General features: G+C 59.1%; 48 protein-coding genes (1 of these 48 only partly in view). 29 read left to right on the top strand and 19 right to left on the bottom strand.

Annotation, left to right across the window (positions count from 1 at the left end; translation table 11 throughout):
• Positions 1-165: 165 nt before the first annotated feature.
• On the bottom strand, positions 166-1,071 hold the full coding sequence (locus DLM_RS17565) for a LysR family transcriptional regulator (RefSeq protein ID WP_089085196.1): 906 nt from the start codon (positions 1,069-1,071) through the stop codon (positions 166-168).
• Between the two features lie 131 nt (positions 1,072-1,202).
• On the opposite strand from DLM_RS17565, the gene DLM_RS17560 reads away from it, so the two are divergent.
• The 12 genes from DLM_RS17560 (at position 1,203) to tpx (ending at position 15,191) form a co-directional block, all read left to right on the top strand.
• Entirely contained in the window at positions 1,203-2,648 is a 1,446-nt protein-coding gene (locus DLM_RS17560) for a M20 family metallopeptidase (RefSeq protein ID WP_089085195.1), read from the top strand.
• Positions 2,635-2,775 (top strand): hypothetical protein, encoded by a 141-nt coding sequence (locus DLM_RS23530; RefSeq protein WP_197715442.1) that lies wholly within the window; start codon positions 2,635-2,637, stop codon positions 2,773-2,775. The genes DLM_RS17560 and DLM_RS23530 overlap by 14 nt, the downstream gene beginning before the upstream one ends.
• Positions 2,723-3,913 (top strand): MFS transporter, encoded by a 1,191-nt coding sequence (locus DLM_RS17555; protein WP_331852732.1) that lies wholly within the window; start codon positions 2,723-2,725, stop codon positions 3,911-3,913. The genes DLM_RS23530 and DLM_RS17555 overlap by 53 nt, the downstream gene beginning before the upstream one ends.
• A gap of 106 nt (positions 3,914-4,019) precedes the next feature.
• Positions 4,020-5,303 (top strand): hypothetical protein, encoded by a 1,284-nt coding sequence (locus DLM_RS17550; protein ID WP_089085194.1) that lies wholly within the window; start codon positions 4,020-4,022, stop codon positions 5,301-5,303.
• A 3-nt stretch (positions 5,304-5,306) separates the two neighbouring features.
• Complete coding sequence (locus DLM_RS17545; protein WP_089085193.1) at positions 5,307-6,086, top strand: hypothetical protein; 780 nt, start codon at positions 5,307-5,309, stop codon at positions 6,084-6,086.
• Positions 6,086-8,905 (top strand): ATP-binding protein, encoded by a 2,820-nt coding sequence (locus DLM_RS17540; protein ID WP_089085192.1) that lies wholly within the window; start codon positions 6,086-6,088, stop codon positions 8,903-8,905. The genes DLM_RS17545 and DLM_RS17540 overlap by 1 nt, the downstream gene beginning before the upstream one ends.
• Before the next feature lie 74 nt (positions 8,906-8,979).
• Positions 8,980-10,209 carry a DUF2399 domain-containing protein gene (locus tag DLM_RS17535; RefSeq protein ID WP_089085191.1) on the top strand — a complete coding sequence of 410 codons (1,230 nt, stop codon included), beginning with the start codon at positions 8,980-8,982 and terminating at the stop codon, positions 10,207-10,209.
• Positions 10,210-10,289: 80 nt separating this feature from the next.
• Positions 10,290-11,153, top strand: a complete 864-nt coding sequence (locus tag DLM_RS17530) for an MBL fold metallo-hydrolase (RefSeq protein WP_089085190.1) — start codon at positions 10,290-10,292, stop codon at positions 11,151-11,153.
• Between the two features lie 886 nt (positions 11,154-12,039).
• Positions 12,040-12,942 (top strand): DMT family transporter, encoded by a 903-nt coding sequence (locus tag DLM_RS17525; RefSeq protein ID WP_089085212.1) that lies wholly within the window; start codon positions 12,040-12,042, stop codon positions 12,940-12,942.
• 157 nt (positions 12,943-13,099) lie between these two features.
• Positions 13,100-14,158 carry a histidinol-phosphate transaminase gene (hisC, locus tag DLM_RS17520; protein WP_089085189.1) on the top strand — a complete coding sequence of 353 codons (1,059 nt, stop codon included), beginning with the start codon at positions 13,100-13,102 and terminating at the stop codon, positions 14,156-14,158.
• A gap of 36 nt (positions 14,159-14,194) precedes the next feature.
• Positions 14,195-14,584 (top strand): carboxymuconolactone decarboxylase family protein, encoded by a 390-nt coding sequence (locus DLM_RS17515; protein WP_045847912.1) that lies wholly within the window; start codon positions 14,195-14,197, stop codon positions 14,582-14,584.
• Positions 14,585-14,693: 109 nt separating this feature from the next.
• Complete coding sequence (tpx, locus tag DLM_RS17510; protein WP_089085188.1) at positions 14,694-15,191, top strand: thiol peroxidase; 498 nt, start codon at positions 14,694-14,696, stop codon at positions 15,189-15,191.
• 283 nt (positions 15,192-15,474) lie between these two features.
• Here tpx and DLM_RS17505 read toward each other — a convergent pair whose 3' ends face one another.
• From DLM_RS17505 to DLM_RS17465, 11 genes are all read right to left on the bottom strand, one after another.
• The gene (locus tag DLM_RS17505) at positions 15,475-17,064 is read right to left on the bottom strand and encodes a methyl-accepting chemotaxis protein (protein WP_089085187.1); all 1,590 of its coding nucleotides are present in this window, start codon (positions 17,062-17,064) and stop codon (positions 15,475-15,477) included.
• Positions 17,065-17,321: 257 nt separating this feature from the next.
• Complete coding sequence (locus DLM_RS17500) at positions 17,322-20,567, bottom strand: ImcF-related family protein (protein WP_089085186.1); 3,246 nt, start codon at positions 20,565-20,567, stop codon at positions 17,322-17,324.
• A gap of 159 nt (positions 20,568-20,726) precedes the next feature.
• Entirely contained in the window at positions 20,727-21,215 is a 489-nt protein-coding gene (locus DLM_RS17495; RefSeq protein ID WP_145985882.1) for a hypothetical protein, read from the bottom strand.
• 191 nt (positions 21,216-21,406) lie between these two features.
• Complete coding sequence (locus DLM_RS23160) at positions 21,407-21,895, bottom strand: hypothetical protein (RefSeq protein ID WP_145985881.1); 489 nt, start codon at positions 21,893-21,895, stop codon at positions 21,407-21,409.
• A 54-nt stretch (positions 21,896-21,949) separates the two neighbouring features.
• Entirely contained in the window at positions 21,950-22,435 is a 486-nt protein-coding gene (locus tag DLM_RS23155; protein ID WP_145985880.1) for a hypothetical protein, read from the bottom strand.
• A gap of 381 nt (positions 22,436-22,816) precedes the next feature.
• Positions 22,817-23,302 (bottom strand): hypothetical protein, encoded by a 486-nt coding sequence (locus tag DLM_RS23150; RefSeq protein WP_145985879.1) that lies wholly within the window; start codon positions 23,300-23,302, stop codon positions 22,817-22,819.
• Positions 23,303-23,353: 51 nt separating this feature from the next.
• Positions 23,354-25,720 (bottom strand): M23 family metallopeptidase, encoded by a 2,367-nt coding sequence (locus DLM_RS17485; protein WP_145985878.1) that lies wholly within the window; start codon positions 25,718-25,720, stop codon positions 23,354-23,356.
• Between the two features lie 6 nt (positions 25,721-25,726).
• Positions 25,727-28,018: a type VI secretion system Vgr family protein gene (locus DLM_RS17480; RefSeq protein ID WP_089085182.1), complete on the bottom strand. Its 2,292-nt coding sequence runs from the start codon at positions 28,016-28,018 to the stop codon at positions 25,727-25,729.
• Positions 28,019-28,039: 21 nt separating this feature from the next.
• Entirely contained in the window at positions 28,040-28,333 is a 294-nt protein-coding gene (locus tag DLM_RS17475; protein ID WP_089085181.1) for a PAAR domain-containing protein, read from the bottom strand.
• On the bottom strand, positions 28,330-29,658 hold the full coding sequence (locus DLM_RS17470; protein WP_089085180.1) for a hypothetical protein: 1,329 nt from the start codon (positions 29,656-29,658) through the stop codon (positions 28,330-28,332). The genes DLM_RS17475 and DLM_RS17470 overlap by 4 nt, the downstream gene beginning before the upstream one ends.
• Before the next feature lie 331 nt (positions 29,659-29,989).
• Positions 29,990-30,769 carry a DeoR/GlpR family DNA-binding transcription regulator gene (locus tag DLM_RS17465; protein WP_089085179.1) on the bottom strand — a complete coding sequence of 260 codons (780 nt, stop codon included), beginning with the start codon at positions 30,767-30,769 and terminating at the stop codon, positions 29,990-29,992.
• Between the two features lie 302 nt (positions 30,770-31,071).
• Between DLM_RS17465 and DLM_RS17460 the strand changes: the two genes are divergently transcribed.
• From DLM_RS17460 to DLM_RS17445, 4 genes are all read left to right on the top strand, one after another.
• Entirely contained in the window at positions 31,072-32,454 is a 1,383-nt protein-coding gene (locus tag DLM_RS17460; protein ID WP_089085178.1) for an NAD(P)/FAD-dependent oxidoreductase, read from the top strand.
• Positions 32,451-33,677 (top strand): FAD-dependent oxidoreductase, encoded by a 1,227-nt coding sequence (locus DLM_RS17455; protein ID WP_089085177.1) that lies wholly within the window; start codon positions 32,451-32,453, stop codon positions 33,675-33,677. Before DLM_RS17460 ends, DLM_RS17455 begins: the two co-directional genes overlap by 4 nt.
• A complete protein-coding gene (locus tag DLM_RS17450; RefSeq protein ID WP_089085176.1) occupies positions 33,677-35,089 on the top strand; it encodes an FGGY family carbohydrate kinase in 1,413 nt (470 codons plus the stop codon). Before DLM_RS17455 ends, DLM_RS17450 begins: the two co-directional genes overlap by 1 nt.
• A 184-nt stretch (positions 35,090-35,273) precedes the next feature.
• Complete coding sequence (locus DLM_RS17445) at positions 35,274-36,767, top strand: amino acid permease (protein ID WP_089085175.1); 1,494 nt, start codon at positions 35,274-35,276, stop codon at positions 36,765-36,767.
• Between the two features lie 15 nt (positions 36,768-36,782).
• Here the strand turns inward: DLM_RS17445 and DLM_RS17440 are convergent, their stop codons facing one another.
• Positions 36,783-37,283, bottom strand: coding sequence for a GNAT family N-acetyltransferase (locus DLM_RS17440; protein WP_089085174.1), 501 nt, complete (start codon positions 37,281-37,283; stop codon positions 36,783-36,785).
• Positions 37,284-37,304: 21 nt separating this feature from the next.
• On the bottom strand, positions 37,305-37,847 hold the full coding sequence (locus DLM_RS17435; RefSeq protein ID WP_089085173.1) for a gamma carbonic anhydrase family protein: 543 nt from the start codon (positions 37,845-37,847) through the stop codon (positions 37,305-37,307).
• Positions 37,848-37,982: 135 nt separating this feature from the next.
• Here DLM_RS17435 and DLM_RS17430 point away from each other — a divergent pair, with 135 nt between their 5' ends.
• The gene (locus DLM_RS17430) at positions 37,983-40,019 is read left to right on the top strand and encodes a M3 family metallopeptidase (RefSeq protein ID WP_089085172.1); all 2,037 of its coding nucleotides are present in this window, start codon (positions 37,983-37,985) and stop codon (positions 40,017-40,019) included.
• Positions 40,020-40,335: 316 nt separating this feature from the next.
• On the opposite strand, the gene DLM_RS23430 is transcribed toward DLM_RS17430, so the two are convergent.
• Complete coding sequence (locus DLM_RS23430) at positions 40,336-40,512, bottom strand: hypothetical protein (protein ID WP_159874819.1); 177 nt, start codon at positions 40,510-40,512, stop codon at positions 40,336-40,338.
• 382 nt (positions 40,513-40,894) lie between these two features.
• Between DLM_RS23430 and DLM_RS17425 the strand changes: the two genes are divergently transcribed.
• From DLM_RS17425 to DLM_RS17410, 4 genes are all read left to right on the top strand, one after another.
• A complete protein-coding gene (locus DLM_RS17425; protein WP_089085211.1) occupies positions 40,895-42,523 on the top strand; it encodes a phosphoethanolamine transferase in 1,629 nt (542 codons plus the stop codon).
• A gap of 61 nt (positions 42,524-42,584) precedes the next feature.
• A complete protein-coding gene (gene xth, locus DLM_RS17420) occupies positions 42,585-43,358 on the top strand; it encodes an exodeoxyribonuclease III (protein WP_089085171.1) in 774 nt (257 codons plus the stop codon).
• A gap of 151 nt (positions 43,359-43,509) precedes the next feature.
• The gene (gene rquA / locus DLM_RS17415) at positions 43,510-44,211 is read left to right on the top strand and encodes a rhodoquinone biosynthesis methyltransferase RquA (RefSeq protein ID WP_089085170.1); all 702 of its coding nucleotides are present in this window, start codon (positions 43,510-43,512) and stop codon (positions 44,209-44,211) included.
• Between the two features lie 136 nt (positions 44,212-44,347).
• Entirely contained in the window at positions 44,348-45,319 is a 972-nt protein-coding gene (locus tag DLM_RS17410; protein WP_089085169.1) for a hypothetical protein, read from the top strand.
• 157 nt (positions 45,320-45,476) lie between these two features.
• Here DLM_RS17410 and DLM_RS17405 read toward each other — a convergent pair whose 3' ends face one another.
• A complete protein-coding gene (locus DLM_RS17405) occupies positions 45,477-46,259 on the bottom strand; it encodes a ferredoxin--NADP reductase (protein WP_089085168.1) in 783 nt (260 codons plus the stop codon).
• A gap of 461 nt (positions 46,260-46,720) precedes the next feature.
• Here DLM_RS17405 and DLM_RS17400 point away from each other — a divergent pair, with 461 nt between their 5' ends.
• Positions 46,721-47,731 (top strand): isocitrate/isopropylmalate dehydrogenase family protein, encoded by a 1,011-nt coding sequence (locus tag DLM_RS17400; RefSeq protein ID WP_089085210.1) that lies wholly within the window; start codon positions 46,721-46,723, stop codon positions 47,729-47,731.
• Positions 47,732-48,391: 660 nt separating this feature from the next.
• On the opposite strand, the gene DLM_RS17395 is transcribed toward DLM_RS17400, so the two are convergent.
• Entirely contained in the window at positions 48,392-49,429 is a 1,038-nt protein-coding gene (locus DLM_RS17395; RefSeq protein WP_089085167.1) for a glycosyltransferase family 4 protein, read from the bottom strand.
• On the bottom strand, positions 49,417-50,358 hold the full coding sequence (locus DLM_RS17390) for a UDP-2,3-diacylglucosamine diphosphatase (protein ID WP_089085166.1): 942 nt from the start codon (positions 50,356-50,358) through the stop codon (positions 49,417-49,419). Before DLM_RS17390 ends, DLM_RS17395 begins: the two co-directional genes overlap by 13 nt.
• A 175-nt stretch (positions 50,359-50,533) precedes the next feature.
• Here DLM_RS17390 and DLM_RS17385 point away from each other — a divergent pair, with 175 nt between their 5' ends.
• The 4 genes from DLM_RS17385 (at position 50,534) to DLM_RS17370 (ending at position 53,489) form a co-directional block, all read left to right on the top strand.
• On the top strand, positions 50,534-50,803 hold the full coding sequence (locus tag DLM_RS17385; RefSeq protein WP_089085165.1) for a PepSY domain-containing protein: 270 nt from the start codon (positions 50,534-50,536) through the stop codon (positions 50,801-50,803).
• Positions 50,804-50,887: 84 nt separating this feature from the next.
• Positions 50,888-51,463: a cytochrome b/b6 domain-containing protein gene (locus DLM_RS17380; protein WP_089085164.1), complete on the top strand. Its 576-nt coding sequence runs from the start codon at positions 50,888-50,890 to the stop codon at positions 51,461-51,463.
• 2 nt (positions 51,464-51,465) lie between these two features.
• On the top strand, positions 51,466-52,128 hold the full coding sequence (locus DLM_RS17375; RefSeq protein ID WP_089085163.1) for a response regulator: 663 nt from the start codon (positions 51,466-51,468) through the stop codon (positions 52,126-52,128).
• Positions 52,125-53,489 carry an ATP-binding protein gene (locus tag DLM_RS17370; protein ID WP_089085162.1) on the top strand — a complete coding sequence of 455 codons (1,365 nt, stop codon included), beginning with the start codon at positions 52,125-52,127 and terminating at the stop codon, positions 53,487-53,489. Before DLM_RS17375 ends, DLM_RS17370 begins: the two co-directional genes overlap by 4 nt.
• A gap of 103 nt (positions 53,490-53,592) precedes the next feature.
• On the opposite strand, the gene DLM_RS17365 is transcribed toward DLM_RS17370, so the two are convergent.
• Positions 53,593-54,039 (bottom strand): hypothetical protein, encoded by a 447-nt coding sequence (locus DLM_RS17365; protein WP_089085161.1) that lies wholly within the window; start codon positions 54,037-54,039, stop codon positions 53,593-53,595.
• A 129-nt stretch (positions 54,040-54,168) separates the two neighbouring features.
• Here DLM_RS17365 and DLM_RS17360 point away from each other — a divergent pair, with 129 nt between their 5' ends.
• From DLM_RS17360 to DLM_RS17350, 3 genes are all read left to right on the top strand, one after another.
• Complete coding sequence (locus tag DLM_RS17360; RefSeq protein ID WP_089085160.1) at positions 54,169-55,434, top strand: ATP-binding protein; 1,266 nt, start codon at positions 54,169-54,171, stop codon at positions 55,432-55,434.
• The gene (locus tag DLM_RS17355) at positions 55,431-55,958 is read left to right on the top strand and encodes a response regulator transcription factor (RefSeq protein WP_089085159.1); all 528 of its coding nucleotides are present in this window, start codon (positions 55,431-55,433) and stop codon (positions 55,956-55,958) included. Before DLM_RS17360 ends, DLM_RS17355 begins: the two co-directional genes overlap by 4 nt.
• Positions 55,959-56,279: 321 nt before the next feature.
• Positions 56,280-57,671 carry the 5' portion of a 3-(methylthio)propionyl-CoA ligase gene (locus DLM_RS17350; protein ID WP_089085158.1) on the top strand. It continues 231 nt past the right edge of the window, so only the first 1,392 of its 1,623 coding nucleotides appear in the window; it begins with the start codon at positions 56,280-56,282; its stop codon lies beyond the right edge, outside the window.

The raw sequence follows: 57,671 nt of genomic DNA, 5'->3' as shown, positions 1-57,671 counted from the left end.
GATGGGCAGTCTGGCAAGCAGCATGACATCGGCAATTATTGGCTGATGACAGATGATTGCCTATCAGAAGTGGTGGTGATTAGCGCTGGATACTTCAGCGTTTTCAATAGCATGGCAGAGGAGCTGGCCGTACCGTGGCAGCATCGCCGGTGCCTGTCGCGTGGCTCAGGCCTCCAGCGCGGTGTGCAGTTGTTGCTGTAGCAATTGCAGAAACTGGCTGACCGCGGGTGGCAGGCGGCGGTCCTGCATGGTCATCAGTTGCAGCTGTCTTTGTTGCAGCAGCGGTTCGTCGATGTTTTTTGCCAGCAGCCTGCTGCATTCGGGCAGGCCGTGAATGGCCAGTCGGCTGCCCAGCGCAATGGTGTCGGTGTGGGCGGCAAAGCGGTGCAGGGTGCTGGAGTGTCCGCAGCTCAGCAGCGGGCTGAACACCTTGCCCTGTGTGCTAAAGCTCCATTCCAGCAATTGCCGCACCGTGTTGCCGCGCTCCAGGATGGCCAGCGGATAGCGGGTCAGATCCTCCAGGCTGAGTACCTCCTTTTCTGCCAAAGGGTGGCCGGGGCGCAGCAGCGCGCATACCGGTGCTGTATGTTGCAGTGTCAGGTCAATACCATGGGTGTTTTCTACGGCAAAGCCCAACCCGATGTCGGCTTCGCCGGTACTTATCCAGTGGCGTACCTGCTCTGGGCTGCCCACCTGCAAAACAAAGCGGGTATGCGGATAACTCAGGTGATAGAGCAGCATCACATCAGGCAGAAATGCATGGGCAAACCCATCGGTGCTGGCGAGTCGCACCATGCCGTCGCCGCTGGCATGGCGCGAAGATATTTCGCCTAGCACCAACTGGGCATCTAGCAGCGCGCGGCGGGCGTGATCGGCCAGTAGCTGTCCGGCCTCGGTCAGTACCATGCCACGAGGCTGACGCTCAAACAGTAGCGTGCCGGTTTCCTGCTCCAGTTTGGTGATTTGCCGACTGATGGCAGAGACCGCAACTTGCAGGTTTTCTGCCGCACCACCCAAGGAGCCGCAGCGAGCTACTTCAACAAAATATTTAAGTGCAATGCCATGCAGCATCCGGTTCCCCCTATTGCTATTTTGGCAAGTTCAATTGCCTGAATGGCAATAATGTCAATTGTCATCAATGATTTGGCGTTCTTAGACTGCACCAGCCATTCAACGTTAAACAAGGTGTGAGGTAAGAGTCGATGACGCAAATACATGCCCAGCGCAAGGAAGCAATTGCCAAGGCGCAGGCCTACTTTGATCAAGGCGGTTTATTGGGCGATCTGCAACGCCGGGTAGGCTTTCATACCGAAAGCCAGGATCCGGCACAGGCGGCCACCCATCTGGCTTACTTCCAGCAGGAGTTGATACCCACCCTACAGCGCATGGGCTTTCACTGCCGGATATTGGCCAACCCGGTGGCACCGCTGGCGCCATTCCTGCTGGCCGAGCGACATGAGGCCGACGGTTTGCCCACCGCGCTGAGCTATGGCCATGCCGATGTGGTACGTGGCGATGATATGAACTGGCGCAACGGCTTGAGTCCCTGGCTGGTGACAGTGGAGCAGGGGCGCTGGTATGGCCGGGGTACGGCGGATAACAAGGGCCAGCACACCATCAATCTGGCGGCATTGGAGGCGGTGCGGCAAAGCCGTGGTGGTCGATTAGGCTTTAACAGCAAATGGCTGTTTGAAAGTGGCGAGGAAATCGGCTCGCCCGGTTTACGGGAGATTTGCCAAGCCGAATCATCCGCCTTGCAGGCGGATGTATTCATTGCCTCCGATGGACCGCGTGTCAATGCTGATCGACCTACCTTGTTTCTGGGTTCGCGCGGCAGTGTGGTGTTTGAATTACAGCTGATCTTACGTGAGAGTAGCCAGCACTCCGGTAATTGGGGTGGGGCTTTGCGTAACCCCGCGGTGGTGTTGGCGCATGCTTTGGCCTGCCTGGTGGATGCGCACGGGGTGATTCAGGTGCCAGGCTTGCGTCCACCTCCGTTGGAAGATGGGGTAAAACGAGCATTGGCTAACCTGACACTGGCAGGTGAAGAGAACAGCCCGGCGGTGGATGCTAACTGGGGCGAACCTGGCCTGACGCCGCTGGAGCGCGTGATCGGCTGGAATGCGCTGGAAGTGCTGGCGCTGGAGTCTGGCGATGTACGTATACCGGAAAATGCCATTCCACCCAGCGCCAAGGCGGTGTGCCAACTGCGCTTTGTAGTGGGGACGGATTGGCGTAATACCCGGCAGCATATCGCGTCGCACTTGCAGCAGCATGGTTTGGAACATGTGCAGGTGCGTATTTTATCCAGTTCTGCCGCTACCCGACTGGCGCTGGATCACCCATGGGTTGAATGGGCCATGGCGTCCATCCGCAACACTACCGGCCAGCCTGCCGCCTTACTGCCCAATCTCGCTGGTACCGTACCCAATGATGCCTTTGCCGACATCCTGGGTTTGCCCACCTTGTGGCTGCCACACTCATATCCTGGTTGCTCCCAGCATGCCCCCAACGAGCATTTGCTGGCACCTGTGGCCCGCGAGGCGCTGGGGTTGATGGCCGGCATCTGGTGGGATCTGGGCGAGCAGGGTAGCCAACTGGTTGACCAGGCCTTGGCCTATTCAGGAGACAAACATGTCGACAGCTAAACCCATCAGCCTGACCCGCATTGTGGTGGCCACTTCCATTGGCAATGCGCTGGAATGGTTTGATATTGCCATCTATGGCTTTTTTCGCCGTGTATGTTGCATATCATTTTTTCCCGGCGGGAAATGAAACCGCCTCCATGCTGCTGACCTTCGGCTCCTTCGGTGCCTCCTACCTGATCCGCCCCCTGGGCGGTGTGGTACTGGGCAGCTATGCCGACCGCCATGGCCGCAAGGTCGCGCTGCTGCTGACAGTCAGCCTGATGATGGTGGGCACCGCCATCATCGCCCTGCTGCCCACTTATGCGCAGATCGGCGTGGCGGCACCCATCGGCATTTTTCTGGCGCGCCTGATTCAGGGCTTTTCCGCGGGCGGCGAGTTTGGCGCGTCCACCGCCATGCTGATCGAGCATGCGCCGCATCGGCGTGGGTTTCTCGCCAGTTGGCAGTTTGCCACCCAGGGCTTGTCCACCTTGCTGGCATCGCTGTTTGGTTATGGCCTGGTCAAGCTGCTGACGCATGAGGAACTGCTGGCCTGGGGCTGGCGCATTCCCTTCTTCTTCGGCTTGCTGATTGGCCCGGCCGGTTTGTTGATGCGGCGCTATCTGGACGATGCGCCCAGTTTTACGCAAGCCGAACACACCGCCACCCCGGTACGCGATATCTTGCTCAGCCAAAAAAGCATGGTGCTGGCGGCCATCGGGGTGATTACCGTGTCCACTGCGGTCAATTACATGCTGCAATACGTGCCCACCTTTGCCATCCGCCAGCTCAAGATGGATGCCGCCACCGGCTTTGCCGCCAGTATTCTGGCCGGGGTGATCCTCACCGTGGTGACGCCATTTTCCGGCTGGCTGTCCGACCGCATCGGGCGGCTGAAGCAGATGACCGTGGCCGGGGTGCTGTTTGCCCTCACCATTTACCCGGTGTTCCTGTATGTGTCCCTGAGCGGCAGTGCCTGGGCGCTGTATGTGCTGGTGGGCTGGCTGGCCTTGCTCAAGTCCATTTACTTTGGTGCCTTGCCTGCGCTGATGTCGGAAATCTTCCCGCCCGCCACCCGCGCCACCGGCATGGCCATTGGTTATAACGTGGGTGTGACGGTGTTTGGCGGTTTTGCCCCGGCCATCATCGTGTGGCTGATCAGCGCTACCGGCAGCAATCAGGCCCCCAGCTTTTACCTGATGTTCACCACCCTGATCAGCCTGAGCGCACTGGCCTATATCGCGCAAAGCCGGCGCACACCGAAAGTGCAGCCGTCGGCAGCCTGAGCATGGGGGGCGTGCCGTGGTCTGGTACGCACCCCCAGTCATGCAAGATGCGTTGACTTACCCCCGTCCGGCCTTGGACAATCCGCTTTTGCTTCTTGATGCCGGAATGTCATTGGAATCGCTCGCCGACTTTTTCCAGCCGGGCATTGCGCCGGATTCGCTGTCTGCGGTCAATCGTCTGCAACAGGCCTGGCCGTATCTGTCCGTGTTTGTCACGCTGTTTCGCGGTGGCGACGAGGAGGTGCTGATGCGCCTCCTGGTGCTGCGCGAACTGGGCAGCCGCGCCGACGCGCCGCGCTGGACGCCGCAGGAAATCGCCCAGCGCTTTGCTTATCTCAACGACACCAAGCTGGCCACCATTCTGGGCCGCCTGCGCGAGGGCGAATTGCTGGTGTACGACAGCGATGGCGGTCAGTACCAGCTGTCCGAAGGCGCACGCGTGGCGCTGGCGGCGCTGGCCACCTTGATTGACTTTGCCGGTGATGATGTCGAGCTGGGCTATCTCACCAGCCAGGTGGCGGCTGGCCAGGCGGTGGGGCAGTTGTCGGACGACGCACTCAAGCACTTGCTGGCGCGGCTGAACGAGCTGTATGGCGAGTTTGAAGAGGCGCTGGAATCGCAATCCGAATTCCGCATCCGCGCCGCCCAGCACCGGCTGGAAGCGGTATGGCGCTGGGTGGCCAAATCGACAGAAGTCATCCGCAGCCTCACCGCCGACGACACGCTCAGCCTGTCCGCCCTGAATCAGGCGCAGGCGGTGGCGCTGGCACAAAGCCGCATGCTGGCGCTGGCCGGTACTTTCGAGCGCCGACTGGCGCAGTTGGCCGCACAGCGTGTGCATCTGGGCAGTTCCGGCCTGACTTCCACCGATATTGCCGACTGGCTGCGCCGTCAGGCGGTGGGCCAACTGGCTGATCAACTGACCGGCTGCCTGTCCATCAACCCGGAACCGGCTTTCATCGCCACGCCGGAGCTGGCCGATATGGCGGAATTCGAGCTGCTGGCGCGCGAGCGGGCCAAGGCCGGCAATACCACCTTGCCCGGCAGCGTGGCCGCGCCCCTGTCCGGCGAGCTGGAAGTGGAGCGCCTGTTTGCCGCCGAAGCCATGTACGACGAACTGCTGACCCTGGGCCTGCAACTGGGCGAGAGCGGGGCGGACCACATCCCCATCCGGCAGGCGGTGCTGGCCGACAGCTACAACGAAACCGCCTACCGGTTGTCCTTGCTGTCCTTGATTGGCGACCCGGAAAGCCATGGCGATGCCAGCATTGTGGCGGCGCTAGCCAAATTGCCGTTCACCCTGCACGGTGGCGAAGCCGTGATTGAACCCGAACACCCGGAAGTAGCCACGCTGTCGGATGCGCGGCTGCTTCCCCATACCCCGAATTAAGCCATGGAACAGCAACTGAAAACCCTCACCGCCCGCCTGCTGGCACACCGCGTGGTGCCGCGTGGCGACGCGCTGGCGCGCAAGGCGCTGCTGGACGATATCTTCCGCCAGGAGCTGGACAAGCGGCTGGCCGATGTCGGCCTGCGGCTGGTGGAGAACCCCTATGCCGAGCACATTGCCGTCGCCCTGCTGCCGGAGATGACCGAGCCGGTATTCGGCAGCGGCGAAGCCTGGCTCAACAATAATCTGGGCCTGCCGCGCGATGGCGTGGCGCTGCTGGTCATCCTGTGGGCGCTGATCATCCTGCCCAAGCGCGAACGGCAGATTGCCCGCGTGGAAGCCGGGCGCGAAAACCAGAGCGATATGTTTGGCGCGCAAAAACCGCTGGAAACCGGCGAGGGCGTGTCCACCGGCGTGTCGGAAGACGCGCTGTATGCCGACTTCGGCAAGGCGCTGGGCGGCCGTACCCGCTTCAATGCCAATCTGGGCCGGCTGGTGAACCTGGGCTTTGTGGTACGCCGTAACAAGTGGCTGGATGAAGGCCCGATGCTGGATCTGATGATCGACTACAGCCAACTGGCCCCGCGCATCATCGAAGGCGCACTGTCCGAAGTGCTGGGCCAGCGCCGCAGCCAGGCGGCCGACGCCCTGGCCGACAAGACCGCCAGCGCCATTGCCCAGGCGGTACAGCCTACGGTGACGGAGGATGGCGCCAGCCTGTTTGCTGCTGTTGAAGGCCCCGAAGACGACACACAAGCCCCCGCGCAAGAGGAAGACCGCTGATGTTCCAGATGAAATCGGTAGAAATGGTGCACTGGGACTTCTGGCAACGGCTGGCCGTGCCGCTGGACGCGCAGATTGTCACCATCATCGGCCCCAATGGCTCGGGCAAAACCACCTTGCTGGATGCCATGCGCACCCTGCTGGCCATCAAGTGCTCGGGCAAGCGCGACTACAAGCGCTATGTGCGCAACAACCGCGAGCCCTTTGCCTACCTGCGCGGCGTGGTGGACAACCCGCGTCGTCCGTCCGGCGGCCTGTATCCCACGCCGTTCTTTCCCATCGTCAGCGATGCGGTGACGCTGCTGTGCCGCATCAAGAAACAGGGCGGCGACTGGGTGCGGCATTACGCCATTCTGGACGGTGATGTGCCGCTGGAACTGGCCGAGGCGCAAGCGCAATGGCTGGGTGTGCAGGAATACCGTCGCCGGCTGGAGGTGGCTGGCCTCACCCCCGCCGTGGGCGAGGTGCTGGCGCTGGAGCAGGGCGATACCGACAAGCTGACCGAGTACAGCCCCAAACAATTGCTGGACCTGGTGTTCCAGGTATTCGGCGACAAGGACGTGCTGGACAACTACCAGCGCGCCCGTGACGAACAACGCGCCACCGAGCTGGAACTGGAAGCACTCACCCGGCAGGAAGAAGCACTGGAAGCGCGGGTGGAAACCATGAAAACCCGCGCCGGGCGTTTTCTGGAATGGCGTCAGCTCAGCCAGACCATCCGCCGCCTGCAGGACGAAGCCCTGCCGGTGCTGGCCTATCTGGATGGCAAGAGCGCGCTGGGCCAGACCTGGCAAAACTACCGCGCCGCCTACGGCCAGCTCAGCCGCACCCGGCGTGAGCATCACGACACCCTGCAACTGGTGGCCAAGCTCAAGGCCGCCGAAGTGGCCGCTGGCGAAGCACGTCAGGCGGCCGAGCAGGCCCGTTTGCAGGCGCAGGAGCAGTTCATGGCCGCCAAGGCCGAACATGCCAGCGTCAGTGGCCAGCTGAAAGAGCGCGACCGCCTGCAAGCCCTGGCCAGCCGCGAATACGGTGCCGATGCCGCCGCGCTGTCCGACAAGCTGTCCGGCCTGCGCAGTGAGGCCGAGCAACTGAAAGACGGCCTGCGCGACCTGAACCGCCAGCGCGTCGACCTGAAAAACCATGTCGAGGCACTGGAAATCGGCCGTGGCCGCTCGCCGGAAGAAGTGCGCCAGTTCAAGGCGGCGCTGGACGAGGCCAATATCGGCCACGCCATGCTGTCCGACATCATCGAGGTGATGGACGCCGGCTGGCAGGGCGCGGTGGAAGCCATGCTGCGTCCGTACCGCCATGTGGTATTGCTGGAAAATCCGCAGCAAAAGGGCGAGGCCTGGCGCTTGGGTGAAAAACTGCGCTTCCGCCATTTTGTGGTGCCGGAACGCAGCAGCCCGCCGCCGGCGCGCAAGGGCAGCCTGCTGGAGGTAATCCGCTTTTCCGCCAATGCGCCGGACTGGCTGTACCAGCAGTTGAACAAGGTCAGCCGGGTGGAAAATGCCCAGGCCGGTGCCGCGGTGGATGGCGACTGGATTACCCGCGACGGTTACTTCCGCGAACGACGCGGGGCGCGCCATATCGGCGTGGCCGCGCATGAATTTGCCTTTGGCGAAGGTGCGCGCCAGTCGCGCCTGCTGGCACTGCGCGATGAACTGAAACAGCTGAACGTGCGCATTCTGGCCGACGAAGAACGGCTGGTGGCCATCACCCGCGAAGCGGCCGGGCTGGCCGAATACCTGGGCGGCATGGACGCCATCCGCCAACTGGACAGCCGTGCCGAAGAGTTTGCCGCACTTGCCGCCCGGCTGGACAGCCTGCAAGCGCAGCAGCAAGAGCTGGGCGCGCAACTGGCCGAAGCCAGTGCCACCAAGGATGCGGCCGACCAGCGCTACAGCGATGCGCGGCTGGAGCACGACCGCATCTGCCAGCGCGAACAGGAAAGCCTGTCGCGCTACGACGGGAAGCGTCAGGAAGTGGAAAACAGCCGCCGCCAGCTGCGCCGCCTGCTGGCCGAACTGCGCGAGTGGGCCGAGCGTTTGCCCGCCGATGCCTTGGCCGCCGAGCATGTGGCCGCGCTGGAAGAGGAATACGAAAGCGCTGCCGATGCGCGCCATCAGCTGAATTACCTGCAAGAGCGGCTGCAAGGCGGCGAATGGGAAACCGACGAGTCGGTACTGGCGCTGCGCGACAAGCTGGCCGACGACCTGGCGCAAATCGACCGCGAACGCCAGCGCCGCCAGAGCGAGGTGGACCGCTCGCGTGAACTCACCGACGACGCCCGCGCCGCCTATATGGGCAAGCTGCGCGCCACGGTGCGGGCTTATGGTGCCAATATCAAGCGTCTGGGCGAACTGGCCGGCATCGGTGTGGATGTGGAACTGCCCACGCTGGAAAACGACGACGCCGCGCTGGCCCAGGCCGGGCTGACGCTGCGCTTCAACTTCGACCAGAAGGGCCTGATGGGCATGAACGACGGCGAGGCTTCCGGCGGTCAGCAGGTGATGAAGTCGCTGATCCTGCTGATCGGCCTGATGATGGACGAGGCCAATCCGTCCGGCTTCGTGTTCATTGACGAACCCTTCGCCCACCTCGATATTTTCAACATCGACCGGGTGGCGGGCTTCCTCAAGGCTACCGAGGCGCAGTATCTGATCACCACGCCCAACACCCACAACATCAATATCTTTGCACCATCGGAACTGACGCTGGCCACCCGCAAGAAGCGGCCGGGCGAGCAGTGGGCCCCGCCCATCCTGCAAACCCGCCGCCGGGTGGATGCGCCGCAGGCAGACCCGCAAGCATGATGTTGCCGCCGGACGGGGAAACTTGTTTCCGTCCGGTGGTCTACTCCTTTCACCCTTTACTCTGGCAGAACCCCATGTCCAGCTGGCTTGCCCGTATTTCCCCGGAACTAGTGGAGCGCCTGCCCATTGGTGCGCGCGGCCATCATCTGCTGCTACAACCCACCCTGGCCCCCACGCCCTTGCTGTTGCCACCGGCCGATCAGGCCCTGCTGCAGCGCTGGCTGGCCTTGCGCGTGATGCGCCAGCGCTGGACTACTCTCGTGGCGCAAAGTGGCGATGCGGCCCAGGCCGAAGACTTGCTGCGCCGCCTGCTGGAGTGCGGCTGGTGCGAGGTGGAACTGCATGCCGAACCGGGCCGGCTGGGCCAGTGGGAGCCGTTCTGGGTGAGCTGGCGCGAGGTGTACCAGTTGCGCAGCCTGATCGGCCTGCCGGATGCAGATGCGCGTGATGAAGTCGTCCAGCTATGGCGCGGCTGGCAGCCGCAAAATCCGCAGCTGCAAACCCTGGCGGACAGCCTCACCCAGCGCGTGCAGTCCTCCACGCTGGAGCGGCGCTTGAAAATAGCCCAGGGGCTGGATAACTGGCTGACCGCAGGCTTGTGGGGCACCGAACGGCAGTTTTCCCAGTATGCGCTGGGCCGCAGCAAGGCCTTTGGCGAGGCCGACCGGCGCTGGCTGGCCGAGTTCGGCATTGCGCTGGAATCCTGTGGCATTTCGCGCCATACCCCGCACGTTTTCCTGTCCGGCGCGCTGACGCTCTATGCCGCCGGTCAGCCCTTGTTGTCTGCCGCCTTGTTGCAAAGCGGCCTGGCACTGGCACCGGAAGCGCTGCAACAAGTGGATGCGGTGCGCGGGACCGTGCAGATGGTGCGCATAGTGGAAAACCTCAGCGTGTTTGAAGTACTGACCCGGCAAGCCGAGCCCGTACTCACCATCTGGGTGCCGGGCTATCCGCACCGGCGCTGGCTGGACGCGGTGGGGCATGTGCTGGCCTTGCTGCGCTTGCCGGTGCAGGTGGCCTGTGACCTGGACCCGTCCGGCGTAGCCATTGCGCTGCAAGTGGGCGAACTGGCCGGCAAGGCCGGCTGCGCCTGGCAGCCGTGGCGTATGCAGGCCGATGACCTGACCCTGGCCTGTGGCGGCCAGTCGCTCAGCGAAGACGACCAGCAGGCACTGGCCCGGCTGGCACGACAACCCTTGCCCCCCATGCTGGCCGACTTGTGCGCTGCCATGCTGGAACGCCAGCTCAAGGTAGAGCAGGAGGCGCTGTTTATCGGCCATACCGGGGACGCTGCCGTCGGCTAGTGCGCCCTTGCCGCGCAGTGGGTGACAATACCGAGCGCTTGCTTGATAATCGTTGACATCGATCATCAAGCGGAGCGCCCATGCGTACCCTGACATCCTTGCTTGGCAATTCCCAGAAACTGGACGGCGGTGCCATGTTTGGCAATGCGCCACGCGCCATGTGGAGCCAATGGCTGGCCCCGGACGAGGCACACCGGGTGGCGCTGGCCTGTCGCTGTCTGCTGGTGCGCGAAGAAGATGGCCGCCGCATTCTGCTGGAAGCCGGTATCGGCGCATTTTTTGCGCCGGAACTCAAAGCCCGCTACGGCGTGGTGGAAGACGGCCATGTGCTGCTGGACAATCTGGCCGCTGCCGGTTGCAGCCACGAAGACATCGACGTGGTGATTCTGTCCCACCTGCATTTCGACCATGTCGGCGGCCTGCTGGCCGCCTGGGATGGCGGCCCGGCGCGGCTGCTGTTTCCCAAGGCGCAGTTCGTGGTCGGCCGCACTGCCTGGCAACGTGCCTGTGCGCCACATGCGCGTGACCGGGCGTCTTTCATCCCCGAACTGATTGCCTTGCTGGAAAACAGTGGCCGACTGGTGCTGACCGATGGCGAGACACCGGCCTGCCTGCCGGCTGATTACCGCTTTCATCTGAGCGATGGCCACACACCGGGCATGCTGCTGACCGAAATTCCGCTGGAAGACGGGCCGGTTGTCTATGCCGCCGACCTCATCCCCGGTGCCCCCTGGGTGCATGTACCCATCACCATGGGTTACGACCGCTTTCCGGAACAGCTCACCGACGAAAAACGCCAGTTGCTGGAAGGCTTGCTTGCCCGGCAAGGGCGGCTATTCTTCACCCACGACCCGCAGTACGCCATGGCCTGGGTCAACCGCGATGCCAAAGGCCGTTTCCATGCCGCAGACCATGTGCCACGCCTGACAGCACTGGCGCGCTGACTGTGGCATTTGTTTAACATTCTGGCCATGGCTGGCCAGTGCTGTGCGGGCTTGTTGACAGTTGGATCCAGCCTGGGCAGGGGTGTTTCCCCGCCAGGGCCGGGCCGAGCAAGTGATTGTATTGTTTGATCAAATAAATCGACAATATTATTGATGTTTATGCATAAGCTGTTGTTTATTTGATTGTATAAATTAATGTTTGATCAAGTTTTGCTGGGTGTATTAAACAAAATCATCGACAGCGCCCCCGCGACCCGCTTATGCTGCTAGACATTTGACACTGATGCACACCGCCCGCGACCGGGCGCTGCCTCATGTTGCTGGCAACATGCTTGCATGTGTTGATGGGGAATACATCTCGTGGGGGATGTCGTTGACCGGGGCTACGGCTCCGGTTTTTTTTTGCCAGGCCTGTGATGCAGACAAAAGGCGTAGTGTCGAAGCCAACAGCGATGTGATGCGCCCCAATCCCCGTGGCGCGCGCCGCGTGTTTACGTGGCGGGACTGCCCGCCGTGCAGGCAGGGGAGCTGCGTCGCCAGCCCCCCTGCACCCCCAGGCGACCCCGGGTTGCGCGAATTCCCGCTCTTTCCGGGCCGGGCAAGGCACCGCCGAACTCGCCATTCGCTAACGTCGAATGGCTCAAACAGGGCGGCGGCTTAAAACCTTGCCCAATCCCGGCTACAGCGGCGCGCGCCACGGGGGAATGCTGCGTTGGCCGCGTAAATTCTTAGCGACAAAATCCTGAGTCGAATATGTCGTGCGTTCACCAGCCAGGTAGCGTAAAGCCAGTAAAAGCCTTGTCTGCAGCAGGCGGTTCAGTTTGATTGAAATGTTGCGCCGCAAAACAGTTGCCAGCTTTCCGCCCGGCATGGCATGGTTGAAACCATGACCTCTCCGCGTTCTTATCATACTGCCGCTTACTGTCTGCTTACCCTGGCTGCCCTGTTCTGGGCTGGCAACTTCGTCTTGGGCCGTGCCGTCCATGCCAGCATTCCACCGCTGACCCTGGCTTTTGGCCGCTGGCTGATTGCGCTGGCCGTGCTGCTGCCTGTCGGCCTCAAGCCCATGCTGGCGCAGCGCTCGCTGTGGCAGCCGCACTGGCGACGCATCATCCTGCTGGCCTTGCTGGGCATTGCCAGTTTCAATTCGCTGGTTTACCTGGGTTTGCAATCCACCAGTGCCACCAATGGCGTGCTGCTCAACTCCTTCATTCCCATCCTGATCGTGCTGCTGGGGGCGCTGTTTTTCCACCTGCCGCTTAATCGTGGCCAGTTGGCTGCGGTGTTGCTGTCTTTTGCCGGGGTGTTGCTGCTGGTGGCGCATGGCGAACCGGCACGCTTGCTGACGCTGGATATCAACCATGGCGATGCGCTGGTGTTTACCGCCATGCTGGCCTGGGCCGTGTATACCCTGTTGTTGCGTGGCCTGCCCGCCGGACTGGATCGGCTGGGCCTGCTCACCCTGCTGGTGGCCATCGGCCTGTTGGCCATCCTGCCGCTGTTTTTGCTGGAATATGCCCAGGGACGGCGGGCGGTGCTGAATGTCACCACGCTGGCCAGTTTTGCCTATGTCGGCACGCTGCCCTCGGTGCTGGCTTATCATTTTTACAATCAGGGCGTGGCGCGGGTTGGTGCGGCGCGGGCCGGCAGTTTCATTCATCTGATGCCGGCTTTTGGTGCCGTGTTGTCCATGTTATTGCTGGGTGAGGCCATTCATGGTTATCACCTGCTGGGGATTGCTGCCATTCTGGGCGGCGTGTTGTTGTCGGCGCGCAGCGCAGGACGTTAAGAGCAGCTGACAAAATCCTGCTGCTGTGTTGCGCCTCCTGGCCGTACCCTTGTACTGTCTGCGTCGGCGCGCCTTGCATCAGGGACGCGATGCTTTTTTGTTAGCCGCTCTCTATGAATTACAGGCTGCGCTGGGCGTGGCCGGGAAAGGTTGAATCATGAGTCGTTTCTGGAGTCCGGTGGTGCATCAGCTCACCCCTTATGTGCCGGGTGAGCAGCCCAAGCTGGATACGCTGATCAAGCTCAATACCAATGAAAACCCCTACGGGCCGTCGCCCAAGGTGCTGGCGGCCATCCGTGCCGCCACCGACGACAGCCTGCGCCTGTATCCGGACCCGAGCGGCGACAAGCTGAAAGACGCCATTGCCGGCTACCATGGTGTCAGCCGCCCGCAGGTGTTTGTGGGCAACAGCTCGGACGAGGTGCTGGGCATTGTGTTCCAGGCCCTGCTCAAGCACGAACAGCCCTTGCTGATGCCGGACATCAGCTATGGTTTTTATCCGGTGTATTGCGGCCTGTTCGGCATCGAAGCGCGTCAGGTGCCGCTGGATGACAGCCTGTCCATCCGGGTGGAGGACTACCGCCAGCCCTGCGGCGGGGTGATCCTGGCCAATCCGAATGCGCCCACCGGCCGCCTGCTGCCGCTGTCCGCCATCCGTCAGTTGCTGGATGACCATCCCGACCAGGTGGTGGTGATCGACGAAGCCTATGTCGATTTTGGTGGCGACAGCGCCATCGCACTGGTGAACGACTATCCCAATCTGCTGGTGGTACACACCCTGTCCAAATCGCGCTCGCTGGCCGGGCTGCGTGTGGGCTATGCGGTGGGCGATGCCACGCTGATCGAGGCGCTGGAGCGGGTAAAAAACAGCTTCAACGCCTATCCGCTGGACCGGCTGGCGCTGGCCGGGGCGGTGGCGTCATTCGAAGACGACGACTACTTCCGTCACACCTGCCAGGCGGTGATGCGCACACGGGAACAACTGACTGCGCAATTGCAGGCGCTGGGCTTTGAAGTATTGCCCTCGGCGGCCAATTTCGTGTTTGCCCGCCACCCGCAGCACGACGCGGCCATGCTGGCCACCGGCTTGCGCCAGCAGGCGGTGATCGTGCGCCACTTCACCGCGCCGCGCATCAACCAGTACCTGCGCATCAGCATTGGCACTGATGCCGAATGCACACGGCTGGTGCAGGTGCTGGGCAGCCTGTTGTCCTGACATCCGACTGCATTACTAGCCACGAAAGGAGCAGACATGAGCGAGCAAGACCGCGCCGCCGGCAAGGCCCGCCGCACCCAGGTGATGGGTGAGGCCTTTGTCGAACGGGCGATGAGCAATCTGGATGGCTTTTCCGCCCCCTTGCAGGACTGGCTGAACGAACACGCCTGGGGCAGTACCTGGCAGCGCGAGGGGCTGGACCTGAAAACCCGCAGCCTGATCACCTGCGCCATGCTGGCGGCGCTGGGCCGCAGCACCGAGCTGAAAGGCCATGTGCGCGGTGCCATCAACAACGGTGCCAGCCTGGTGGAAATCCGCGAGGTGCTGTTGCACAGTGCCGTTTATGGCGGCGCCCCGGCGGCGGTGGAGGCTTTCCGCAGTGCGCGCGAAGTGCTGAACGAGCTGGGACTCAAGCTGGAAGAATAGACTGACTGGCAGCAGGGTTGATTTTCTGCTGTCAGGCCCCACACTGAGTGCATCTCCACCCCGGCGGCCGGTCGCAGCATTGGCCGCCTTTGCTTGAAGGAAGTGACACATGGCATCTGTAACGCTTCGTGGTAATCCGGTTGAAGTGGCAGGCACCCTGCCGGTCAAGGGCGACAAGGCCCCGGCCCTGACGCTGACCAATGGTGATCTGGCCGACGTGAGCCTGGCCGATTTCGCTGGCAAGAAGAAAATCATCAACATCTTCCCCAGCGTGGACACCCCGACTTGCGCCACTTCGGTACGCAAGTTCAACGAAAAAGCCGCTGGCAAGGCCGACACCGTAGTGCTGTGCGTTTCTGCCGACCTGCCGTTTGCGCAAAAGCGTTTCTGCGGTGCCGAAGGCATCGAGAACGTGGTGAACCTGTCCACCTTCCGCAATGCCGACTTCCTGCAAGCCTGGGGCGTGAAGCTGGCTTCCGGCCCGCTGGCCGGTCTGACTGCCCGTGCCGTGGTGGTACTGGATGCTGACAACACCGTGCTGCACAGCGAGCTGGTTGCCGAAATCGGCAGCGAACCCAACTACGACGCTGCGCTGGCTGTGCTGTAAGCAGCCTGTTCCGCAGTAGTAAAAGCAAAACGGCAGCCCATGATGGCTGCCGTTTTGCTTTGTTGACCGACTCCTCTCGCTTTCCGGAGGGAAAGCGAGGCTCACTTTTTCTCTTCAATTGGCAAGGTAAGGGCGGGGGGATAGGGAATAAATGGAAGGCTGCGAAAGTAATCAGTGAATCGAAAGGCCCGGCTTTGCCGGGTCCAGTGCAATCGAATCAAATAACTTTGTCAGCAGCCTGAACGGCAGCCCGCGATGGCTGCCGTTTTTGCATGGAGCAATATCATGGCTGGGGTTGCAGCCGGAACCAGCTAAGCGCCTGGTTCAGCACGCTGGCGGATTCGGCCAACTGGCGCATCACCGGGTTGGCGTCACGCATCTGTTCGTCAATGCTGCTGGCCAGATGGGCCAGTTCATAACCGTGCTGACGGATGCTGTTGCCCGCTTCGCTCTGTTGCTGGCGTACCTGGCTTATCCGTTCCATCAACTGTCCCAGTTCAGCCAGTGCCTCATCCACCCCGGACAACGCCACACCCAAGGCCTGCTGGGCGTGCTGGTTGTCATGGCTGGCCTTGCCGGCGGTATCGATGGCTTCGCCTAATGACTGCTTGACGGTTTCCACCTTGGCCAGGCTGTCGAAAATGCGTGAAGTGGCACTGGCAGTGCGTTCGGACAGCTTGCGCACCTCATCGGCCACCACGGCAAAACCCCGGCCCTGTTCGCCGGCACGGGCAGCTTCAATCGCTGCGTTGAGCGCCAGCAGATTGGTTTGCTCCGCCACATCGCGAATCAGGGTGCTGATCTGGGCAATGTCGGCAATAGACTGGTTTAGTTGCTGCATTTCCTGCATGGCAGAATCAATGCGCCCGGCCAGTTCCTGCATGGCGGCGGCATTGGCGCTGCCCAGTTGGCGGGCCTGTTCGGTACGCTGCAGTGCCTGGCGTGAGCCGGCTTCGGCCTGGGTGATGAATTGCGCCACGCTCTCGGCCTGGCTGGCAATCTGCGCTGCTGCTTCGTTGCTCAGATTGGCCTTGCCGGTTTGCAGGCGGCTGGCGTCGGCCGCCTGGCTGGTAATCAGTTGCAGCTGCTGGCTGTCACGCTGGTTGCGGCTGGCATGCTGATGCACATTGCTCAACAGCTCGCCCAGTCGCTCCAGAAAGCGATTGATGCGCGCCGCCATTTGCGCCAGCTCATCTCGCCCCTGTTCTGGCAGACGCGCCGCCAGATTGCCTTCGCTAAGCGCGTCCACGGCACGCCCCATGGCCGCCATCTGCATTTTCAAGCGCCGTGCCAGTGCCAGCTGGATCAGCACCACCGCCACACTGGCCAGCAGCAAAGGCCCCAGAATGATGATTGCCAGTTGTTGCAACATGGCATGCATGGCGGCTTCTTCTGCGGTCTGATCCTTGCCGGCCAGCACCAGTTGCTGGTCTAGCAGTGCCACCAGCGGCACCAGGCTTTGCTGATAGGCTTGTTCCGGAATCGACAGCGCATCTTGTGGCGCGGTTTCGGCAATGGTCAGCGCGCTTTCCAGGTTACGGGTGTATTGCTGCCACAAGGCCTTGCTCTGCTCTAGAAACGGCTTGGCCTGGGCATCTGGCAGAACCTTGGCAATCTGAGCACTCAGCACTTGTACCTGCTGCTTGACCTGTTGCAGGTGTTTGGCTGTTTCCGGCTGCAAGGGGTCGGCGCGGGACAGGCTGAGCACGCTGGCCTTGAACTGGTAGAGATTGGCCGACAATTGCTGGTGCTGGCTGTATTCGTCGACATGCCGGGTGAGGGAGAACAATTGCTGACTGGTAACGGCCAGCACAATCAGCAGGCTGGCCACGGTAAACAGGATGGTCAGCCATAAACGCTTGATAAGAGACATGATTGCAGCTTCTGCTCAGGGGATGCTGCGCAGTGTAGACCGCGTGAATGACAGTTCCATGACATGACTTAATGCCAAATGCTTAGGATTGCCGGTGAAATTCCAGCATCATTTACAAGCGGGTGTTGCTAATCTGGCGCTGGATACCGCACAAATGCGCGATCTACCACTGCCATGGATAAGCGGCGGGCATCCGGAACACGCAGGAGCGCAAGCGGCCCGGCGCGAGATCTGCCGCGCCGGCATGAGGCAAGGGCTCAGCGCGCGGCCTGCATGTTCCCCTTGGCGGCGGCCGGGCCTGCCAAGGCAAACACCCGCGACGGCAGCTTGAACTGCAACAGCTTGAGCAAGGCCAATGGCCCTTCGCCGGCGGTGGTGCGCAGGATGTAACGTGCGGTCAAGCCATCTGGCAAGGCAAAGTCCAGCTGAAAGCGCGCTTTGTCCAGTTGCACCACCTTGGCCTTGTCCAACAGGCGGATGAAGGCCCAGTGGCCATTGAATTCCAGCGTTTGCCGTGTGCCGGTAGTGAGCGACTGCCACTGCAAGCGAGTAGCGCTGTTCTGACCGGTTGCCGGCCAGTGCATGGCCACCCAGGTTTCGTGCTGGTTGAAATACTTCAATTCCTGGCCATCAATCATCAGCGTGGTTTCGGCCAGTCCCGGCATGGCAACCGGGCGCAGCTCAAACTGATAGCCGGCATCGCCTTCGGCATACAGCAGGCTGGACAGGCGGCTCAGTGCATTCACCGCATTGAGAAAGTCGGCATCAAAGGGTGCGGCATTCTGCAAGGTGGGGCTGGGCAGCCACTGATCGCCTTCCTGCACCAGCGCACCGGCCAGCGTACTGCCCAGAAAGCGGGCAATCGCCCCTTGTTCCGGGGCCAGAAAGCCGGTCAGCACCGGAATGGAGCTGTCGTTATCGCTGGCATTGAAGGGAAAGCGCCCGGCCAATTGATTGCCCCAGGGCAGGTAGATGCTACGGCGCCACAAATCATTGATGTCAAAGGCCGCTGGCAGCATCACCACCTGGTTGGCACTATCCAGTGGGCTGACAAACAATTGCTGCGCAAAACCGGCCCATTCAGCCCCCATGCTGGCGGCTAGCATGGCCGCGTACTCCTGGCCATGAGCCAGCGCATTCTGTTCGCCTTTGAACAGCGCCTGGGCCAACTGCCGCGACGCGGCATCGGGGTTGGGCGAGGAGGCCAGTTGCTGCAGTTTCAGCCGCACCGAGGTGACCGATTCCAGATAGCGCGCCAGGCTGAGCGTGTGGCTGGCTTGTGCATCATCCGGCGCAGTCAGCCGCAACAAGGGTCCAAAGGCACGGGTCAGCGGGTCGGAAGGCTTTGCCTGCTGCATGGCCGCCTTGTCACCGGACTTGCCCACCAGCGCGCGGGTTTTGTCCAGCAGGTCGCTGGCCAGGGATTTTTCCGCCGTGCCAGCCTGCCCCTGATACTGGATCATGCTCATCAAGGCCAGCAGCGGCGAGCGTTGCGGGTCGGCATAAGTGCTCAATTGCTCCACCGTGCTGGACAGACTGTTGGCAGATTGCCAGCGCATGCCGTTCAGCCAGCGTTGCCAGGCGGCGGCGTAGTCATTGAAATAACGTTGCTGCAAGCGGGTTTTCAGCAGGCTGCCTTCGCTGCGCGTGGCTTCTGCACCCATCACCCATAGCGCCTCGCCGCCCTGTTTGGGGTCGGCATTTTCGATGGCCGTGCGGACATAGCCATCCCATGCTTCGCGGGTATAGGCACCGGGCAGGGTGCCAGGCAGCAGGAACAAGCCGCGGCTGTCCACCCCCGGCAGCAGGCTGCTGGCGGTGCGGGCCGGATATTTCTCGCCAGCCTGTTGCAGGATGGATTGGTAAATCGTTTCGTCGCCATGCTCCACGCCATTGAGTCCAAGCAGTGTCTGGCGCGCACCTGCTACGACCGTTGGCAAGGCCGCCAGCTTCCATTCCGGGTGTGCTGCCAGATGCTGCGCATAAAACTGCAGGATTTGCGCAGGCGCCTGATCGTTGAGTCCACTACGTTGGCGTAGTTGATCCGACAGGAATGCCGCCTGGGTGCGCGACGGTGTATCCAGCATCAAATAAGCTTTCAGGCTGTCAAACCCCACCTTGCTGGCCATCGTCAGCGTTTCGCCACTACCGGACAGAGGAAGCTTGTTCAGCTCAAGCAAAATGCGCTGGAGATGTTGCTGGGCAGGCGCAATCAGCCACTGCCGGGCCGTCTTGCCATAAGCTGCAAACAGCGGCGCTTGCACTTTGTCATTCAGGTTCAAACCAAAGCGCGATAGCAGGGGAATACCGGCGTTGGTTTGCTGTGACAGTTGCTGCAGTAACTGTTGGGTATTGATCAAGGCCGGCAAGGCTTGTTTGATACTGCGCGCGGCATTCAGTTGCGCAATGCTGGCCTGGGCCGCCGCCACCAGCGTGTGATTGCGCACGGCGGACACCACCATGCCCAAGGCCAGTAGCAGGGAGAGGGTACACACTAGCCAGCCGATGTGGCCGGCTACCGTAAGACGATGCCTGCGCGGTGCCGTTTGGACACAATCCTCCACCACATGACCTGCAATATGCGGTAAGCCAGACCCGGCAATCCAGGCCAGGCGAATGATGTGCTGCCCGTCTGGCAGGTGGCGGCTGATATGCGCCAGGGATTCAGCCAGCTCATCAATTACGCCGGGCTGCTCCAGCGCAGCGGAAAAAGCCAGCGTGGCAGAGCCCTTATGCGCCAGCAAGGCTGCCTGGCCGTCTATGGCGCTCTGCCAAACCAGCTTGTGCAAGTCGGCCCGCGTCTGTGCTGCATCGCCGGGTTGGGTCAGCAGGCAGGAAATGCCTTGCTCAGGCACCGTCCAGCCAGTAAGGGCAAGGCAGACCGGCAGCCGCCACTGACAGCGTGCATTCAAATCCAGTAGCTGCTGCAGTTGCACACTCCCGGTGTTGGGCAATGCGTCCGCCACCAGGGTGACGGCATCCAGCGGCACACGCCAACGGCCACGCAAACGGGCGAGGAGTTTTGCTGGCTGCTCCGGGGTAACGTGCAGCAGCAAGGCATCCGGGCTATCCAGCCAGAGCGGTGCCGGGGCCTGGTCAACATCCGCCAGACTGGATACCGCCTTCTCCGGCAATAGCGTTGCCACCCATGGTTTGATGCTGCGCCACTTGCCAGGGTACTGATGGCGCATGTATTGCAGGACGGAATCCAGGCTGTCCGACCTGCCATCCATAGCGGTGTTGGCACGGTTCAAGCGGGGTGCCGCCAGCGCAGCAGGCCCCCGGATCAGCAGCAGTAACCAGACAAACACCGCCAGGGTTGGCAGTAACACAGCCCAGAAGAAAAGACTGGTTTGCAACAAGAAGCCATCCGTCGGCCCCTGAAACAGCGTTTTGCCATACAACCAGACCAGCAACAGCGCCAGCGCTCCAATTGCAAACAGGATGAGCGGTATCCAGTAAACGCGGCGCGGGGTAGGGGAAGAGCTTGGCAGGCTGGTCATGGCGATGGCTTCTCACGTTTGGCAATGCAATTCAAAGGACATTCACGCTTACACACGGTCAGCGCTGGCGGAGTTATTGCAAATCAAGATGTGGTTTGAGTGACTACTGGCCGGCCTATGCGTCGTGCCCTTGTCGTTATTGGTGGAAAACGCTGGGCGTTATTTGCTTTCATCACTATCCAGTAAATCTGATTTGGACCAGTCGCACAGACTGGCAGGTGTGCTTGCCTTGGCTGCGCCTGAATCAGGGAAGAAGAAATATTCCTTGGGCCCTTCTCTATGGACATAGTTAAAAACAGATAGGCCATCACCATACAAGTAAAATGAATAAAAACCGGTCATTTTTTTATTCACTATTTCATCGTATACATAGCGATAGTTTTTAAACTTCTCCCCCTTTAGTGTGATGCTTCTGTAGTTGGAATATTTCAAGCGGATTTTAGCCCTATTATTGTATTGCACATAAGCATCGCGGCGTGGGCCCTGCGGCAGGGTTAGGCTGATAAAAATGGGCTCTTTATCTCCCATGGCAGAAAAACAGTAGGTGTTGGTTCCATTGATTCTGTTTTCTGAAGTGGCTGGTGGCACGGATGCATGCGCCGTGGCGGCAATAAGGGCGCTTGCTAGGCCGGTGAGTTTTCTTAACATGGCAGTCCTTAATAAATAAATTGCACAAATCAAAACAAATACTTCACACAATCACGCTTAACAATTTATTTAACAAGCTAGGTTTTTGCCGTTTGCATGCGGTACAGTAACAAAATGAAAGATGGCTGCATTGGTTAATTTTCTTGGTATGGGTGTCTTTGCTCTTGTATTTAAATCATTATTTACTGTGTTTAATTGCTTTCTTCTTCTGATAATCGACTTGATTTGGACCAGTCGCATGCAGTGTCAGGTATTTCTGAATCTTCTGCGCCTGAGTCTAATCCGAGAAAATATGGTTTATTTTTTTTCTTGGAGTGGTATTTAAGCTTTGGCGAGTCTCCTCTATACCAAGTGTAAGTGTAGTATCCAGATATTTTATTGTTCATCATTTCAGCATAGGTGTGTGATTCGGTATCATTGCCTGCTCCTGTCATGTCTACATATTCTGGGTATAGATATCTAAGGTGAATGATAGGGCCGTTATTGTGTTGTACAAAGCCGCCTAGGTGCCTGTCATCAAATAGGCCAAAGGTAATAAATATGAATTCATTCTTTTCTCGTGATGAATAGCAGTCGTGGCGAATTTTATCTATTTCTGCGGTTGGATTTTCCTGACTTTGGGCTGCATGGGCTGTAATGGCAAGCAGAAAGATGGCTGCGATGGTTAGTATTCTTAGCATTGGTATCCTTGCTGGGAGTGACTATGTGGTTTTTTTTGATTGCTATTTATATTTTTAGTTGTTTGTATCATTTAATAAACTTGATTTCGACCAGTCGCATGCTATATCTGGTGTGTGTGAGGTTTGTGCTTCTGGATCAATAAATAAGCCATATCGTCTGTTAGATTTTTTAGGATAATATTCAAGAATTGGCATGTCTCCTCTGTACCAATTGTGTATATAATACCCTGTGATTTTGTTATTTGTAATTTCTGCGTAGGTGTGAGATTCACTATCATTACCTGCTCCTTTTTTGTCTATATAATTGGCATATAAATATTTTAAGCGTAGTGTGGTGCCATTGTAATGCTGCACATACCCACCTAATCGATAATCGGCAAATAGAATAAGGCTGATAAATATGAATTCGCCTTTTTCGTGTGAGGAAAAGCAAGTTGCGTTGGATGTATCAACTTCAATGGCTGATTTTGATTTGCTATACACTGCGGGACTTGCAATAAAAACAAGAATGCAAGCTATGTAGGTAATTATTCTGGACATGAATATGTTATTTATATTAATTAATGGTTCTGCGATGATGTCTTTATGTTTATGGTCTTTGTAAGAGATATGCCAAATTTAGAGAGTGAGTGGTAGGGACAAATTTTTCTTCTCCATTTATTTTTTCTTTTCTGCTATTTCTACGCCAGACAAAGGTGATGTTTACACTGTCTTTGGGGGGAATGGCATCATGTAAAATACATTTGCAATACTCCAAGGCTTGTAAGCGTCGCTCAATCTCATTAATATAATGATTGTTATATCTTTGCTGGCCATTATCCATCCTTAATGGAACTGTATGTATTACGCAGAAATCTATATTTATGGTGTTTTGTGGTGTTTGCTTAGTTAGAGATTGATTGGCAATTGTGTCAAATTTATTTACTCTTCATTACTAGTTAAAAGATCTGATTTTGACCAATTGCATTCATTGCTTGGTGTGTTTGAGTTGTATGCGCCAGGGTCAATTCTGAAATGGTATCTTTTTTTTCTATTCTTGGATAAATATACAAGGCTTGGTATGTCGCCTCCTTGCCAAGTGTAAATGTAATGGCCGGTTCTTTTTTTATTAACAATTTCCGCATAGGTGTATGAGTAACTAATAAGCCTTGCGCCTGGTGCAGTAAGATCTTCATAAGATAGAAATTTCAAAGGTATTTTGGGGCCATTTTTATACTGAATAAAACCAGCGCGCCTTGGATTGTCAAAGTCCAAACTTAGGCTGATAAATATTGGACCGTCCTTTTCTAAAGATGAAAAACAAGCGGTGTCTAATGGATTTTTTTTTGTTGAGATTGTATTGCTAGCATTGGTAATGCCTGCAATAGATACAATAGAAGATGCTAAAAGAGTGAGCATTCTTGACATGTACGTGTCCTTAAAATTGACTAAGTAGGGTAATGTTTAATATTTTGAGATTTATGGTCTTTGTAAAATGTAGGGTAAATTGAGCGAATGGATGGTCTCGATATATTTCTTTTTTTCGACCCCATTTTTATCTGTAACTTTTTCTTTTTCGCTATCTCTGCGCCAGACAAAGGTGATGTTTACACTTTCTTTGGGTGGGATAGCATCATGCAAAATCCATTTGCAGTACTCTAAGGCGTGTAGTCGTCGCTCAAGTCCATTGATGTATGGATCAAGAACCCAACCATTGACACCCTTGCTAACCTTGACGCCATCAATAATAGATGTGCCTCGATCACACAGGTCGTGCATGCTGGTGAAATTTAGTATTTTTTTGCTGATCCAGTAAAAGCCGCTGCTATCTATGCAGCCAAATACATTATTGATGGACGAAGGGTGTTTGTTTTTGGGACCGGGTACTCCTGGCTTTGCAATCAGATTGTCCGGGTCCCAGCCTAATTTCGCATACACGCCAAGCGGTGCATTTTTGGCGGATGGTATTCCTCGGAATTTGCCATATTCCTCATAGGCCTCTAAGTGAGTGAGTTGAATAATGCCGCGCCCCCAATAGGGCCTGTATTCTTTACCTTGAAGATGTGGCTCGGCCAATTGTGTCAAATATCCGGTTTCCGGAATGGTCTGCGCAATAAAATGGGCTAATCTGCCTTTGCTGTGTAATATTCCATATTTGTTAAAGCCTTGGCATAGTGCCTTTGTCCAGGTTTTGGCCGTGGAGAATGCTGCCTCCCAACTCTTGGATTCGGTTTTGAATTGTGTACCATAAAGGACTTTGAGCGTTCTTGGCAGTAATTGCGTAAACTCAAACTCCGACAGCCAATTACATTTCCTGAAATGCAGGATGAACTCTCTGGGGTTGAAGAACCAGACATCCTCCGTTATCGCGCCCTGGTAAAATGCCTTGCTGGCATTGTCTACAGTAGGTAGACAAGCACTGGGGAATTGATTGTTGTTGTCGACGAATCGCTGCCAGAAGCAGGCTTTGTCCAGGTCGTCCATTAATTTCTGGAATTTGCTATTGTCTAGCGGTGCGGGGTTGAGCGGGGATGCTACTTTGCGCCATTGTTGGCGCACTGCCTTCTTTGCTTTGTCCCATTCGCTGGGGATTTTGCAAATCATTTTTGATAGTTTGCTACTGACAGCCTGGTCAGTTAATGCCCGTTGTAATGCGGCTGCGCTTTTTTCGCTGCCCGCTGGATACAGTAGTGAATGAATGATTTTGCTATCACACAGGCCGTTATCTATCGAGTCATCATCGATGAGGGTCCAGTCTGCCCAGTCCGGGAAATCGCCATCGCTAAATACGGTAATGGGCTTTGCACCCTGGGCGGGTGCGGCATTGAGATTGACCCAGGCCAGTCCCTGTGGTGTGTCAATCTGATGCCAGTGTGGAATGTCATGGCCAATTCTCTGGGTGTTGACCTCATCAATGATGCGGCCAAATTTCAGCATTTCATAAATTGCGCTAGGGGCGATTTTTTTATACTGTTCGCCCATCTTGACTGCTCGGTTATACAGCTTGTATTCGTATGCCTGGTAGAATTTGCTGTCTTTGGCGCGGTGTGGGATGCTGATGTATTGATTGTCTTTTAGTAACTTGCTGCTTATCGCGATTTCTCCCTTTTCAAATTTGATGGTGACGTATAAATCTGTCGTACTCGGTGTTGGATTTTTGAGGGTGGATGCGCTGTAATCTGGCGCTTTCGCCTGGAAATATAAGGGAGTGCCTGCCGGGATGTAGTAGTGGGTATCGCCGTAAACAATGTTTTTCCGGCCGGATTTGGCGAGGTTCAGCTTGCCGCTGCTGCGACCGGTGATTTTCTTTACATTTGCGCCGCTGCAAAAAATTTCAAAATGGATGCCGCTATTGTCTGCCACGTTACCGACATGGCCAATCAGGTCTTTTCTATAGACGGGGCTGCCCTTGGCGTAGGCTGTCTTGATTGCTTCATTGATGACTTGCAGATGTTGATAGCAGGAGTAATACACAATGCAGCCTTCTGCCTCGCTGCCAATCTGGGTTTCATGCCTGATGATCACCACTCCGTTGGAGTTGGCGTGCTCGCTGAGGTCTGTTCCTTTGTCCTCGGCGTAATACATGACGGCACCATCGGCAATGGCCCATACAGCGTTGTTGTCCCCCGATCCGATAAAGCCAGTAATATGCAGGCCAGGGTGCCATTGGCCGGATTTCCCTACTGGAAATCCGCCCCTGTCGCGATTGGGCATCATGCTTTCCAGCCATGCTCTATCTTCTTTTTGGGTGGTGGTTTGCGCTTGTGCTGGCTTTAGTAGTACGGGTGGTCCGATTAGCATGTTTATTCCTTGTTCTGATTGAATGATGAGCTGGCGAATAATCAATACCCTTCATTCCGAGTAGTTCTGATCAAGGCTTAATTCGGTTTTGGGAAATGCGCTGATTGGATTAGGCAGGCCGGCTTTCCCCTCATTACTCAGCGTGCCGTGCAGCTTGATATCCCCAAACACTTCAACCCCCTTGGCGCTGATGCGGATGCCATGGCCGCCGGCTGCCAGTTCAATGCTGTCGTGCCCGGCCACGCTGATGTGCTGGTTGCTGTTCAGCCGCAGGGACTTGGCGGCGGACACCGCCAGCGGGCCGCCTTGTGCCTGGATGTCCACGCTGCCCTGGTTGGCATAGAGACGTGCGCCGCCGCTGCGGGCAAAGAGGCTGATGGCGCCGTTGGCATTACTGCGGATATCGCCCTGGGCGGCTTGGCTGATGTGTTGCCCGGCGGTGACGGCATAGCTGGCACCTGCCGATTGCTGGATGGTGTGCGGGGTGGTGAGGCCGATGCCGGCCGGGGCGCTCATCAGGATGCCGGCCTGTGCCAGTTGTTTGAGCGACTGTTGCAGCAGGTCGACCTGGGCCTGGACATCCGGCGGCAGTGCCTGGGCGGTGGTGGCGGCATCGGCCAGGGCTTTGGCCAGCCGGTTGGCGTCTTCCAGTTGGTGCAGCGCGGCGGCCATGTCTAGTTGCGGGGTGGCGGCGACGGATTTGGCTTCGGCACTGATGAGCAGGCCTTTACCGCCGCGGATGGCTCCCCAGTGGTCGGTGCGCAGCTCAAAGCCTTCGCCGCGTGGCGCGCGGGCGGCATCCACCAGATGGCCGATATTCAGCTGGCTTTTGCCGTATTCGCTGGCCAGCTTGATGTGTTCCTTGCCCTGCAAATCCTCCATACGCAGCTTGTTGTTGGCCTTGGTGCGGATGACATTGCGGCTGTTCCACTGTGTGGTGATGTGGTCTGGCCGCTCACTGTCATGGGTGATGGCGGCGATGTAGGGGTGGTCGGGGTCGCCATCGCTGAAGGCGAGGTGGACGATGGTGCCGGCGTGGATGGGCATGTGAAAACCGAATTGCCGTCCGGCAAACGGTTTGGCCAGCCGCACGGCACGGGAGTCGCCGCCGGGGCTCCAGCTATCGAGGTCGAACAGGTAGCGCACCCGGTAGCGGCCATGCTCGTCGATGAAGGGGTAGTGGTAACTGTTATTGCCGGGACTCACCACCATGGCGGGCAAGGTGCCGTGAATGCGTGGTTTGGGGGTAAGGGCGGGTCGCCAGACGCGATCCGCCGGAATGGCGTGGAAGCTGTTCTGATAAGCGCGATCACGGCTGCCGGAGTGGGTAACGCTGCTGATCAGCCAGCCGTGGGGGGCGTCGGCAAAAGCGTGGCTAAGCGTTAGCACTGCGCCGGGACTTAGCCGGCTGACATTGCTGTCACCACTGGCGATGCATTGCCGGCTGACTGACAGTTCGTGCCGTAATCGCGCCAGTTGGGCGGATTCTTCATCATCACGATTGTCATCGCCCCAGTCATAGTCCTCGCCATGGGCGGCGGGCACCTCGCAGGCAAACCCGGCGCTGCCATCGGGCAGTGGACTGGCGGCCATGTCGTTGAAGTTGCGCCGCCGCGTAGTGTGCAGCATCGGACTGTGCCGGATGCTGAAGGCGGTGACCGCCTCGGTGCCAACGCTTTCCAGCCCGGCGTGTTCGCGTAGCGGGATGTTTTCCAGATGACCGCGGGTGTAATGCTCCAGATTGTTGCCAAACTGGATGATTTCCTTGCCGTCCTTGCCTTGGATGAACTGATAGAAGATGCCGGCATGGGCGGCAATGCGGCAGAGGAAGGCCAAATCGGTTTCGCGGAACTGGGTGAGGTGTTCGTACACGGCTTGTGCGCCGGTTAGCTGAAAGCTGAAATCGCTACTATCCAGCCCATGTTTGCGCAGTAGTGCTTCCATTACCTGCGCCACCGTCATGTTCTGGAACAGGCGGGTGCTGCGACTGTCCTCAAGCAGGGCCAGGCGCGGGCCGATCTCGAAGGTGTACAGCGTTTCTTCCGGGGTGCTGCGGCCGCGCTGGGCGTGGCGGATCACCCCGTGCCAGCTACGCTGTCCTGCCAGCGTGCTGACAAGTGGTTCCAGGCCGGGAATGGTCAGCGGTGGCGCGGTGGATTGCGGGCTGATGGTGAAGGTGACCGGCTGGCCGATCAGCGGGGCGAGGGGCAGATCGCTGTCTTGCAGCGTTACCGCTACGCGCAGTTGGTAGGGTGTATCCAGCGCTTCTGCAAGCTGAAATGTATGCACCGAGGGTGCGAGCTGGAAACGCGAGGGGAAGCTCAGTTGGTAAGGGTTGTGCATGGGCTGGGCTCCGGCAGTGGGTCAGATGGCGACCTGCCATTCCTGGCAGTCGTGGATGAGGCGGGGATGAACCGGGCAGCGGCACAGCACCAGGTCGTTGCTGAGTGCCAGGGTTTTTCCCTGGATATTGTTTTGCCCCAGCGTGCCGCGTGGCCCGGCCATCGCAATCACGCCGGTTGTGCCACAGATATCGCAGCGCACCCTGGCGCCGATGAAGGACACGGGAATCCCGCGTAGTGTCGGCCCATCGGCCATGCCTTCCACCACTTCCCCGCGTCCGGTGATACGACAGCCGAGGCGAATGACAAATCTCATGTGCTGGCTCCTGTTGTGGTCGATTCGGGCGGCAATGCCATGCCAGCCCAGTGCTGATGTGCCTGCTGGGCGTGCCAGCCAACCGCTTGCTGCCGTAGCATCGCGGCTTCCACTGCCATTGCTGCCATGATCCAGCAGCCCAAGGCACCGGGATTGCCCCAGTAAGGTTCATGTTCCACGGCGTCGATTTGCCAGCCTGCTGCGGATAGCGCTTCCGGGCTGTCACGGTTCAGGCTGAAAAAGGAGGCGGGCGGATTGGCCAGTGCAGCATTGCGCTGTGCCAACGCCAGATGTTCTGGTGTGCTGAACAGCACCGGTCGAGACAGGCTGCCGCCAGCCGGCGTATTGCTTGCCAGCATGGCAAAAGCGGCTTCGGCAGCGGGTGGGCCATGGCTGGCACCGAAGCTGGCCACAGGCGTGACGATGCCTGCCAGCAGGTGATAGCTGGCGTGTTGCCGGGCGTGGAGTGCGTCAATCACCAGATCGATGTCCTCGGGGTTGTGCAAGCGCTGAGGATGTGCAGTCAAAAAGATGCCCAGTTCGCTGGCATGTTGTCGAAAGCGTAGCCACGCGTCTTCGCTGCCACTCCAGGAAACGGGGACCGATGGGTTCAACACCGGTCGCGGCCACTCCGCCAGCATCGTGGCCAGTTGGGCGGGGAGGTATTGGGCGGCCGGAAGGCGTTGTTCCTGTTCTTCCTCACCGGATGTCATGTCGGATACTGCTGCATCGTCCGCAAGCGGGATGCCGATTTCTTCGCTGCTTTCATCATCGGCAACTGCCTCGTCGCCAGCCGCATAAGCGTCCCACATGGCCGCGTCGGTATCCTGCTGGCCGTCTGCTTCGGATATCGATTCCGGCTCAGCCAGATAGGGCGGTGCCGCGGACTCGCATTGCGGCACCGCTAACAGATTGCAGAATGGCACCGGTTTTGCCCGCTGTTGCCGGAGCAGAACCTGGCGATCCCCCGCGTACAGGCAGGCCGGGCCAAGCAAGGCGATATGCGGGATATAAAGTCGTGCTTGGCGGCGCTGTTCTTCCTGCTGATACGCGGCAAGATGCAAGGCGTTGCGGTGAGCGACAATCCAGCCGGCCAGCAGCCAGCCGCTGTAGCGCAACAGCGTCCAGAAGCAGGAAAGCATGAAACCGGGTGCGGCTGCCTTGAGCCAGAAGCCAGTCAGAGGAGCCGCGGTGCTGACTGCCGTGGTGTAGGTGCTGAGCAGCGTCGAAAGCAAGGTGCTGGCGAGGATCAACATCACATAGCGCGGCCAGCGGGGCTTGCCTGGCAGTGTTTCTTGCTGCAGTTGATTTTCGGATGCTTGCATGCCGTGGGGACCGGTCGCTGGGGACTATGGATCGGGCATTACACGGCCAGACATTTGCATCAGCAATGTCCACTCAGCCAGTTTTACTGAGCTGCCTTATCTAAAGAGCGGCTGGGGGCGCTTGGTTTGCCCTTGCTTATGGCGGGCAATGACGGCAAGCGCATGCTTGGCCGAAGGAAGGGGATGCCGTTGATGTGCAAACCGTGTTACGGCTTGTCCGCACGGATAACCGCCTGCTGCGGCGCAAGAGTCTGGAGCAAGGCGCATCGCCGCAGACCGAACATGGCGTACGGCAAGGCGGCGCAAGGCTGGGGCGGGGGGGTATCGGGTCTTAATCTGCAATGTGTAGCTCGACATTGGCTCGCTGCAAGGCATGGGAGAGTGTGTCGTCCGGGGGATGATTCACGACCAGTCGGTGGATGTTCTCCAGCCCGCAAACCCGGAACAAGGCGGTAGCACCGAATTTGCTGGCGTCGACAAGCACGGTGAGCCGCCGGGCCTGGGCAATCATGGCTTTGGCGATGTCTGCCTCGGCTAGGGAAAAGTCCATTACCCCGTTTTCGTCGATGGCACCAACCGTTAGCACGACATCGGTGGTATTGAACTGCTGAATTTGTGTGATGGCCAGGCCGCCGACGCTTTCCGAGGCGTCGGCCAGGTATTCGCCACCAATCAGGAACACTTTGTTGCTGCGATCGCCCCGTCCAATAAGCTGGGCGATGGCCAGAGAATTGGTGATGATGGTCAGGTGCTGCTTGCGGGCCAGTTCCTGTGCCAGCGCCAATGTGGTGGTGCCCGTATCAATCAGCAGGGAATCACCGGCTTTGAACAGGCTGGCCGCCAGGCGCGCAATGCGCTGCTTTTCCGCTGCATGCTGCATGCGGCGCTGACGAAAATCATGCTCAACCGGTTCATCCGTACTCATTGCGCCGCCATGGTATTTCTTGAGCAAGCCATGATTGGCCAAGACCGCCAGATCGCGCCGTATCGTTTCGCGTGAGGACGCTGTCAGGACTGACAGACGTTCCACACTGATCTTTTTGTGCTCTCGCACCAAGTCAAGAATGGCTTCCTGGCGCTGTTGGGGTTTGTGTGGTCCGGTGATTTTCATGCGACATGCCTGGGTTTGAAGCAGGGAATCCAAGAGAAATGTCTGTCCATTCTGGCTTATTCGCATTCCATGCGCACTATATCGCCGCTGTTTGCCTTCGGGGTGCCAAATACGGGCTGTGCTGGCCTTGGCCGAGCACGGAGTGTGCGCATCCCATGTTTTCCTCTTTGCGTTGCATTGATGGCTGATTGCGGGACTTTCCCTGTCAATTAGTCATATTGTGGATTTTTCAGTCATTACATATTGTTTCTTCATATTTTTTTGACCGTACGGTCATTGTGTTTGACTGAAAAGGAAGGCCTATGTTTGACGTTGCCATCATCGGCGCGGGTGTCGTGGGCTGCGCGGTTGCCCGCCGATTTGCCTTGCTTGGGGCCAAGGTGGTGTTGATGGAAAGCGGTGCCGATATTTTGTCTGGCGCTTCCAAGGCTAACAGCGCCATTTTGCATACCGGCTTTGATGCTCCGTCCAATAGCGTGGAGTGGCAACTGATACAGGCTGGCCGTGCTGAATATCTGGCCATCCATGAAAAACTGAACCTGCCACTGATTCAAACCGGAGCCCTTGTCTGCGCCTGGAGCGAGGAGGAAGCCAGCAAGCTGGAGCAGATTCATGCTGCCGGTTTGCACAATGGCGTGACCGATCTGGCCCGGCTGTCCGCCGCACAAGCCAGAACCCTGCAGCCGGGCTTGTCATCGCGTCTGTGTGCCGCCTTGGCGGTGCCGGGGGAGGCCATCATTGACCCCTGGTCCGCGCCGCTGGCGTATGTGACACAAGCCATCAAGCTGGGGGCCACGGTCATGCGCAATAGCGAAGTGCTGCGTGGTGAGTTTGCTGGCAATACATGGTCTTTGCAGACCGGTACACAGACAGTAGAGGCCCGCGCGCTGATTAACTGCGCCGGTTTATATGGTGATGAAGTGGATCGTCGCCTGGGCTTGCCGGTGGCATTCCAGATCAAACCACGCAAAGGGCAGTTTGTGGTGCTGGACAAGGCGGCTGCGCGCCATGTGCGCAGCATCATCCTGCCAGTCCCCACCGAAACGACAAAGGGCGTGGTGGTATGCCCCACGGTGTTTGGCAATGTGCTGATCGGGCCTACTGCCGAGGAGCAGGATGCGCGTCAGCGTGCCACGGTGGAGCAGGACACCTTGGCGGGCCTGATCCGCCGCGGTGCGGAAATTCTCCCCGCGCTGCAAGGCATGCCGGTGACTGCGGTCTATGCCGGTCTGCGTCCTGCTACCGAGCAGAAAGCCTATCGCATATTCAGTCGCCCCGCGCAGCGGGCCATCACGCTGGGGGGAATCCGCTCCACCGGCCTGAGTGCTGCGCTGGGCCTGGCGCAGCATGCCGTCACACTCTACCAGCAGTTTGAGTCTGAGCCTTTCAGCCCGCCGGTGGATATCCCCTGGTTTGCCATGCCCAATTTGGCGGAAGGGTATGAGCGGGACTGGCAACGCCCGAATCACGGCGAGATGGTGTGTCACTGTGAGCTGGTAACCAAGCGCGAGATTGCACTTAGCATGACCAGCCCGTTGCCGCCGGGGGATTTTGGCGGTCTGCGCCGGCGTACCCGTGCCGGCATGGGGCGCTGCCAGGGTTTTTATTGCAATGCCACGCTGGCGGCAATGACCCAAGGCAAGCTGGCGGTCGACTTGGCCGTCACGGCCAAGGGGGAGCAATGACTGCGCCGCAGATTGATGTGCTGATTATCGGTGGCGGCCCCGCAGGTGTGGCCGCCGCGCTGGCCCTGCGTCAACAAGGGGTGGCCAAGGTGGTGCTGCTGGAGCGCGAAGCCGAGCTGGGGGGGGCCACCCGCCATTGCAGTCACTCGCCATTTGGTATGCGGGAATATCGCCGCATCTACCTTGGCCATGCCTATGGCCGCCGCTTGGAGGCGGATGCGCGCCAGGCGGGTGTGGAGGTGCGTACGCAGCATTCCGTGGTTCGCTTTGAGGGCGAGGATGGCGTGCTGGTCAGCTCTCCCTTGGGGGTGGAGACGCTGTATGCCCGGCGCATCATTACCGCGACAGGAGCCCGCGAACAGCCGCGTGCGGCACGCTTGGTGTCCGGGGATAGGCCCATTGGCGTCCTCACCACCGGTGCGCTGCAGGCGTATGTTGCATTTCATGGCCTGATGCCCTTTCAGCGGCCCCTGATTGTGGGGTCGGAGCTGGTGTCGATGTCTGCCATCCTGACCTGTTTGTCACACGGTGCCCGACCGGTGGCTGTCATTGAAGAAGGCGCGGGTGCCATTGCCCGTGTACCCATGCGCTGGCTGCCTTACGTGACGGGTATTCCCTTTTATTTGCAAACCCGGCTAGTGGAAATTTTGGGGCAGGGCAGGGTAGAGGCGGTGATGCTGCAGACCGGAGGCACAGTGCGCAAGCTGGCGTGTGACGGCGTGCTGTTCACCGGCCAATTTGTACCCGAAACCGCGCTGTTGCAGAACATGGATGACGGTGTGCCGCAGGGTGGTGCCGGTGCGCTGATTGACCAAGACGGGCGCTTGGATAATCCCCGCCATTTTGCCGCAGGCAATGTATTGCGCGGCATCGAAACCGGTGGCTGGGCCTTTCGTGAAGGCCGGGCGGTTGGCCATGCGGTGGCGCAAGATCTGCTTGGCCCCCCTGTCGCAATCGCGGGCGTACAGGTTCGCTATGCGCCACCAATCAAACTGGTGGTTCCCGGTCTCATACGGCCTGGCTTTCTTGGCCAGCCTGCATTTTCCCGCTTCCAGTTGCGCGTCAGCAGGCCGGTTCGCGGGGTGATCAGTCTGCAGTTGGATGGCGTGGCGGTTTGGCAAAAACAGGGGCAATGGTTACCGGAGCGGCGGATTCTGGTGCCGATTCCTCATCAGGCAAGCCATGCCAAGACCATCGAATTTCATTGCCAGGAGATTCAATAATGCGTATCGCTGCCATTGATCAGGGAACCACCTCCACCCGCTGCTTACTGGTTGACGATGCCGGCCAGTGCGCGCTGGCCGGGGCCCGTCGTCATGCCCGTTATCATCCACAGGCGGGCTGGGTTGAGCATGACCCGGAAGAGCTGCTACGCAATATCATTGCCTTGCTGGAAAGTGCCGGCCCGGTTGATGCAATTGCCATTTGCAATCAGGGTGAAAGTTGTCTGGCCTGGGATGCGCAAACCAGGCAGCCCTTGTCGCCAGTACTGGTCTGGCAGGATGCCCGTACCGCAACCGCCCTGGCGCAGATGGGCGAGGCGGCGGAACTGCGCTCCAAGCGCATCAGCGGCTTGCCGCTGGACCCCTACTTTTCCGCCAGCAAACTGGCCTGGATGATCCGCAATATCCCGGCGGTAGCCGCCGCCCTGGAGCAGGGCCGTCTGCGGCTGGGCACGACCGATGCGTTTTTTCTGGACCGATTGTGCGGCACCTTCGCCACCGATTGGGCCACTGCATCGCGTACCGGACTGCTGGATATTGAAAGTGGGCAATGGAGTGCCGACTTGTGCGCCTTGCACGGCGTACCCATCCATTGCCTGCCGGAAATTCGCGCGGTCGATGCCGGTTTTGGCGCGATTCAGGGCATACCGGTCAAGGTATCCATTGTTGATCAGCAAGCCGCACTGTATGGCCATCAATGCCGCCAGCGTGGCGATGGCAAGATTACCTTCGGCACCGGGGCATTCTTTCTGGCACTGACCGGGGCGCAAGGCCTGAAGCCGGCAGATCTGCTACCCACCATCGCCTGGAAGAAACAGGATGAAGCCGCCTGCTATGCCATTGAAGGGGGGGTATATGACGCAGGTGCCGCCCTGGAATGGGCGCGCCGGATTGGCCTTTACTCGGCACTGGAAGAGTTGGACCAGTTTGAAGGCCCCACCGCCATCAGCCGTGGCATCGTATTTGTACCTGCCTTGTCCGGCTTGGCTGCCCCGTATTGGGACCGCCATGCGGCACCACTATTCATTGGCATGAACCATGCCACCGAGCGGCGCGACATGATCCGTGCCGTGCTGGAAGGCATTGCCATGCTGACCGCCAAACTGGTGGCAACCGCAGCCTTGTCCTTGCCGCTAGGCACAAGAATTTCCATTGATGGCGGGCTGTCGCAAAGCCGCTATTTTGCCCGCTTCCTTGCCTCGGCCTGCCAAAAAACCATCAGCGTCCCCTCCATGTACGAGCTTAGCGCGCTAGGCCTTGCCAGCTTGTGCGGGCTGGATATTAGTCGCATGGCCGGTGCCATCACCACTCATGAACCCGACCGCTTGGTTTCGCAACACGACCATGCGGTATTTGCTGAAGCTATCCACCGCGCAGGCGCATGGCGGAGCCAACTTGTTGCGCGCGGCTAACAAGCGCGCAGCGTTCCTGGGGCAAGGCGCGCCGCTGCCGACAGTACAAGCGGTACGCCAAGCAGGCGCAACGCCGCGGCAGGTTTTTTGTTAGCGGCTCTTAAACATCTGCGCCTGCGCTGCCGTGCGTTTGGTATCACCACCTGAAACACCGCTTGCCATATACCGACCATAAGGAGTGACCATGGCTAACCCGGACTTGATTGCCAGTAAAGACCTCATCGCAGCACCTGCCTTGCAACGCAATATCACGCCGTTTCAATCGTTTGCAGTGGCCTTTGGTTTTGTGTCGATTGCCACCGGCATCTTTTCTGCTTATGGGGCCATGTTGAGCACTTCCGGACCGATGGGAATCTGGACCTGGCCGCTGGTGGTGTTCGGCCAATTGATGGTGGCCCTGGTACTGGGTGCGTTGGCGGCACGCATCCCTGTTACCGGTTATGTCTATCAATGGGCATCGCGCCTTGGCAATCCGGTGTTTGGCTGGATCATGGGCTGGATCAGCTTTACCTTTCTGGCCATTGTCCTATGCGCGGTGGATTACACCATCCCCGCCACGGTATTGCCGGTGCTGCTGGGCTATACCGGTTCGGTAGAAAATGCATGGTGGATCACCGCCTGCCTGATCTTTGCCCAGGCAGGCATGATCGCCCTGTCCACCAAAGTGACCCAAGGTTTCAATGCCCGTGCCGTGATGGTGCAATTGATCGGCATGATAGGCCTGATCATTTTGCTGTTTGGTGTTGGGCATTTTTCCGGGCAGATGCATTACGCCAATCTGTTCAGTACCGGTAATATTGCCGCTACCGGCTATTTTTCCTTGGGCAGCATGACGGCAGTTGGCCCTTGGGTAATGGGGACTTTGATGGGTGCCTTCACCATTGTCGGCTTTGAGTCAGCCGCCAATCTGGCCGAGGAAACCCACGACCCGGCGCGTGTGATTCCGCGGGCCATGTGGCAGGCCGTGCTGTCGCTGGGCCTGATCGGCATGCTGTTCCTGATTGCGGTGACTGCTTTGCTGGGCGACCCGCAGGGGCCGGTATCAGCCACTCCGATTGCGGATGTGGTTACCCGGATACTGGGCGGCTATATCGGCAAAGCGCTGCTGATCATGGTGGTGATATCCATTTATTCTTGTGGACTGGTGATTTTGCTGAGCGCGACCCGACTGGTGTGGGCCATGTCGCGTGATCAACGTTTTCCCGGCTGGCACTATTTCCGTACCATCCATCCCCGCTTGCATACGCCATTAAATGCAACCCTCGGCGTGGCCTTGGTAGGGCAAGTCATTCTGGCGGCCTTCTCCGGTGATACCGATGCGCTGTTCACCCTGTTTTCGGCAGCAACACTGCTGCCCGCCATGATCTATGCGGTCTGTGTGTTGATGTATGCGTTCAAGCGCCACAGCCTGCCGGCAACGCAGGGTTTCTCACTGGGCGTGTTTGAAGTGCCGGTACTGCTGTTGGCCATGCTGTGGCTGGGGTTTGAGCTGGTCATCTTCCGCGACGCGTCCTTTATCAAACCCTGGATCTATGTCGGTCTGATGTTACTTATCGGTGCCGTATATCTGGCCAGCCTGTTGCTGCGTGGTGGCACGGCAGCATTAAAAATGCCGGATATGGAGTCGATTGATGCCGTGATGGATGCTCGCCCCGAAGACCGGGCTAACCGCGGCTAACCATCCAGTACCTGCTCAGCGGCTGCTCAGTAACACACAGGGCTGGCCATCGAGGTCGAATGGGGTTTCCACCACCATGCCCAGCCGCGTGTGGGCTTTGAGCGAGGCCTGGTTGTCGGCATGAATGAACAGCACCGCCTGTTGGCCCGGCAGTTGCTGCTGTAGCTGCTGCCACATGGCGCTCAGCAAGCCCTGGCCGCGTGCTCGTGCCGCAAGGCAAACCGGGCCATAGAAATAGAATGGCCCGGCGGCATGATGCAGCCTGGCCATCTGAACCGCCACCGGGCTGTCCTGATGCCGGCTGCTACTGGTAAACAGCACGCCCAGCAGGCCGGCGGCGTCTTCCGCCAGCACCACCGGCATGCCGTCGGCCAAGGCCTGCGTCAGCCAGTGGCAGATTTTTTCCTGCGGGAAATCGCCATGCAGGCTACCGCCCTGGCTGCTGCTTTCGGGCAACATCAGCGCGGCAATGGCTGCTGCGTCACTCGCTTCGGCATTACGCAACCGTGGCAGCATGGCTTTATCTCCTGCGGAAATTCATTCCAGATTCGGTTTGTGCTTGTTGGCTACGCGAATATAGTGCTCGGCGGAATACTTGAAGTAGGCCAGCTCCTGCTCGGTCAGCTTGCGAGCCTGTTTTACCGGATTGCCCAGGTAGAGATAACCGGATTCCAGCCGCTTGCCCGGTGGCACCAGACTGCCGGCACCGATCAGCACCCGGTCTTCGATGATGGCGCGGTCCAGAATGATACTGCCAATGCCCACCAGCACTTCGTCGCCAATGGTACAGCCGTGCAGGGTGACGTGATGGCCGATGGTGACATGCTTGCCAATGTGCAGCGGGGCACCGACGGGGTCGCTATCGCGTTTGTGGGTGACGTGCAGCATGGCAAAGTCCTGGATATTGCTGCCTTCACCAATATGAATGGCGTTGACGTCGCCGCGGATCACGGCAAATGGCCATACCGATGCATTGTCCGCCAGCGTGACATCGCCAATCACCACGGCGGCCGGATCGATATAGCAGGAGTCGGCAATCTGCGGTGCGCTGCCATCGTAGGGGCGGATATTGCGATTCATCAGAACGTCCTCATCTAACAGGTTCAAGATTCCCTATCATATAGCAATGGCGGTTGCCTGTTTGTTGGCGACCGCCGGTTTCCATATCGGCACCGTGCCACCCCAGCGGCTGCCAATTGCCACAGGAAGTGAACAATGAGCCTCAATCCGCTCCTCGACTTTACCGGCCTGCCACGTTTTGCCGAAATTCGTCCCGAGCACATCAGCCCGGCCATCGAACAGTTGTTGGCCGAAGCCCGTCACACCGTGGCGCAGCTGACCGCCCATGTGGATCGCCCGAGCTGGGAGAACTTTGTTGATCCGCTCACTGACGCCACCGAACGCCTGTCGCGCGCCTGGGGCGTGGTGGGGCATCTGAATGCGGTGGTGAATACCCCGCAACTGCGCGATGCCTACAATGCCAATATTGCGCCGATTTCCGAATTCTGGACCGAACTGGGACAGAACCTGGCTCTGCTCGGCCAGTTCAAGGCCATTGAAGCCAGCCCGGACTATGCCAGCTACAATGCCGCACGCCAGAAAATCATCCAGAACGATCTGCGCGATTTCCGCCTGTCCGGTGCCGAGCTGCCGGAAGCACAGCGCCAGCGTTATGCCGCCATCCAGAGCCGTCTGGCCGAGTTGTCCGCCCGCTTCGAGCAGAACGTGATGGACGCTACCGATGCTTTCAGCCTGTATCTGGAAGACGCCAGCGAGCTGGACGGTGTGCCGGAAGATGCGCTGGCCCTGTTTGCCGCTGCCGCCCAGGCCGAGGGAAAAACCGGTTACAAGATCACCCTGCAGTTCCCGTTTTACTTCCCGGTAATGCAGTACGCGCACAACCGCGCGCTGCGCCAGAAGCTGTACGACGCCTATGTGAAGCGCGCGTCGGAGTTCGGCCTGCCCGAGCACGACAATACCGAAATCATCCGCGAAAAACTGCAGCTCACCCGTGAAGAAGCCCAACTGCTGGGCTTTGCCAATTATGCCGAGCTGTCCTTGTTCACCAAGATGGCGGAAAGCCCGGCGCAAGTCATTGCCTTCCTGCGTGACCTGGCGGCCCGTGCCAAGCCGTTTGCGGTGAAAGACCGTGCCGAGCTGGAAGCCTTTGCCAGCAAGGAGCTGGGCCTCTCCGACCTGCAAGCCTGGGATATTGCTTACGCTGCCGAAAAACTGCGCGTGGCACGCTATGCCTTCTCCGAGCAGGAAGTGAAACAGTACTTCCCGGAAAGCAAGGTGCTGCCCGGCCTGTTCGGCGTGGTCAACACCCTGTATGGCGTGGAAGTGCGCGAGAGCAGCGCCCCGGTATGGCACGACGATGTCCGTTTCTACGACATCCTCAAGGATGGCCAACTGGTAGGCAGCTTCTACTTTGATCTGTACTCGCGCGAGGGCAAGCGCCCCGGTGCCTGGATGGATGACGCCCGTGGCCGTCGCAAGAAGGGCGACACCATGCAAACCCCGGTGGCCTACCTCACCTGCAATTTCACCCGCCCGGTGGGTGACAAGCCGGCGCTGTTCACCCACGACGAAGTGATCACCCTGTTCCACGAGTTTGGTCACGGCCTGCACCACATGCTGACCCAGGTGGAGGAGCTGGGCGTGTCCGGCATCAATGGCGTGGAATGGGATGCGGTGGAACTGCCCAGCCAGTTCATGGAAAACTTCTGCTGGGAATGGGATGTGCTGCAAGGCATGACCGCCCATGCTGACACCGGCGCACCCCTGCCGCGCGCACTGTTCGACAAGATGCTGGCCGCCAAGAACTTCCAGAGCGGCATGATGACGGTGCGCCAGTTGGAGTTTTCCTTGTTTGACATGCTGCTGTACACCGACTTCGACCCGGCAAGCGGCGACTGGCTGGCTCTGCTTGATACCGTCCGTCAGGAAGTGGCAGTGAATTTCCCGCCGTCTTACAACCGCTTCCCCAACAGCTTCAGCCATATCTTTGCCGGTGGTTACTCGGCAGGCTATTACAGCTACAAGTGGGCGGAAGTGCTGTCGGCCGATGCCTACGCGGCTTTCGAAGAAGCAGGTGGTGCCAATCCGGTTACCGGCAAACGCTTCTGGGATGAGGTACTGGCGGTGGGGGGGAGCCGTTCGGCGCTGGAATCCTTCCGTGCCTTCCGTGGCCGCGACCCGCAGATTGACGCGCTGCTGCGCCATTCCGGCATGGTGGAAGAAGCCGCCTGAAGCGCTGACAAATATTTGCACGTGGGAGGGAACTCCCCTGATTTGCCCTGGCTCTAATCTTTGCTCAACGGGTTATCTCCAAGAGCAGCAAGCGAGCCAGACGCTTATCCCTGCCCCCAAGGACATCGATATTGTGTCTTTTCCTGCCCCCAATCCCCCTTGGGGGTATTTTTTTGGCAGTCGCAAGCGCAAATGAAAACACCGCCTGATGGCGGTGTTGTTTGGTGCTTTCAGTGAGATGACGTCTCCGGGATTCTGGCTGATGGTGGCTGGCACGGCTGGCTGCCATCAGACGGGAATCGCCATTTCACTAAAATCAGTTACCGGAGCCGTTTTCCGTCTTGTCAGTCTGGCCTAGGCGATGGCGCTGGGCAAAGCCCGGCGTGCGCAGGGTAAAGGCATCGCTGAAAGGGCGCAGGGTAGAGCGGTGAGGATTCTTGGTCGGGCAGAGGGGATGTTGCTGGGAATGCAGGGGTTTGGATTGTCTGGACAATTTGTTTCTCCGGTGATGAACACGACTTCATTCTAGCCAGCATCCGGCGATCTGGCAAATTTGATCAAATGAAATGTTGCATTCTTTGCCAGGGCTCGTGAAGCAGGGCATTTCCGCTCCGGTATTTACCCCGCGGCGCGCAGTCGGTTCTCAAGTCAGCATCGGCAGCGTCACGAATCGGCACAGAATTGCCATATTTGCCTGAAATTAATCGGGTAAGATGGCGTCGATTTCAAGCCATGCTTTGGTACAGCAGATTCCTGCCTGGGCCGCGCATGGCGGCATCACCGATTACACGCGGCCGCAGCCACTGAAACTGCGGCCGGTTTCATTGCCGGGCGGGATGCCTTGTACACATCCCTCCCTTGTTGATGAGGACAACATGCTTTTCAACCGTTCCATCCGCCCAGAGCGCCTGACTCTGTTGGTGTCACTCGGGCTGGTTCTGTTTTACAACTTTCCGTTCTGGCGCGAGATGCTGCGCATTGTCGGCCCGCTGGATGGCCAGGGCGTCAAGCTGTTGCTGGAGTCCTTCCTGCTGGTGACTGCGTTTTATAATCTGGTGCTGTCGCTGTTCAACTGGCCTTATCTTGGTAAGCCACTGATTGCGCTGCTGTTGCTGATCAGCTCGTTCATCACTTACTTCATGAATCAGTACGGGGTGATGATCGATGTGCATATGGTGCAAAACGCGGTGCAGACCGATCACAAGGAAGTGCGTGATTTGCTGACCGGCAAGATGGCGCTGTTTTTCATCGTGCTGGGTGTGTTGCCGGCCTGGTGGGTATGCCGCCGGCAGATCCAGTGGCGCTCACCCTTGCGGGAGGGCGGTGTGCGGCTGCTGACCTTGCTGGTGTCGGCAGCGGTGCTGCTGGGTATTGCCTTTGCGGCGTATCAGGACTTTGCCTCGCTGTTCCGCAACAACCGTCAGTTGCGCCATTACCTGACGCCCTTCAACTATATCCAGGCCACCAACGGCTATATCCAGGATCATTATTTCAGCGGTCCGGTGGTGATCAGTCCGCTGGGTGAAGATGCCAAACGCGATGCCAGTTGGCAGCAGCACAAGCGCAAGACAGTCTTCGTGCTGGTGGTGGGGGAAACCGCCCGCGCCGATCATTTTTCACTCAATGGCTACCCGCGCAATACCAACCCGAAACTGTCGGCCCAGCCAGGTTTGATCAACCTGCCCAATGTCCATTCCTGCGGCACCGAAACTGCCGTTTCGGTACCCTGCATGTTTTCCGATATCGGCCGCGACAACTATAGCGGCGACAAGGCCGCGCGCCAGGAAAACGTACTGGATGTGCTCAAGCGCGCCGGTTACAACGTGATCTGGCGCGACAACCAGTCCGGCTGCAAGGATGTGTGCAACCGGGTGACGCTGGAAGATGTCTCCGGCAGCAAGGACGACAAGCTGTGCAGCACTGGCGAGTGCTGGGATGAAATCCTGCTCAAGAATGCTCAGCAACTGATCGACAAGTCTGACCGTGACGTGGTGCTGGTACTGCATCAGATGGGTAGCCATGGCCCGGCCTATTACAAGCGTTACCCGCCGGCGATGGAGCAGTTCAAACCGGTATGCCAGACCAGCGAACTGTCACGCTGCCCGCGTGAGCAGATCATCAACGGCTTCGACAACACCATCCTGTATACCGATACCGTACTGTCCGGCATCATCGACTTCCTGCGTGCCAACCAGCAGCGCTATAACACCGGCATGCTATATATGTCCGACCATGGCGAATCGCTGGGGGAAAACGGCATGTATCTGCACGGCACGCCCTACCTGTTTGCGCCGGAAGCACAAAAGCATATTGGTGCCATGATGTGGTTTTCCGACAGTTTCCAGCAGGAAGTCGGCTTGAACCAGCGCTGCCTGGAAGGGCGCAAGGCCGAGCCTTATTCGCATGACAATCTGTTCCACTCCTTGCTGGGGCTGCTGGGAGTACATACCAGCGTCTACAACAAGCAGCTGGACATGTTTGCGCCGTGCCGACAGTCGTCGTGATTTCCGATTCAGATGCAGCCGCTGACACCCGCGGCTGCCTTATGTCAACGAGAACCAAGAAATGCAATTAGCCACCTGGAACGTCAACTCACTCAAGGTCCGCCTGCCACAGGTTGTCGAATGGCTCACGCAGAGCCCGGTCGATGTGCTCTGCCTGCAGGAGCTGAAGATGGATCAGGATGTATTCCCGCTGGCAGAGATCGAGGCCGCCGGTTATCGCGCCGCCTGGTTTGGTCAGAAAACTTATAACGGCGTGGCCATCCTGGTGCGTTCACCATTGCAACTGGATGATGTGGTGCTGGGCATCCCCGGCTACGACGACCCGCAGCGGCGGGTGATTGCCGCCACGGTAAACGGCGTGCGCGTGATCTGTGGCTACTTTGTCAATGGCGAGGCCGTGGATTCGCCCAAGTATCCGTACAAGCTGGAATGGCTGAGCAAGCTGCATGCCTATGTGGCCGATGAATTGACGCGTCACCCGCAACTGGCGCTGCTGGGTGACTACAATATCGCCCCGGAAGACCGTGATGTGTACGACCCGGAAAGCTGGCACGAACAAGTGCTGTGCAGCACGCCGGAGCGCGCGGCATTTCGTGCCTTGGTCGATCTGGGACTGGCCGACAGCTTCCGCCTGTTCAATCAGGAGGACAAGCAGTACAGCTGGTGGGATTACCGCGCCATGATGTTCCGTCGCAACAAGGGCGTGCGCATCGATCACATCCTGATTACCCCGGCCCTGCAGGCAAAGGCGGTGGCTTGCGTCATCGACAAGACCCCTCGCAAGTGGGAACGTCCGTCTGATCACACGCCGGTGGTGCTTACCCTGGCAGACTGAGCTGCAGCAAACTGCAACAACGGCCCGGCAGGGCCGTTTTGCATGACCGCCTGCCAGTAGCCGGATGACGGTAAAGCTTGGCCTAGCTCAAATGAAGGAATATTAGCATTTGCTAAACTTTATTGATGAATAGCTAATCCAAGGTGCCATCATGAGCCGCAACCACCCACCGCTGCCGTGCAACCCCTATTACGAAGGGGTGCCGGACTACATGACCGAAGTTTACGACTGGGCCTACGTCAATCCGCGCCGCGCCGCGCTGCTGGATCGTAATCTGGTGGTCAGCACGCTGCTGTTTCTCAATGACCAGCGCCTGATGCGGCGCTATCTACAGCAAATCCGTCCCGGCATGCGCGTGTGGCAAGTGGCGCATGTCTATGGCGATCTGGTACAAAAAGCCGCGGCCAGGGTGCGCAAGCATGGCGAATTCATTCTGACCGATATCACGCCGGTGCAGGTTGAACATGGTGTCCACAAGCTGGCGGCCTATCCACAGGCACGAGTCGTACGTGCCGATGCGGCCAACTACCGCCTGGAGCAGCCGGCCGACCTGATTTGCAGCTTCTTCCTGCTGCATGAAGTGCCGGACGAACTCAAGCAGCGCATTGTCGACAACATGCTGTCCCAGGTGCCGGAGGGCGGTAAGGCGGTGTTTGTCGACTATCACAAGCCTGCGCCCTGGCAGCCAATTGGCTGGCTGCTCAAGTGGGTAAACCGGGTACTGGAACCGTTTGCCGAGGCGTTGTGGCGCAATGAGATTGCCAGCTATGCCAGTGATGCCCAGGCTTTCGACTGGCACAAGGAAACGCTGTTTGGCGGGGTGTATCAGGTGGTGACGGTTAGCCGGCGCTGATGTTGTACTTAGCGTTACACAGGCTTACATAGCTCTCACAGACGGGCTTGACGGGCAGGGCTAGGATACGACTCATGGAAACACCACTGCGGTGTCTCGGAAAGAACACTCCCCACTTGATATTGGAGAACGCAACATGAAAAAACTGACCCTGCTCGTTTTGTCTGCCGCCTTCGGTCTGAGCTCCGCTGCTGGTTTCGCCGCCACCAACGCTTCTGCTCCGGCTGCTGCTTCCGCACCGAAAGCCAAAGCTGCCAAGATTCACCACGCCAAGAAAGGTGTGAAGAAGGTAGAAGCTTCTGCTCAGAAAGCCCAAGCTGCTGACGCTTCCGCACCGGCTAAAAAGGCTGCCAAAAAGCACCACGCCAAAAAGCACGCTGCCAAGAAAGTAGATGCTTCCGCTCAGAAAGCCCAAGCTGCTGACGCTTCCGCACCGGCTAAAAAGGCTGCCAAAAAGCACCACGCCAAAAAGCACGCTGCCAAGAAAGTAGACGCTTCCGCTCAGAAAGCCCAGGCTGCTGACGCTTCCGCACCGGCTAAAAAGGCTGCCAAAAAGCACCACGCCAAAAAGCACGCTGCCAAGAAAGTAGAAGCTTCCGCTCAGAAAGCCCAGGCTGCTGACGCTTCCGCTCCGGCTAAAAAGGCTGCCAAAAAGCACCACGCCAAAAAGCATGCTGCCAAGAAAGTAGAAGCTTCCGCTCAGAAAGCCCAAGCTGCTGACGCTTCCGCTCCGGCTAAAAAGGCTGCCAAAAAGCACCACGCCAAAAAGCATGCTGCCAAGAAAGTAGACGCTTCCGCTCAGAAAGCCCAGGCTGCTGACGCTTCCGCTCCGGCTAAAAAGGCTGCCAAAAAGCACCACGCCAAAAAGCACGCTGCCAAGAAAGTAGAAGCTTCCGCTCAGAAAGCCCAGGCTGCTGACGCTTCCGCTCCGGCTAAAAAGGCTGCCAAAAAGCACCACGCCAAAAAGCATGCTGCCAAGAAAGTAGAAGCTTCCGCTCAGAAAGCCCAAGCTGCTGACGCTTCCGCTCCGGCTAAAAAGGCTGCCAAAAAGCATCACGCTAAAAAGCACGCTGCCAAGAAAGCCGCTCCGGCTTCCGCAGCCAACTAATCAGACGTCAGCGTCTGGCTCGCAATAAGAAAAGGGAGGCTTAGGCCTCCCTTTTTTGCATCTGCCATTTCCACCGCTGTCACAGCCGTGGCATGCAGGCAAAGAAAAACGCCATCCGGCTGGATGGCGTTTTGTCATTTGCTAGGAAAAAGCGGAATCACTTTTCCACAAAAGCACGTTCGATGGCGTAGTCGCCCGGTTCGCCCATACGCGGCGATTCCTTGAAGCCCATGCCATTCAGGATTTCGCACAGGTCGTGCAGCATGGACGGGCTACCGCAGATCAGTACGCGATCGTTTTCCGGGTTCAACTGCGGCAGGCCGATGTCGGCGCACATCTTGCCGTTGGTGATCAGGTCGGTCAGACGGCCCTGATTGCGGAACGGTTCGCGGGTAACGGTCGGGTAGTAAATCAGCTTTTCTTTCACGATATCGCCAAAGAATTCGTTTTCCGGCAGTTCTTTGGTGATGTAGTCGTGATAACCCAGCTCGCTCACCCAGCGCACGCCATGGGTGAGAATGACTTTGTCGTAGCGCTCGTAAACTTCCGGGTCCTTGATGATGGACATAAACGGGGCAAGGCCAGTACCGGTAGACAGCAGGTACAGGTTTTTACCCGGCAGCAGATTGTCTTGCACCAGGGTGCCGGTGGGCTTCTTGCTGATCAGCACGGTATCGCCAACTTGCAGGTGCTGCAGTTTGGAGGTCAGCGGGCCGTCTTGTACCTTGATGCTGTAGAACTCCAGATGCTCTTCATAGTTGGAGCTGACAATGGAGTAGGCACGCATCAGCGGCTTGCCGTTTACTTCCAGGCCGATCATGACGAATTGGCCGTTGATGAAGCGCAGACCGGCATCGCGGGTGCAGGTGAAGGTGAACAGGGTGTCGTTCCAGTGGTGAACCGACAATACCTTTTCAGCGGTCAGATTGGGGGAGGACATATAAATTGCTGCTCGCTATCCAAAAGAAATCAAGGAATGAGTGGTTGCGGCGATTTTACCCTTTTCAGGGGCGCTTGACTAAACATTGCTAGCCGTTCTCACTATGTCATTAAACATAATGACCAAATCGCCACGATGCAAAGCCTGTAACAGCTTCTGGCACGCTATGGCTGTCTTGCGGCGGGAAACTCAACTGGAACAGGATGTTACCTTAAAGAATGGGGCAACCCTAACGATTTCTTTCCGCTGTGTTTATTCCCGTTTGTTCTTAGTGATGCGTTGATTTAGATCAGCGAATTGTATTGTGGTCTGCGCTAGTGCATAAGCCAACTTGGCTGGTGCTTGTTGTCTGACAGTGTACGCAGGCATGACAGAATGCCATTCTTTTGTCATTATTTTTGGGGCGCGGACAGCGTGGCGAGTACAATCTGCTGTTCTGCGGACAGAAAGCGGAGCATGCAATGAAGCTGTGTGTGATTCCCGGCGACGGGATCGGTCATGAAGTGGTGCCGGTGGCGGTGGGCGTGCTGCAGGCGGTGCTGCCCGGTTTGCAACTGGTGTTTGCCGATGCCGGCTGGGAAACCTTTTGCCGATATGGCAAAGCCCTGCCGGATAAAACACTGGAGGCTGCGCGCGCTTGCGGTGCGGTGTTTTTCGGTGCAGTCAGCTCTCCCATGCAACTGGTGGAGGGATATCGTTCCCCCATTGTGCAGTTACGTCGCGAGTTGGGCTGTCACGCCAATATCCGCCCCACTCTCAGCCTGCCGCTCACTGTGTGCCGGCAGGGAATCGACCTGATCATCGTCCGCGAAAATACCGAGGATTTGTATGTCGGGGACGAGCAGTTTGACGGTGAGGTGGCGGTGGCCATCAAGCGTATTACCCGTAGCGCATCGCTAAGGGTTGCCCGTAGCGCCTTTGAAATGGCCAGGCATGCCGGACGTCAGCGGATCACCATCATTCACAAGGCCAATATCCTGCCGCGCACCGATGGCCTGTTTCGCGATTGTGCCAGGGAGGTGGCGCAGGATTATCCCGAGATCGTCGTGGATGAAATGCTGGTGGATACTGCTGCGATGCGGCTGGCGCAGGCACCGGAAAGTTTTGACATGCTGCTGGCACCCAACCTTTACGGCGACATCTTGTCCGACCTGGTGGCGGCTTTTGGCGGTGGGCTGGGCCTGGCACCTTCCTTGAATCTGGGCGTGACGGCAGCCATTGCCGAGCCGGTGCATGGTTCGGCACCGGATATCGCCGGGCAGGGCATTGCCAATCCGCTGGCGGCCATTCTCAGTGCGGCGATGCTGCTGCGGATATGGTGGCAGCGGCCCGAGCTGGCCTTGCTGGTTGAGCAGGCGGTACGCGCCACGCTGGACGCAGGTATTGCGACCCCGGATGTGATTTCGCCCGGGGTGAGCACGCAGCATTTGGCGCGTGCGGTGATTGATAGATTGAAGCAGGAGCAAGGCTAAAATGAGAAAGAGGGCGGCTTTACCGGCCGCCCTCTGTGGTGTGTCACTGCATGCTTCAAATGAAGGATTTGCGGGATAACGCAAACATCACATACAAGTCTTCACTCTGCGTGGCCCGGAACATGTCTGCCAACGATGTCCTCAACTACAGCCTTGCAGGTCTACCAAAGAACAGGCTGTATGCACAGCACCAGATAAGTCTCAAACAACTGATGTTACGGTCGTGCTGCCCGGTTTCGTCTGGGCGGTAACATCATGTCCGCTACCTGTTACGGTAGCGCAGAGGGGAATCACTTCCCGGTTTACTCATCAAGCTTTAGCAAAGTCTGTTGTTTCGTGTCTGGCGTACCGACTACCTGTCGTCTGGATGCATCCGCAATGGACGCTTGCTGCGCTCGCGGGCAAGTCTGAACTGCCCGCCATCAGGCCTGACAAGGCGATGGGGTCTGAGCGCCGGTGTGAACAAGGTTGTCGGAATCCGGCCATTGACTCATCCCAAACCCTCCCTGTTACTGAATGATTTCAGTATAGGCTGCTGCGGCGTCTGCTCAAGTTTTTTTTTCTGCCATGGCGCTGCTGGGCGATGCTGATGTGCTGAAGCCTTGTTGCGGCGCATCTGGCAGGCGCTGCCATTTTGCAACGCCTGCGGGGGCGCTGGTGTCAACTGGCCTGCGGCTTGAGCATGGCAACCCGCTCTGGCGAGTTCGGATGCAGGTGTTGTTCGAACTGGCGCGCGGCGGCGGTCCAGGAGAAACCTTCCGCCACTGCCCGCACATGGGATCGGTCTATCTTGAGGGCGTCCAGGCAGGCCTGGCGCAGGTCTTCATGCAGCACACCGGCACCGCTATTGCCTACTACGTCGCGCGGGCCGGCCACCGGGTAGGCGGCGACTGGGGTGCCGCAGGCCATGGCTTCCAGCAGTACCAGGCCGAAGGTGTCGGTGAGGCTGGGAAACACAAATACGTCTGCCGCACGGTAGAAGCGGGCCAGTTCGGCTTGTGGGAATACGCCGGCAAAGTGGACGTCGGGGTGTTCGCGCTGCAGGCGTGGTAGCAGGGGGCCGTCACCGACTACCCATTTGCTGCCGGGCAGGTCCAGTTTGAGGAAGGCCTCGATGTTCTTTTCCACGGCTACCCGGCCGATATAGACAAAGCGTGGTGCCTGGCTTTCATCCAGCCGCTCACGCGTGCCGGGCGTGAACAACTGGGTGTCCACGCCACGGCTCCACAGCACCACTTTGCTGAAGCCACGCGCACGCAGGTCGTCGGCGATGGACTGGGTGGGCACCATGGTGGCGCTGCCGGCATTGTGGAATCGGCGCATCCAGGCATAGCTGATGGACAGTGGCAGCCGGGTGCGGGCGGCGATGTATTCCGGGAAGCGGGTGTGATAGGCGGTGGTGAATGCCAGCTTGTGGCGCAGGCAGTAGCGGCGTGCCGCCAGGCCCAGCGGGCCTTCGGTGGCGATGTGGATGGCGTGGGGTGACAGGCCGGCAATGCGTTGTGCCACCTGGTGATAAGGCAGGATGGACAGGCGGATGTCCGGATAGGTGGGGCAGGGCAGGGTGTTGAATTCCAGCGGCGTGATCATTTCCACCTGATGGCCGAATGCCGTGAGTTCACGGCTGGTTTCGGTCAGGGTGCGGACTACGCCGTTGACCTGCGGCTGCCAGGCATCGGTGACGATCAGGATGCGCATGGGGTCTCCTGGCTGGGGTCGGAAAGGGAGTGATTGTTGTCATGCTGCTGTTTGCCAAGCGGGGCCGGTGCCTGGCCCCAGCCCGCTTGGGGCTGCTCGCTGTCAAAGCCCGGAATGGCGCTGGCCACTGGCCGGCGTTTTTTTCGGGGCGGCTTTTCCGGCTGGCTGAGCATGGTGGTCCAGTACACCACTTCCAGGCGGCCATCGGCATGTTCTACCAGGGCGGACAGGCTTTCCACCCAGTCACCGCTATTGCCGTACAGCACGCCGTCGATATCGCGGATTTCCGCCTTGTGGATGTGGCCGCAGATGACGCCATCGTAGGCGCGGCGGCGGGCTTCTCCGGCCAGGATTTTTTCAAAGTCGCTGATGAAGTTCACCGCGTTCTTCACCTTGTGCTTGAGGTATTGCGATAGCGACCAATACGGTAGGTCCAGTTGCTTGCGCAGCCAGTTGAAGCCACGGTTCAGTTGCAGGATGGCGGTATAGAGGGAGTCCCCCACATAGGCCAGCCACTTGATGTGCTGGATGACGCCGTCGAACTCGTCGCCATGGATGATGAGCAGGCGTTTGCCGTCTGCGGTGATGTGTTCGGCTTCGCGCCGGATGGCGATGCCACCGAAGTCCAGCCCGGCGTAATGCCTTGCCGCTTCATCGTGATTGCCCGGTACGTAGACCACCTGGCAGCCCTTGCGCGCCTTGCGCAAGACTTTTTGCACTACATCGTTGTGGCTTTGTTTCCAGTACCAGGATTTTTTCAGTTGCCAGCCATCGACGATATCGCCCACCAGGTAGAGGTAGTCGGATTCATTGTGCTTGAGGAAATCCAGCAGATGGTCGGCGCGGCAGCCAGCGGTGCCCAGATGTACATCGGAAATCCAGATGGCGCGAAAGTGGCGGCTGCTGGTGAAGGCGGTGTCGGGCTGCATGTCGGGTCCGTTCTACCGTGGTGTACAGCGCCATGCTGCATGCAACAGATGACAGCGCGATGAGGTTTTGGTGACGCGCACATGACGCGGCGTGGTTTTAAGTTGGGTTTAAGACTGCTGCGCTTAAATAGCCCTGTTGCCGGAAGGAACCGGTTTAATCCTGGAGATTCGAGAAATGAAAAAACTGCTGCTGACTGCCCTGATTGCTGCCTTTGCCGCCCCTGCCGTTTTTGCTGCGGCCAAGTGTGAAACCCACCCCAAGAGCGAGTGGATCAAGCAGGAAGACTTCAAGAAACAACTGGAAGGCCAGGGCTACAAGATCGACAAGTTTAAGGTGAGCGGTCAGTGCTATGAAATTTATGGCAAGAACAAGGACGACAAGAAGGTGGAGATTTATTTCGACACCAAGACCGGCAAGCCGGTGAAGAGCGAAGTACAGCAATAAGCTGCTGCCGGGCGGCCTGCCCGGTTTGAGAAGGCCGGCTGCCCATGGCACCGGCCTGCTTTCTGGCTGAAAGGAAATGGATTGATGGCTGATAATACACAGGAAATCAAAGTGTGGGACGGTTTTGTCCGGGGATTCCACTGGACGCTGGCGGCCTGTGTGCTGGGCAACTATTTCGTGCTGGAAGATGGCGAAGCTCCGCATCGCTGGGCAGGTTATCTGGCAGCGCTGCTGGTGCTATCCCGCGTGGTGTGGGGCTTTATCGGTAGCCGACATGCCCGCTTTGCCGATTTCTTTCCTACGCCGCGTCGCTTGCAGGCACACTGGCAGGATATGCGCCAGGGCCGGTTGCATGCCCATGCCGGACATAACCCGCTGGGCGCGCTGATGATGTTGTGGTTGATGGCCTTGGTATTGGGGTTGGGCCTTAGTGGTTATCTGCTGGGCACCGATGCTTTCTGGGGGGATGACGGCATGCAGGAACTGCACGAGGCGCTGGCCAATATCCTGATCGCCAGTGTTGGCCTGCATGTGCTGGCTGCGGTGCTGATGAGCCGGCTGGGCGGTATCAACCTGATCAAGGCCATGGTGACCGGCGTAAAGCCGATGCCGCAGCCGGATAAAGAACAGGCCGTGCCGGAGTTTGAAGCAAGGAAATAGACATGCGCATACTGGTGGTGGAGGATGATCCGCTGATCGGCGATGGCCTGAAAATGGGCCTGAGCCAGTTGGGCTTCGTGGTGGACTGGTTCCGCCAGGGGCGTGAAGGGCTGGCCGCGCTGTCGGCGGCTCCGTTTGATGCCGTGGTGCTGGACCTGGGCCTGCCCGGCATGGACGGTATGGATATCCTCAGCGCCTGGCGTCAGGGCGGACAGGATGTGCCGGTACTGGTGCTGACCGCACGCGATGCGCTGGATGACCGCCTGCGCGGGCTGGATGCCGGTGCGGATGATTACCTGGTCAAACCCTTTGCCCTCAGCGAAGTGGCTGCGCGCCTGCGGGCGCTGATCCGTCGCCGCCATGGCCAGACCAGCAACCGCCTGAGCCATGGCCGGGTCAGCCTGGACCCGGTGGCGCGCACCGCCTGGCTGGGCGAGGTGCAACTGGAACTGACCGCACGCGAACTGGCTTTGCTGGAGTTGCTGCTGTCCAGCAAGGGCAGGGTGCTGCCACGCGACCTGATCGAGGAAAAACTGTACGGCTGGGGGCAGGAGCTGGAAAGCAATGCCGTGGAAGTGTATGTCCATCATCTGCGCAAGAAGCTGGGGGCCGGTTTCATCCGTACCCAGCGCGGAGTGGGTTATGCATTGGGTGAGCCGGCATGAGGCGTCAGCCCACCTTGCAGCGCCGGCTGGCCATCCTGTTGTTGGTGACTGTGCCGCTGATCTGGCTGGTGTCCACCGGCGTGGCGGTGTATGTGGCCCATCATGAAGTGGATGAGTTGTACGACACCCAGCTCACCTTGTTTGCCCGTCAGTTGTTGATCGTCAATATGGGCGAGCACGGCGATGACGATCTGCCGGTGCTGCCCAAGACCAAAAAGCTGATTCGCGGTGGCGATCGCGGTGAAGCCGAGGATGACGACATTGGCGTGGCCGTGTGGAATGCCGAGGGCAACCTGTTGTTGAGCGATGGCAAGGGGCGTCATTTCAGCTTTGATGCCAGCCGGCGCGGCTTTTACAGTGTCCGTGGTCAGGATGACCGCGACGAGTGGCGGCTGTTTTATCTGCCGGCCCCGGACGGTTCGCGGCTGGTGGCGGTGGGGCAGCGGCAGAAACTGCGCCACGAAATGGTCTTCAAGGTGATCGAGGGCCAGTTGCTGCCCTGGCTGCTGGGACTGCCGGTTTTGTTGTTGCTGATTTTATGGGCCGTGCGCAAGGGTTTGCGGCCCTTGCAGCAGGTGGCCGCCGACCTTGGACGGCGCAGCGCGCTGGACAGCACGCCATTGTCGGAAAACGTGCCGGGTGAAGTCCTCCCCATGGTGCAGTCACTCAACGCCCTGTTTGCCCGCATTGCCAAAACGGTTGAGCACGAGCGTCGTTTTACCGCCGATGCCGCGCATGAGTTGCGCACCCCGCTGGCCGCCCTGCAAGTGCAGGCGGAGGTGATGGCGCTGATGCCGGACGATGCCGGTCGCCAGCATGCCTTGCAGCAGCTGCAGCAAGGCATACAGCGTGCCACCCGCCTGGTGGAGCAACTGCTGGCGCTGTCCCGACTGGACCCGCTGCAAGGCTTGCCCAGCAGTCAGCCCATTGACTGGGCTGCAGTCAGCCGCGATGCGCTGGCAGATGTGCGCCGGGCTGCCGCCGACAAAGACATGGTGCTGGACATCGTATGGCACTGTGCCGCGCCTGGCGTATTGCCACTGAATGGCGACGCCACCTTGCTGACCCTGCTATTACGCAATCTGCTGGATAATGCCGTGCGTTACTGCCCGGTGGCGGCACGGATCGAGCTGGTGCTGGCGGCAGGGGAAATCCTGGTGCAGGACAATGGTCCCGGAATTGCACCGGAGTGGCTGGCACGGGTGCGCGAACGCTTTTTCCGGCCACCCGGACAGGATATGCCCGGCAGCGGGCTGGGTTTGTCGATTGTCGAGCGTATTGCCAGCCTGCATGGTTTGAGCCTGAACTTGGCCAACCGGGATGGCGGTGGCCTGCAGGTGCGCTTGCGCAAGGCCGATTGAAACACTGCGGCAATCTGTCGCATTGGCCTGGCATTTGCAACAGCGTATTGTTGGTGCCAGACAAGCCGCCAGGCCTGCGCCTGCCGGAACACACTCCAAGGTGTTATTGCCCGCCCCGACCAGGCGGGTTTTCTTTTTCAGGCCGGGCTGCGCGTGGGATGCAAGCCGGGGCGGCATTGCTGGGCAGGCGCCAGTACAGCGCATTGCACACGGCACCGGCCACGGCACCCAGGTAGTAGTTGAATACCGGGTTGTACAGCGCCGGTTGCAGCCAGCGGCTGTAGTACAAGGTGATGACGCCGCCGATCAGCGCGCCGGGCAATGCCGCCAGCACCAGCAGGCGCCAGCGCGGCCAGGACTGCTGCCAGTGGCTGATGCTGCCCTCCAGCGACAGTCGCAGCAATACCAGCAACACGCCGGCCAGAGCCGCCGGCAGCGCACCCAGCATGTAGGCCAGCATCGGCATCACGCCGGTGGCCAGCAGACCCACCAGCGGGCCCAGGGCGATAAACAGGATCAGGCCGCAGGCGGCAAGTTTCAAATGTTTCATCCGTCAGGGTTCGACAAAAAGTCTTGCAAGACTAGCAGACTGGCGCGATGGCGACGAGCAGGGCCGCTCTCACGCTGCGGCATTATGTCGCAGTCACGGGCAGGGCGGCGGGATGCTAAAGTGTCGGCCATGCTGGCCCAATTGTTTTCTTCCCCTTCACGTCTGGTGGCCGACCTGCCCGATGCCGTGCGCCTGATTGCCCGCCTGCGCTGGCTGATGCTGGGTGCGGGCGGCGTATTGTTGCTGCTGTGCGCCGCAACCGGGCTGTCCCTGCCCTGGCTGCTGCTGTTGCAGGCACTGGCCACCCTGGCGCTGTTCAATCATTTACTGGCTAGGCAGTTGCAGCGCGGCGCTTCGCCCCTGTTGCTGCTGCGGCTGGGTTTGCTGGCGGACGTGCTGGCACTGACTGAATGCCTGGCGTTCAGCGGCGGAGCGGCCAATCCGCTGGCTTCGCTCTACCTGCCGCCGGTATTGTTTGCCGCCTTGCTGTCCCCCGGCGTGTTTGCCTGGGGACTGTCGCTGCTGAGCATGCTGGCCTATGCCGCCCTGTTTGGCTGGCATCTGCCCTGGCCGCTGCAGGGCAGCGACGCGGCTTATGCCTTTTCCCTGCATTTGGTGGGCATGTGGCTTACCTTTGCCTTGTCTGCCCTGCTGATTACCAGTTTTGTCTCCTGGCTGGCGCGTCAACTGGCCGCGCGCGAGGCGGCGCTGGCGGCAGCGCGGGAAACGCAGTTGCGGGATGAACAGTTGCTGGCGGTGGGCATGCAGGCAGCCGGTGCGGCACATTCGCTGTCCACGCCGCTTAACACGCTTACCCTGCTGGTGGATGACATGCTGCAGCAGCATGCCGCCGATGCGTCTTTGCAGGACGATCTGCAACTGATGCAGACCCAGCTAGCGGCCTGTGCCCAGGCACTGAGCCGGCTGAAGCAAGGTGTGCAGCAGACGGATCGCCCCAGCCCCTTGTTTGCCGCGCTGGCACAGCAGCTATCCGGCTGGCGCAGCCTGCGCCCCGATGTGCAACTGGACTGGCAGCCGGCCCACGGGCCTGATCCGCAGGTATGGCTGGATGCCGCCTTCTGGCCGGCATTTTTCAACCTGATCAATAACGCGGCCGAGGCTGGCGGTGGTGTGCTGACCGTAACGGCAGCCTTGCAAGACGGGCTGTTGCAACTGGACATCATCAACCCGTCCGGGCGCTTGTCTGCCGCCCAGCTACAGCGTGCCGGTCTGGCACCGCTGACATCCAGCAAACCGGCAGGCATGGGCCTGGGCGTGATGCTCAGCCACGCCACGCTGGCCAGGCTGGGCGGTACCCTGACCCTGGAAAACAGGCCGGAGGGTGGGGTGCATGCTTGTGTACGCTTACCCCTGCGGCTGGAGGAAGATGCATGACGCTGGATTTTCTGCTGGTAGATGATGATGAGGCTTTCAGCACGGTGCTGTCCCGTGCGCTGGTGCGACGTGGTTTCCGGGTGGAATGCGCCGCGAATGGGGCGCAGGCCATGCAGGCGCGTATGCCGGCACCGTTGCGCATCGTGCTGGATCTCAATCTGGAAGGGGAAAGCGGTCTGCGGCTGTTGCCTGACTTGCGCCAGTTGTATCCGCAAGCCGCGGTGGTGGTGCTCACCGGCTATGCCAGCATTGCCACCGCGGTGGAGGCCACCAAACTGGGCGCGGTGCAGTACCTGGCCAAGCCGGCCACCGTGGATGACATCCTGGCGGCTTTTCAGCAGGTGAGTGCCAATCCGGAACTGCCGCTGGCTCCACAGCCCATGTCGCTGCGACGTGTCACCTGGGAGCACCTGCAACGGGTGCTGAATGAGCATGACGGCAATATTTCCGCCACGGCCCGCTCCATGGGCATGCATCGTCGTACCTTGCAGCGCATGTTGGCCAAGCGCCCGGTGAAAAGCTAAAACGCATTAGCTGTTGTATTCGGCGGACGCGCTTTTCTGCATTGACTGGCAATCTAGTTGCCACCTGGCTTTGCAGTGCAATTGCCGCTGCTGCTGTTGTTCTTCTTTGTCTTCTGCTGCATCAGCCCTGTATTGACAGGGCTTTACTCATTTTCTTGCCAAGCAAGCGCTAGGAAAGTTCCCATCACCCCTGCTGCAAAGTCCTGTTTTCATCAGCCGGCCTTTCCGGATGGCATCAGAAAAATTGATTGGAGCAAATGCCCCAAAATGCATATGGTCTTTTGATGGACTCACCAAACCACGACAATAGAGGGGAACAAGATGCGTGGACAAATGATGGAGCAGCCGCTGCTGATCTCCGCCCTGCTGCAACATGCTGAAACCTACCATGGCGACAGCGAAATCGTGTCGCGTACCGTGGAAGGCCCGATTCACCGCTACACCTACCGCGAGGCTGCGCGCCGCAGCCGCCAGTTGGCCAATGCGCTGGCCGGCCTGGGCGTAGCACATGGTGATACGGTGGGCACGCTGGCGTGGAACGGCTACCGCCACTACGAAATCTACTTTGCCACCTCCGGTTCCGGGGCCATTTGCCACACGGTCAATCCACGCCTGTTTGCCGAGCAGATCAGCTACATCATCAATCACGGCGAAGACAAGGTGCTGATGTTCGACCTGAGCTTCCTGCCGGTGGTGGAGCAGATTGCCGCCGAACTGACCACCGTGCAGCACTTTGTCTTGCTGACCGACCGCGCCCACATGCCGCGCGAGTCCACGCTGGACAACCTGTTGTGCTACGAAGACCTGGTCAACAGCCACAGCGACCATTACCAGTGGCCGGTGTTTGATGAAAACACCGCTTCCAGCCTGTGCTACACCTCGGGCACTACCGGCAACCCCAAGGGCGTGCTGTATTCGCACCGCTCCACCGTGCTGCATGCCTTTGCCAGCTCGCTGCCGGACAGCCTGGATATCTCGGCCCAGGGTGCCATCATGCCGGTGGTGCCGATGTTCCACGTCAATGGCTGGGGCCTGCCTTACAGCTGCACCATGAACGGGGCCAAGCTGGTGTTGCCCGGCCCCAAGATGGATGGGGTGAATCTGTACGAGCTGATCGAGAGCGAAGGCGTCACCATGGCCGCCGGTGTGCCCACCATCTGGATGATGCTGTTGCAGCACTGTCAGAAGAACCACCTCAAGATCCACAGCCTGAAGCGGGTGATTGTCGGTGGTTCGGCTGCCCCGGAAAGCATGGTGGACCAACTGGCCGAACACGGTGCCGAGCTGCGCCAGCTATGGGGCATGACCGAGCTGTCGCCCTGCGGCACCACCAGTACCCCCAAGTTCAAGCACAATGGCTGCGACACACCGACACTACGCGCACTGCAAACCAAGCAGGGCCGTCCCATTTACGGCGTGGCCATCCGCATTGTCGACGACGAAGGCAAGCCGCTGCCCAATGATGGCGTGGCCTTTGGCAACTTGCAGGTGAAGGGTTCCTGGGTGCTGTCGCGCTACTTCAAGCGCGAGCTGGACGACGCGCATACCGAAGACGGCTGGTTCAACACCGGGGACGTGGTCACGATCGACCGCGATGGCTACATGAAGATTACCGACCGCACCAAGGACGTGATCAAGTCCGGCGGCGAGTGGATCAGCTCCATCGAACTGGAAAACATTCTGGTGGGACACCCGGCCGTGGCCGAGGCGGCT

This window comes from Aquitalea magnusonii (genome assembly GCF_002217795.2).
GTDB classification, from domain to species: domain Bacteria; phylum Pseudomonadota; class Gammaproteobacteria; order Burkholderiales; family Chromobacteriaceae; genus Aquitalea; species Aquitalea magnusonii_B.
This window is presented reverse-complemented; position numbering and strand designations above follow the sequence as displayed.

Bases quoted from the DNA above. Each gene is read 5' to 3' on its own strand.
- DLM_RS17380 (WP_089085164.1), top strand. From the start codon at position 50,888: ATGGCTGATAATACACAGGAAATCAAAGTGTGGGACGGTTTTGTCCGG.
- hisC (WP_089085189.1), top strand. From the start codon at position 13,100: ATGAGTCGTTTCTGGAGTCCGGTGGTGCATCAGCTCACCCCTTATGTG.
- DLM_RS17440 (WP_089085174.1), bottom strand. From the start codon at position 37,283: ATGCTGCCACGGTTGCGTAATGCCGAAGCGAGTGACGCAGCAGCCATT.
- DLM_RS23530 (WP_197715442.1), top strand. From the start codon at position 2,635: ATGTCGACAGCTAAACCCATCAGCCTGACCCGCATTGTGGTGGCCACT.
- rquA (WP_089085170.1), top strand. From the start codon at position 43,510: ATGAGCCGCAACCACCCACCGCTGCCGTGCAACCCCTATTACGAAGGG.
- DLM_RS23155 (WP_145985880.1), bottom strand. From the start codon at position 22,435: ATGTCCAGAATAATTACCTACATAGCTTGCATTCTTGTTTTTATTGCA.
- DLM_RS17365 (WP_089085161.1), bottom strand. From the start codon at position 54,039: ATGAAACATTTGAAACTTGCCGCCTGCGGCCTGATCCTGTTTATCGCC.
- DLM_RS17560 (WP_089085195.1), top strand. From the start codon at position 1,203: ATGACGCAAATACATGCCCAGCGCAAGGAAGCAATTGCCAAGGCGCAG.
- DLM_RS17450 (WP_089085176.1), top strand. From the start codon at position 33,677: ATGCGTATCGCTGCCATTGATCAGGGAACCACCTCCACCCGCTGCTTA.
- DLM_RS17430 (WP_089085172.1), top strand. From the start codon at position 37,983: ATGAGCCTCAATCCGCTCCTCGACTTTACCGGCCTGCCACGTTTTGCC.
- DLM_RS23150 (WP_145985879.1), bottom strand. From the start codon at position 23,302: ATGTCAAGAATGCTCACTCTTTTAGCATCTTCTATTGTATCTATTGCA.
- DLM_RS17425 (WP_089085211.1), top strand. From the start codon at position 40,895: ATGCTTTTCAACCGTTCCATCCGCCCAGAGCGCCTGACTCTGTTGGTG.
- DLM_RS17405 (WP_089085168.1), bottom strand. From the start codon at position 46,259: ATGTCCTCCCCCAATCTGACCGCTGAAAAGGTATTGTCGGTTCACCAC.
- DLM_RS17500 (WP_089085186.1), bottom strand. From the start codon at position 20,567: ATGACCAGCCTGCCAAGCTCTTCCCCTACCCCGCGCCGCGTTTACTGG.
- tpx (WP_089085188.1), top strand. From the start codon at position 14,694: ATGGCATCTGTAACGCTTCGTGGTAATCCGGTTGAAGTGGCAGGCACC.
- DLM_RS17470 (WP_089085180.1), bottom strand. From the start codon at position 29,658: ATGCAAGCATCCGAAAATCAACTGCAGCAAGAAACACTGCCAGGCAAG.
- DLM_RS17535 (WP_089085191.1), top strand. From the start codon at position 8,980: ATGTCCAGCTGGCTTGCCCGTATTTCCCCGGAACTAGTGGAGCGCCTG.
- DLM_RS17375 (WP_089085163.1), top strand. From the start codon at position 51,466: ATGCGCATACTGGTGGTGGAGGATGATCCGCTGATCGGCGATGGCCTG.
- DLM_RS17495 (WP_145985882.1), bottom strand. From the start codon at position 21,215: ATGTTAAGAAAACTCACCGGCCTAGCAAGCGCCCTTATTGCCGCCACG.
- xth (WP_089085171.1), top strand. From the start codon at position 42,585: ATGCAATTAGCCACCTGGAACGTCAACTCACTCAAGGTCCGCCTGCCA.
- DLM_RS17435 (WP_089085173.1), bottom strand. From the start codon at position 37,847: ATGAATCGCAATATCCGCCCCTACGATGGCAGCGCACCGCAGATTGCC.
- DLM_RS17400 (WP_089085210.1), top strand. From the start codon at position 46,721: ATGAAGCTGTGTGTGATTCCCGGCGACGGGATCGGTCATGAAGTGGTG.
- DLM_RS17455 (WP_089085177.1), top strand. From the start codon at position 32,451: ATGACTGCGCCGCAGATTGATGTGCTGATTATCGGTGGCGGCCCCGCA.
- DLM_RS17540 (WP_089085192.1), top strand. From the start codon at position 6,086: ATGTTCCAGATGAAATCGGTAGAAATGGTGCACTGGGACTTCTGGCAA.
- DLM_RS17515 (WP_045847912.1), top strand. From the start codon at position 14,195: ATGAGCGAGCAAGACCGCGCCGCCGGCAAGGCCCGCCGCACCCAGGTG.
- DLM_RS17505 (WP_089085187.1), bottom strand. From the start codon at position 17,064: ATGTCTCTTATCAAGCGTTTATGGCTGACCATCCTGTTTACCGTGGCC.
- DLM_RS17530 (WP_089085190.1), top strand. From the start codon at position 10,290: ATGCGTACCCTGACATCCTTGCTTGGCAATTCCCAGAAACTGGACGGC.
- DLM_RS17555 (WP_331852732.1), top strand. From the start codon at position 2,723: ATGGCTTTTTTCGCCGTGTATGTTGCATATCATTTTTTCCCGGCGGGA.
- DLM_RS17355 (WP_089085159.1), top strand. From the start codon at position 55,431: ATGACGCTGGATTTTCTGCTGGTAGATGATGATGAGGCTTTCAGCACG.
- DLM_RS17385 (WP_089085165.1), top strand. From the start codon at position 50,534: ATGAAAAAACTGCTGCTGACTGCCCTGATTGCTGCCTTTGCCGCCCCT.
- DLM_RS17360 (WP_089085160.1), top strand. From the start codon at position 54,169: ATGCTGGCCCAATTGTTTTCTTCCCCTTCACGTCTGGTGGCCGACCTG.
- DLM_RS23160 (WP_145985881.1), bottom strand. From the start codon at position 21,895: ATGCTAAGAATACTAACCATCGCAGCCATCTTTCTGCTTGCCATTACA.
- DLM_RS17370 (WP_089085162.1), top strand. From the start codon at position 52,125: ATGAGGCGTCAGCCCACCTTGCAGCGCCGGCTGGCCATCCTGTTGTTG.
- DLM_RS17445 (WP_089085175.1), top strand. From the start codon at position 35,274: ATGGCTAACCCGGACTTGATTGCCAGTAAAGACCTCATCGCAGCACCT.
- DLM_RS17465 (WP_089085179.1), bottom strand. From the start codon at position 30,769: ATGAAAATCACCGGACCACACAAACCCCAACAGCGCCAGGAAGCCATT.
- DLM_RS17460 (WP_089085178.1), top strand. From the start codon at position 31,072: ATGTTTGACGTTGCCATCATCGGCGCGGGTGTCGTGGGCTGCGCGGTT.
- DLM_RS17480 (WP_089085182.1), bottom strand. From the start codon at position 28,018: ATGCACAACCCTTACCAACTGAGCTTCCCCTCGCGTTTCCAGCTCGCA.
- DLM_RS17410 (WP_089085169.1), top strand. From the start codon at position 44,348: ATGAAAAAACTGACCCTGCTCGTTTTGTCTGCCGCCTTCGGTCTGAGC.
- DLM_RS17565 (WP_089085196.1), bottom strand. From the start codon at position 1,071: ATGCTGCATGGCATTGCACTTAAATATTTTGTTGAAGTAGCTCGCTGC.
- DLM_RS17525 (WP_089085212.1), top strand. From the start codon at position 12,040: ATGACCTCTCCGCGTTCTTATCATACTGCCGCTTACTGTCTGCTTACC.
- DLM_RS17390 (WP_089085166.1), bottom strand. From the start codon at position 50,358: ATGCAGCCCGACACCGCCTTCACCAGCAGCCGCCACTTTCGCGCCATC.
- DLM_RS17475 (WP_089085181.1), bottom strand. From the start codon at position 28,333: ATGAGATTTGTCATTCGCCTCGGCTGTCGTATCACCGGACGCGGGGAA.
- DLM_RS17545 (WP_089085193.1), top strand. From the start codon at position 5,307: ATGGAACAGCAACTGAAAACCCTCACCGCCCGCCTGCTGGCACACCGC.
- DLM_RS17550 (WP_089085194.1), top strand. From the start codon at position 4,020: ATGTCATTGGAATCGCTCGCCGACTTTTTCCAGCCGGGCATTGCGCCG.
- DLM_RS17395 (WP_089085167.1), bottom strand. From the start codon at position 49,429: ATGCGCATCCTGATCGTCACCGATGCCTGGCAGCCGCAGGTCAACGGC.